Source organism: Oceanobacillus phoenicis, from assembly GCF_047238145.1.
Taxonomy (GTDB): Bacteria; Bacillota; Bacilli; order Bacillales; family Amphibacillaceae; genus Oceanobacillus.
In genome coordinates this window covers 2811519-2869189 of sequence record NZ_JBDFME010000001.1, presented here as the reverse complement: position 1 = coordinate 2869189, position 57671 = coordinate 2811519, and the positions used below count along the sequence as shown (strand labels likewise).

64 protein-coding genes, 1 pseudogene and 1 riboswitch (1 of these 66 only partly in view) are annotated in these 57671 nt (G+C 34.4%); of the genes and pseudogenes, 52 read left to right on the top strand and 13 right to left on the bottom strand.

The genetic code is table 11. The features are described from left to right. Positions 1-389: 389 nt before the first annotated feature. The 5 genes from spoVK to glnA all read left to right on the top strand — a co-directional run bounded on the left by spoVK (position 390) and on the right by glnA (position 5730). Positions 390-1259 carry a stage V sporulation protein K gene (gene spoVK / locus ABC346_RS14385; RefSeq protein WP_413236563.1) on the top strand — a complete coding sequence of 290 codons (870 nt, stop codon included), beginning with the start codon at positions 390-392 and terminating at the stop codon, positions 1257-1259. Positions 1260-1304: 45 nt separating this feature from the next. Beyond that, the gene (gene hflX, locus ABC346_RS14380) at positions 1305-2546 is read left to right on the top strand and encodes a GTPase HflX (protein ID WP_413235496.1); all 1242 of its coding nucleotides are present in this window, start codon (positions 1305-1307) and stop codon (positions 2544-2546) included. 5 nt (positions 2547-2551) lie between these two features. Further along, positions 2552-3790 carry a methionine gamma-lyase family protein gene (locus tag ABC346_RS14375; RefSeq protein WP_413235495.1) on the top strand — a complete coding sequence of 413 codons (1239 nt, stop codon included), beginning with the start codon at positions 2552-2554 and terminating at the stop codon, positions 3788-3790. 138 nt (positions 3791-3928) lie between these two features. Then, positions 3929-4303: a MerR family transcriptional regulator gene (locus ABC346_RS14370; RefSeq protein WP_413236562.1), complete on the top strand. Its 375-nt coding sequence runs from the start codon at positions 3929-3931 to the stop codon at positions 4301-4303. A gap of 89 nt (positions 4304-4392) precedes the next feature. Continuing rightward, positions 4393-5730: a type I glutamate--ammonia ligase gene (gene glnA / locus ABC346_RS14365; protein WP_413235494.1), complete on the top strand. Its 1338-nt coding sequence runs from the start codon at positions 4393-4395 to the stop codon at positions 5728-5730. A 117-nt stretch (positions 5731-5847) separates the two neighbouring features. Here glnA and ABC346_RS14360 read toward each other — a convergent pair whose 3' ends face one another. Further along, positions 5848-6732: a tyrosine-type recombinase/integrase gene (locus ABC346_RS14360; RefSeq protein ID WP_413236561.1), complete on the bottom strand. Its 885-nt coding sequence runs from the start codon at positions 6730-6732 to the stop codon at positions 5848-5850. Between ABC346_RS14360 and ABC346_RS14355 the strand changes: the two genes are divergently transcribed. The 7 genes and pseudogenes from ABC346_RS14355 to ABC346_RS14325 all read left to right on the top strand — a co-directional run bounded on the left by ABC346_RS14355 (position 6712) and on the right by ABC346_RS14325 (position 10426). Then, positions 6712-7626, top strand: a complete 915-nt coding sequence (locus tag ABC346_RS14355; RefSeq protein WP_413236560.1) for a Gp37-like protein — start codon at positions 6712-6714, stop codon at positions 7624-7626. The genes ABC346_RS14360 and ABC346_RS14355 overlap by 21 nt on opposite strands. 10 nt (positions 7627-7636) lie before the next feature. Next, positions 7637-7807, top strand: a complete 171-nt coding sequence (locus ABC346_RS14350) for a hypothetical protein (protein WP_413235493.1) — start codon at positions 7637-7639, stop codon at positions 7805-7807. Between the two features lie 53 nt (positions 7808-7860). Further along, positions 7861-8070, top strand: coding sequence for a hypothetical protein (locus tag ABC346_RS14345; RefSeq protein ID WP_413235492.1), 210 nt, complete (start codon positions 7861-7863; stop codon positions 8068-8070). Positions 8071-8121: 51 nt separating this feature from the next. Continuing rightward, positions 8122-8493: a hypothetical protein gene (locus tag ABC346_RS14340; RefSeq protein WP_413235491.1), complete on the top strand. Its 372-nt coding sequence runs from the start codon at positions 8122-8124 to the stop codon at positions 8491-8493. Positions 8494-8578: 85 nt separating this feature from the next. Further along, positions 8579-9018: pseudogene (locus ABC346_RS14335) on the top strand (phage holin family protein). After that, positions 9008-9253: a phage holin gene (locus tag ABC346_RS14330; RefSeq protein WP_413235490.1), complete on the top strand. Its 246-nt coding sequence runs from the start codon at positions 9008-9010 to the stop codon at positions 9251-9253. The pseudogene ABC346_RS14335 and the gene ABC346_RS14330 overlap by 11 nt, the downstream one beginning before the upstream one ends. Positions 9254-9304: 51 nt before the next feature. Further along, positions 9305-10426, top strand: coding sequence for an N-acetylmuramoyl-L-alanine amidase (locus ABC346_RS14325; protein WP_413235489.1), 1122 nt, complete (start codon positions 9305-9307; stop codon positions 10424-10426). Between the two features lie 29 nt (positions 10427-10455). Here the strand turns inward: ABC346_RS14325 and ABC346_RS14320 are convergent, their stop codons facing one another. Both ABC346_RS14320 and ABC346_RS14315 read right to left on the bottom strand, forming a co-directional pair. Next, positions 10456-10692 (bottom strand): hypothetical protein, encoded by a 237-nt coding sequence (locus ABC346_RS14320; RefSeq protein WP_413235488.1) that lies wholly within the window; start codon positions 10690-10692, stop codon positions 10456-10458. A 134-nt stretch (positions 10693-10826) separates the two neighbouring features. Continuing rightward, complete coding sequence (locus tag ABC346_RS14315; protein ID WP_413235487.1) at positions 10827-10982, bottom strand: hypothetical protein; 156 nt, start codon at positions 10980-10982, stop codon at positions 10827-10829. 269 nt (positions 10983-11251) lie between these two features. Between ABC346_RS14315 and ABC346_RS14310 the strand changes: the two genes are divergently transcribed. Further along, on the top strand, positions 11252-11851 hold the full coding sequence (locus ABC346_RS14310; protein WP_413235486.1) for a Cap15 family cyclic dinucleotide receptor domain-containing protein: 600 nt from the start codon (positions 11252-11254) through the stop codon (positions 11849-11851). A gap of 6 nt (positions 11852-11857) precedes the next feature. Here ABC346_RS14310 and ABC346_RS14305 read toward each other — a convergent pair whose 3' ends face one another. After that, on the bottom strand, positions 11858-12751 hold the full coding sequence (locus ABC346_RS14305) for a nucleotidyltransferase domain-containing protein (RefSeq protein WP_413235485.1): 894 nt from the start codon (positions 12749-12751) through the stop codon (positions 11858-11860). Between the two features lie 667 nt (positions 12752-13418). Here ABC346_RS14305 and ABC346_RS14300 point away from each other — a divergent pair. From ABC346_RS14300 to ABC346_RS14260, 9 genes are all read left to right on the top strand, one after another. Further along, positions 13419-14231, top strand: a complete 813-nt coding sequence (locus ABC346_RS14300) for a hypothetical protein (protein ID WP_413235484.1) — start codon at positions 13419-13421, stop codon at positions 14229-14231. Between the two features lie 79 nt (positions 14232-14310). Further along, positions 14311-14736, top strand: coding sequence for a hypothetical protein (locus ABC346_RS14295; protein WP_413235483.1), 426 nt, complete (start codon positions 14311-14313; stop codon positions 14734-14736). A gap of 227 nt (positions 14737-14963) precedes the next feature. After that, positions 14964-15836 carry an SAV1803-related protein gene (locus ABC346_RS14290; RefSeq protein ID WP_413235482.1) on the top strand — a complete coding sequence of 291 codons (873 nt, stop codon included), beginning with the start codon at positions 14964-14966 and terminating at the stop codon, positions 15834-15836. Between the two features lie 205 nt (positions 15837-16041). Then, positions 16042-16392, top strand: coding sequence for a hypothetical protein (locus ABC346_RS14285; protein ID WP_413235481.1), 351 nt, complete (start codon positions 16042-16044; stop codon positions 16390-16392). Positions 16393-16408: 16 nt separating this feature from the next. Further along, positions 16409-17077, top strand: a complete 669-nt coding sequence (locus ABC346_RS14280; RefSeq protein ID WP_413235480.1) for a peptide arginase family protein — start codon at positions 16409-16411, stop codon at positions 17075-17077. 28 nt (positions 17078-17105) lie between these two features. Further along, the gene (locus ABC346_RS14275; RefSeq protein WP_413235479.1) at positions 17106-17969 is read left to right on the top strand and encodes a hypothetical protein; all 864 of its coding nucleotides are present in this window, start codon (positions 17106-17108) and stop codon (positions 17967-17969) included. A 44-nt stretch (positions 17970-18013) separates the two neighbouring features. Further along, positions 18014-18610, top strand: coding sequence for an HIRAN domain-containing protein (locus ABC346_RS14270; RefSeq protein WP_413235478.1), 597 nt, complete (start codon positions 18014-18016; stop codon positions 18608-18610). A gap of 557 nt (positions 18611-19167) precedes the next feature. Then, a complete protein-coding gene (locus ABC346_RS14265; RefSeq protein WP_413235477.1) occupies positions 19168-19389 on the top strand; it encodes a hypothetical protein in 222 nt (73 codons plus the stop codon). Positions 19390-19568: 179 nt separating this feature from the next. Further along, positions 19569-19763 (top strand): hypothetical protein, encoded by a 195-nt coding sequence (locus ABC346_RS14260; RefSeq protein WP_413235476.1) that lies wholly within the window; start codon positions 19569-19571, stop codon positions 19761-19763. A 325-nt stretch (positions 19764-20088) separates the two neighbouring features. Here ABC346_RS14260 and ABC346_RS14255 read toward each other — a convergent pair whose 3' ends face one another. Together ABC346_RS14255 and ABC346_RS14250 are read right to left on the bottom strand one after the other, a co-directional pair. After that, a complete protein-coding gene (locus tag ABC346_RS14255; protein WP_413235475.1) occupies positions 20089-20217 on the bottom strand; it encodes a hypothetical protein in 129 nt (42 codons plus the stop codon). Positions 20218-20674: 457 nt separating this feature from the next. Next, positions 20675-20851 (bottom strand): hypothetical protein, encoded by a 177-nt coding sequence (locus tag ABC346_RS14250; protein WP_413235474.1) that lies wholly within the window; start codon positions 20849-20851, stop codon positions 20675-20677. A gap of 868 nt (positions 20852-21719) precedes the next feature. On the opposite strand from ABC346_RS14250, the gene ABC346_RS14245 reads away from it, so the two are divergent. From ABC346_RS14245 to ABC346_RS14225, 5 genes are all read left to right on the top strand, one after another. After that, positions 21720-22592, top strand: a complete 873-nt coding sequence (locus tag ABC346_RS14245; RefSeq protein ID WP_413235473.1) for a TraB/GumN family protein — start codon at positions 21720-21722, stop codon at positions 22590-22592. Between the two features lie 148 nt (positions 22593-22740). Continuing rightward, positions 22741-23349 carry a hypothetical protein gene (locus tag ABC346_RS14240; protein ID WP_413235472.1) on the top strand — a complete coding sequence of 203 codons (609 nt, stop codon included), beginning with the start codon at positions 22741-22743 and terminating at the stop codon, positions 23347-23349. 587 nt (positions 23350-23936) lie between these two features. Beyond that, positions 23937-24096, top strand: a riboswitch (cyclic di-AMP (ydaO/yuaA leader). Positions 24097-24155: 59 nt separating this feature from the next. After that, positions 24156-24833, top strand: a complete 678-nt coding sequence (locus ABC346_RS14235) for a potassium channel family protein (RefSeq protein WP_413235471.1) — start codon at positions 24156-24158, stop codon at positions 24831-24833. Then, on the top strand, positions 24834-26168 hold the full coding sequence (locus tag ABC346_RS14230) for a TrkH family potassium uptake protein (protein WP_413235470.1): 1335 nt from the start codon (positions 24834-24836) through the stop codon (positions 26166-26168). A gap of 98 nt (positions 26169-26266) precedes the next feature. Further along, a complete protein-coding gene (locus ABC346_RS14225; RefSeq protein ID WP_413235469.1) occupies positions 26267-27106 on the top strand; it encodes a peptidoglycan DD-metalloendopeptidase family protein in 840 nt (279 codons plus the stop codon). A gap of 156 nt (positions 27107-27262) precedes the next feature. Here the strand turns inward: ABC346_RS14225 and ABC346_RS14220 are convergent, their stop codons facing one another. Both ABC346_RS14220 and lexA read right to left on the bottom strand, forming a co-directional pair. Further along, positions 27263-27523, bottom strand: a complete 261-nt coding sequence (locus ABC346_RS14220; RefSeq protein WP_413235468.1) for a hypothetical protein — start codon at positions 27521-27523, stop codon at positions 27263-27265. 121 nt (positions 27524-27644) lie between these two features. Then, the gene (gene lexA / locus ABC346_RS14215) at positions 27645-28268 is read right to left on the bottom strand and encodes a transcriptional repressor LexA (RefSeq protein WP_413235467.1); all 624 of its coding nucleotides are present in this window, start codon (positions 28266-28268) and stop codon (positions 27645-27647) included. Positions 28269-28553: 285 nt separating this feature from the next. On the opposite strand from lexA, the gene ABC346_RS14210 reads away from it, so the two are divergent. From ABC346_RS14210 to ABC346_RS14170, 9 genes are all read left to right on the top strand, one after another. Then, positions 28554-29192: a YneB family resolvase-like protein gene (locus ABC346_RS14210; protein ID WP_413235466.1), complete on the top strand. Its 639-nt coding sequence runs from the start codon at positions 28554-28556 to the stop codon at positions 29190-29192. Between the two features lie 85 nt (positions 29193-29277). After that, a complete protein-coding gene (locus tag ABC346_RS14205) occupies positions 29278-29511 on the top strand; it encodes a DUF896 domain-containing protein (protein ID WP_413235465.1) in 234 nt (77 codons plus the stop codon). An 84-nt stretch (positions 29512-29595) separates the two neighbouring features. Beyond that, entirely contained in the window at positions 29596-31596 is a 2001-nt protein-coding gene (gene tkt / locus ABC346_RS14200; RefSeq protein WP_413235464.1) for a transketolase, read from the top strand. Between the two features lie 156 nt (positions 31597-31752). Then, a complete protein-coding gene (sirA, locus tag ABC346_RS14195; protein ID WP_413235463.1) occupies positions 31753-32211 on the top strand; it encodes a sporulation inhibitor of replication protein SirA in 459 nt (152 codons plus the stop codon). Between the two features lie 158 nt (positions 32212-32369). After that, a complete protein-coding gene (locus tag ABC346_RS14190; protein WP_413235462.1) occupies positions 32370-32828 on the top strand; it encodes a DinB family protein in 459 nt (152 codons plus the stop codon). A gap of 134 nt (positions 32829-32962) precedes the next feature. Then, entirely contained in the window at positions 32963-34660 is a 1698-nt protein-coding gene (locus ABC346_RS14185; RefSeq protein WP_413235461.1) for a methyl-accepting chemotaxis protein, read from the top strand. A gap of 160 nt (positions 34661-34820) precedes the next feature. Further along, positions 34821-35045: a YneF family protein gene (locus ABC346_RS14180; protein WP_011066077.1), complete on the top strand. Its 225-nt coding sequence runs from the start codon at positions 34821-34823 to the stop codon at positions 35043-35045. A gap of 303 nt (positions 35046-35348) precedes the next feature. After that, positions 35349-36053, top strand: coding sequence for a cytochrome c biogenesis CcdA family protein (locus tag ABC346_RS14175; RefSeq protein WP_413235460.1), 705 nt, complete (start codon positions 35349-35351; stop codon positions 36051-36053). Between the two features lie 79 nt (positions 36054-36132). Beyond that, a complete protein-coding gene (locus tag ABC346_RS14170) occupies positions 36133-36600 on the top strand; it encodes a CcdC family protein (RefSeq protein ID WP_413235459.1) in 468 nt (155 codons plus the stop codon). Between the two features lie 26 nt (positions 36601-36626). Here ABC346_RS14170 and ABC346_RS14165 read toward each other — a convergent pair whose 3' ends face one another. Next, positions 36627-37088 (bottom strand): DUF2621 family protein, encoded by a 462-nt coding sequence (locus ABC346_RS14165; protein ID WP_413236559.1) that lies wholly within the window; start codon positions 37086-37088, stop codon positions 36627-36629. A gap of 226 nt (positions 37089-37314) precedes the next feature. Here ABC346_RS14165 and ABC346_RS14160 point away from each other — a divergent pair, with 226 nt between their 5' ends. The 6 genes from ABC346_RS14160 (at position 37315) to ABC346_RS14135 (ending at position 43543) form a co-directional block, all read left to right on the top strand. After that, the gene (locus ABC346_RS14160; protein WP_413235458.1) at positions 37315-38409 is read left to right on the top strand and encodes an ATP-binding protein; all 1095 of its coding nucleotides are present in this window, start codon (positions 37315-37317) and stop codon (positions 38407-38409) included. Positions 38410-38629: 220 nt separating this feature from the next. Continuing rightward, the gene (acnA, locus tag ABC346_RS14155) at positions 38630-41341 is read left to right on the top strand and encodes an aconitate hydratase AcnA (protein WP_413235457.1); all 2712 of its coding nucleotides are present in this window, start codon (positions 38630-38632) and stop codon (positions 41339-41341) included. A 393-nt stretch (positions 41342-41734) separates the two neighbouring features. After that, complete coding sequence (locus ABC346_RS14150; RefSeq protein WP_413235456.1) at positions 41735-42328, top strand: TlpA family protein disulfide reductase; 594 nt, start codon at positions 41735-41737, stop codon at positions 42326-42328. 58 nt (positions 42329-42386) lie between these two features. Then, on the top strand, positions 42387-42533 hold the full coding sequence (locus ABC346_RS14145) for an FbpB family small basic protein (protein ID WP_011066084.1): 147 nt from the start codon (positions 42387-42389) through the stop codon (positions 42531-42533). Between the two features lie 281 nt (positions 42534-42814). Next, complete coding sequence (locus ABC346_RS14140; RefSeq protein WP_413235455.1) at positions 42815-43237, top strand: acyl-CoA thioesterase; 423 nt, start codon at positions 42815-42817, stop codon at positions 43235-43237. 3 nt (positions 43238-43240) lie between these two features. Then, a complete protein-coding gene (locus ABC346_RS14135; RefSeq protein WP_413235454.1) occupies positions 43241-43543 on the top strand; it encodes a hypothetical protein in 303 nt (100 codons plus the stop codon). Between the two features lie 213 nt (positions 43544-43756). Here ABC346_RS14135 and ABC346_RS14130 read toward each other — a convergent pair whose 3' ends face one another. From ABC346_RS14130 to plsY, 4 genes are all read right to left on the bottom strand, one after another. Further along, positions 43757-44050 carry a HesB/YadR/YfhF family protein gene (locus tag ABC346_RS14130; protein ID WP_413235453.1) on the bottom strand — a complete coding sequence of 98 codons (294 nt, stop codon included), beginning with the start codon at positions 44048-44050 and terminating at the stop codon, positions 43757-43759. Next, positions 44040-44312 carry a membrane protein insertion efficiency factor YidD gene (yidD, locus tag ABC346_RS14125; protein ID WP_413235452.1) on the bottom strand — a complete coding sequence of 91 codons (273 nt, stop codon included), beginning with the start codon at positions 44310-44312 and terminating at the stop codon, positions 44040-44042. Before yidD ends, ABC346_RS14130 begins: the two co-directional genes overlap by 11 nt. Positions 44313-44325: 13 nt before the next feature. Further along, complete coding sequence (gene folE2 / locus ABC346_RS14120) at positions 44326-45252, bottom strand: GTP cyclohydrolase FolE2 (protein WP_413235451.1); 927 nt, start codon at positions 45250-45252, stop codon at positions 44326-44328. 121 nt (positions 45253-45373) lie between these two features. Further along, a complete protein-coding gene (gene plsY / locus ABC346_RS14115) occupies positions 45374-45955 on the bottom strand; it encodes a glycerol-3-phosphate 1-O-acyltransferase PlsY (RefSeq protein ID WP_413235450.1) in 582 nt (193 codons plus the stop codon). Positions 45956-46115: 160 nt separating this feature from the next. Between plsY and ABC346_RS14110 the strand changes: the two genes are divergently transcribed. The 10 genes from ABC346_RS14110 to ABC346_RS14065 form a co-directional block, all read left to right on the top strand. Then, on the top strand, positions 46116-47183 hold the full coding sequence (locus tag ABC346_RS14110) for an ABC transporter ATP-binding protein (protein WP_413235449.1): 1068 nt from the start codon (positions 46116-46118) through the stop codon (positions 47181-47183). Next, the gene (locus ABC346_RS14105; protein ID WP_413235448.1) at positions 47180-48706 is read left to right on the top strand and encodes an ABC transporter permease/substrate-binding protein; all 1527 of its coding nucleotides are present in this window, start codon (positions 47180-47182) and stop codon (positions 48704-48706) included. Before ABC346_RS14110 ends, ABC346_RS14105 begins: the two co-directional genes overlap by 4 nt. Before the next feature lie 14 nt (positions 48707-48720). Next, positions 48721-49137: a CoA-binding protein gene (locus ABC346_RS14100; protein WP_413235447.1), complete on the top strand. Its 417-nt coding sequence runs from the start codon at positions 48721-48723 to the stop codon at positions 49135-49137. Between the two features lie 269 nt (positions 49138-49406). Next, entirely contained in the window at positions 49407-51362 is a 1956-nt protein-coding gene (parE, locus tag ABC346_RS14095; protein WP_413235446.1) for a DNA topoisomerase IV subunit B, read from the top strand. Positions 51363-51427: 65 nt separating this feature from the next. Continuing rightward, positions 51428-53878 carry a DNA topoisomerase IV subunit A gene (gene parC, locus ABC346_RS14090; RefSeq protein WP_413235445.1) on the top strand — a complete coding sequence of 817 codons (2451 nt, stop codon included), beginning with the start codon at positions 51428-51430 and terminating at the stop codon, positions 53876-53878. A 160-nt stretch (positions 53879-54038) separates the two neighbouring features. Continuing rightward, a complete protein-coding gene (locus ABC346_RS14085; protein ID WP_413235444.1) occupies positions 54039-55181 on the top strand; it encodes an acyl-CoA dehydrogenase family protein in 1143 nt (380 codons plus the stop codon). Positions 55182-55196: 15 nt separating this feature from the next. After that, complete coding sequence (locus ABC346_RS14080; protein ID WP_413235443.1) at positions 55197-56537, top strand: acetyl-CoA carboxylase biotin carboxylase subunit; 1341 nt, start codon at positions 55197-55199, stop codon at positions 56535-56537. Positions 56538-56550: 13 nt separating this feature from the next. Further along, complete coding sequence (locus ABC346_RS14075; RefSeq protein ID WP_413235442.1) at positions 56551-56760, top strand: acetyl-CoA carboxylase biotin carboxyl carrier protein subunit; 210 nt, start codon at positions 56551-56553, stop codon at positions 56758-56760. A gap of 19 nt (positions 56761-56779) precedes the next feature. After that, positions 56780-57559 (top strand): enoyl-CoA hydratase, encoded by a 780-nt coding sequence (locus tag ABC346_RS14070; RefSeq protein ID WP_413235441.1) that lies wholly within the window; start codon positions 56780-56782, stop codon positions 57557-57559. Positions 57560-57581: 22 nt separating this feature from the next. Continuing rightward, positions 57582-57671: the beginning of an acyl-CoA carboxylase subunit beta gene (locus tag ABC346_RS14065; RefSeq protein ID WP_413235440.1), read on the top strand. 1440 nt of this gene lie beyond the right edge of the window; the window shows 90 of its 1530 coding nt (coding positions 1-90); it begins with the start codon at positions 57582-57584; the stop codon falls past the right edge of the window.

The following is a 57671-nucleotide window of genomic DNA, read 5'->3' as shown; positions in this document are numbered from 1 at the left end:
GGAGTTTAAATGAAGATAAATATTCAAAAAACCAAAACAAATTTTAACTAACAATGTATCTAATTTAGAGGCGGAAGTGAAATGGTTAAAACTGATGCTAAAATTTTGTTCAATATAGATATCTTCACTCAACAATAATTCCAGAAGTTTCTTCCTAGGTAAATAGGGCTTGATTACAATTTACAATAAATTTCTAAGAGAAAAATATGGTATGCTAATACAAATAGATTCATCTTTTCGATAAGTAAAATTACATAAGAATTACTAGGCATTTGTCACCCCTTTTGGGCGTTTGCGTATACTGTTATGGAGTAAGGGGTGATGGTTGGTTGGCACAAGTTCAAGGATACAAAAACGGAAGAATAAATATCATCTTACAAGATCAAAAGATGATGGAGCAGCCGAAAGCAGAATCACGTACTACATCAGCAAAACGATCGAATAGTCCTTTACAGTTAGTTGACAGAGAATTTTCCTCATTTGTTGGTTTAAAGGACTTAAAAACATCGATTAAAGAAATTTATGCGAGTATACTCATTAATGAAAAACGAAAAGAATCAGGATTAAAGGATTCAAAACAAGTGCTTCATATGTTGTTTAAAGGAAATCCCGGTACGGGAAAGACAACGGTAGCTCGTAAACTTGCAAAGATATATCATGAAATGAATATTCTATCCAAAGGTCATTTTATTGAAGCAGAGCGTGCAGACCTAGTAGGAGAATATATTGGTCAGACAGCACAGAAAACCCGATCGATTATTCAACGTGCAATGGGTGGTGTATTATTTATTGATGAAGCGTATTCGCTTTCTCGTGGTGGAGAGAAGGATTTTGGTAAAGAAGCAATTGATACACTAGTTAAACATATGGAGGATCAGCATCAAGATTTAGTGCTTATTTTAGCTGGATACCCATATGAGATGGAGCGTTTTCTAACGTTTAATCCTGGATTGGAATCACGATTTCCATTTATATTAGAGTTTGATGATTATGATGTCGAAGAACTAATGGAAATAGCCAAACGCATGGTCGATGAGCGAGAATATAAGTTTTCGAGGGAAGCAGAATGGAAGCTCAAAAATCATCTGGCGAGAAAAGTTCGTTCCTGTAGTGCAAACTTTTCAAATGCTAGGTATGTTCGAAATGTCATTGAACGTGCAATTCGCCTTCAGGCAGTACGGTTGTTATCGGAGAATAATTATAATGCTAAAGACTTAATTTTACTGACCGGAGAAGATATGTTGTTAGATGCAGAATAAGGGTATGCTAGAAGTAATGGATATTAAAAAGAAAGAGGTTCATACATGACGCAAGAGAAAGTATTAGTAATTGCCGTAAATCAAACAAAACAAGATGATCATCGTTTTCAATCTTCATTACATGAACTTGTATCATTATGTCATACAGCTGGTGGTTCGGTTGAGCAAGTAATTACTCAAAAACGAGACCGTATCCACTCTGCAACGTATATGGGTGAAGGGAAATTACATGAAGTTCGTGAAATCGTCGAGAATGAAGCGATTGATATCGTTGTTGCAAATAATGAATTATCTGCGGGACAAATGCGTAATTTATCGGATGAGTTTGGTGTCCGTGTGATTGACCGTAGTCAATTAATTCTTGATATTTTTGCTATGCGAGCACAAACCAAGGAAGGAAAGCTCCAAGTGGAATTAGCACAGTTGGAGTATTTGCTTCCTCGCTTGCATGGACAAGGAACCGAATTATCTCGTCTTGGTGGAGGTATCGGTACAAGAGGACCTGGTGAAACCAAATTAGAGACAGATCGTCGTCATATCGAACGAAGAATTTATGATATAAAACGTCGCCTTCAGTTAGTAGTGAAACAGCGTAGTCAATATAGGCAACGAAGGAAGGCAAATGATGTATTTCAAATCGCGATTGTTGGTTATACCAATGCTGGAAAATCAACGCTTTTTAACCGATTAACTAAAAGCAGTTCATTAGAAGAGGATCAATTATTTGCCACACTTGATCCGTTAACAAGAAGAGTAAAATTACCATCAGATTTGATTTGTTTAATGACAGATACCGTTGGATTTATTCAAGATTTACCTACAGCATTAATTGCTGCCTTTAAATCTACATTAGAGGAAGTTGCAGAAGCCGACTTCTTATTACATGTGGTTGATGCTTCAGATCCTGACTTGAGTCAGCAGCAAAAAACTGTTCAAAATTTACTGGAAGAACTAAATGCAAACCGTATTCCAATGCTTACAGTCTATAATAAAAAAGATTTACTGGAAGGCGAAAATTTTATCGCTAATCAATTTCCAAACATATTGATTAGTGCATATGATGAAGAGGATCTTCATCATATGCTGTTACAAGTGGAATCGATTCTAAAAGAAGAATGGGATTTTTACACTACGCATGTACACCCCGGAAACGGAGATTTACTGTATCGACTAAAAACAGAAACATTGATAACAAACAGAGAATTTAATGAGGAAAAGGAACAGTATGTTGTACAAGGCTATGTCCGACAGAATCATCCTTTGAATCGTTTGGTAGAGGAGAAGTAGTCATCATGATGGAAACACTAATAGAACAAGCAGAACAAGACTGTACATTACAGCATAAAGGTATACAAAAAAATGTAGAAATCAACCAAAAGCGTGTGCTTGATGCATTTCGTCATCATCGTATTAGTGATAGTCACCTCCAAGGAACGACAGGTTATGGATACGATGATATAGGTAGAGATTCCTTAGAGGCGGTGTATGCAGAAGTTTTTGGTGGTGAAGACGCGCTGGTTCGGCCTCAACTGGTATCTGGAACACATGCTATTACCACAGCTTTATTTGGAGTTCTTCGACCGGGGGATGAGCTGGTTTATATTACTGGGAAGCCATATGACACAATGGAAGAAGTAATAGGAAATCCCGAAAAACAAGAAGGGTCTTTACATGACTTTAATATTGGGTATCGTGAAATTCCTTTACTTCCCGATGGCTCTGTGAATTATAAGCAAGTGGAAGAAAGTTGGACAAGCAATACAAAAGTAATTGCCATTCAACGATCGAAAGGATATGATCAACGTCCGTCTTATACGGTGGAGCAGATTGGTGAAATGATTCAATTTGTGAAGGGGATTGACCCGTCTGTAGTTGTATTTGTAGATAATTGCTATGGCGAATTCACCGAAACGAACGAACCGCTTCATGTTGGAGCAGATTTAATGGCTGGATCACTCATTAAGAATCCAGGCGGAGGCTTGGTTCGTGCTGGTGGATATATTGCTGGGAATAAAGATTTAATTCACTTATGTGCGAATCGTTTAACAGCCCCAGGACTTGGTAAAGAAACTGGAGCATCATTAGGGATGCTACAAGAGATGTATCAGGGATTTTTCCTGGCTCCTCATACAGTTGGAGAAGCATTGAAAGGAGCAACTTTAACTGCTAGATTTTTAGAATTAGCAGGATTTCAAACATCTCCGTCGTATTTAGATACGAGGACCGATTTAATTCAAACAGTTACATTTGATGAAGCAGATCAAATGATTGCTTTCTGTCAATCCATTCAAGAAAATTCTCCAATTAATTCCTATGTAAAGCCATATCCAAGTGATATGCCAGGTTATGAGGATCCAATTATTATGGCCGCTGGAACGTTTATTCAAGGTTCAAGTATAGAGCTTTCTGCTGATGGACCGATTCGGGAACCTTATACCGCTTATGTACAAGGTGGTTTAACCTATACTCATGTTAAAATTGCACTATCAGAAGCAATAAAAACGTTAAAGGATAAGGGTTTAGTTTCGTGAAATTAGGGTAAATTTAAATGGACAAACAATTTCATGTTAGAAATACTAACATTTGTTTGACATATAAGCTGACGTTGAATATAATAGCATTATAAATGAAAAGGGGGTCATCTTTTGAATGATAAAGATAGGCGTTCCATGCCCTTATTCTCGATTGGTATTGTTATCAAACTTACAGAATTAACAGCCAGACAAATACGATACTATGAAGAAAATGAATTGATAGCACCAGAACGTACCAAAGGAAATCAACGTTTGTTTTCATTCAATGATGTTGACCGTTTACTAGAAATCAAGGATTTACTTGATAAAGGCTTAAATATGGCTGGAATAAAGCTATTATTGGCTGAAGGACAAAAAACGGAAGATACATCTAAAAAAAATGACTCCGACATATCTGACAGGGAACTTCGAACTATTCTAAGGAATGAGTTGAATGAAGCTGGAAGAATGGGGAAAACAAGTATTCGGCAAGGGGAACTTGCTCGTTTCTTTACGAGCCAATATCAGTAGTAAGTTAGAAAAAAGATTACTACATAACAAAGAGCGTAGTGGGATTTTTTCTGATCATAAAATTAAATTAAATTATAGGAGGAGAACGAATGGGTAAGTCATTTACGAAAGATGAAATTATTAAGCAAATTAAAGAGGAAAACGTTAAGTTTATCCGTTTACAATTTACGGATATGCTAGGAACAATTAAAAACGTGGAAATTCCGTATAGCCAATTAGATAAGGCATTAGATAATAAAATGACGTTTGATGGTTCTAGTATTGAAGGTTTTGTACGTATAGAAGAATCTGATATGTTACTATATCCAGATTTAGATACTTTTGTAGTATTTCCATGGACTTCTGAAAAAGGTAAAGTAGCACGTTTCATCTGTGATATATATAATCCAGACGGTACTCCATTTGAAGGTTGCCCACGCTATAACTTGAAGCGTAACCTTAAGAAAATGGAAGAACTAGGATTTGATGCATTTAACATTGGTACGGAACCAGAGTTCTTCTTATTTAAATTAGATGAAAAAGGTGAACCAACTCTAGAATTAAATGACCATGGTGGTTATTTCGATCTTGCACCAACAGATTTAGGTGAAAACTGCCGTCGTGATATCGTATTAGAATTAGAAGAAATGGGCTTTGAAATCGAAGCTTCTCACCATGAAGTTGCCCCAGGACAGCATGAAATTGACTTTAAATACTCGGATGCAGTAAAACATGCGGATGATATTCAAACTTTTAAACTAGTAGTTAAAACAATTGCTAGAAAGCATAATTTACACGCAACATTCATGCCGAAACCATTATTCGGTGTAAATGGCTCTGGGATGCATGTTAATATGTCTTTATTTAATGGAAAAGAAAATGCATTCTACGACACTAGCGGTGAGCTAGAATTAAGTAAGACTGCATATCAATTTATTGCTGGTATTATTAAACATGCGACTAACTTTACAGCAGTAACTAACCCAACTGTAAACTCTTATAAGCGTCTGGTACCTGGATATGAAGCACCTTGTTATGTTGCTTGGTCTGGTTCTAACCGTAGTCCTTTAATACGTATTCCGAGTTCTCGCGGTTTAAGTACACGTATTGAAGTGCGTAGTGTAGATCCATCTGCTAACCCGTACATGGCTCTATCTGTACTACTTGCTTCAGGATTAGATGGTATTGAACAAGGTTTAGAAGCACCAGAATCTGTAGACCGTAACATCTATGTTATGGATAAAGCTGAACGCGAAGCTAATGGTGTTCAAGATCTTCCAGCAACATTGAAAGATGCAATGGATAACTTGAAAAAAGATGAAGTATTAGTAGCTTCTCTTGGTGAACACTTATTCGAACACTTTATTGAAGCAAAAGAAATTGAATGGGATATGTTCCGTACAACTGTACACCCTTGGGAACGCGAACAATATTTATCAAACTATTAATTAGAAAAACCTTGATTTATAAAGGGTTATGAGTGGAATTGTCAGTGGTCAGTTTTTAAATATTATCAGTAAATAGCTGATTGACCACTTTTTGACCACTGACTTTTCCAAAAAAAATTAATTCTTATCAGTTTTTGTTGTCATTTTCTCCATATAGTTAGTAAAGTTGTCCATTGCTTCGTTTTCTAACTTATCAGAGATATGAGAATAAGTGTCACTGGTGACGGCCATTGTTTTATGACCTAATCTTTTTTGAATGAATTTCATACTAGCTCCTGATTCTAATAACAAGACAGCATGAGTATGCCTTGTTGAGTGAATCGGGAGTTTTTCTATCTCTGCATTCTTTAATATTCTATTGAAAGCATTAAATAGGGTAGATTTGGGTAATGGACTTCCGTCCTGTCTGCAAAAAACTAAATTCAAATCTTTTAAATACCCATCTTCAAATATTGCTCTATTTTGGTTAATATATTGCTTGTGCGTTTTTAATTCTTCAATTAACTCGTCCGATATTTTAATGTTTCTTTCGCTTTCATATGTTTTGGTATCTCCAAATAAATCGGCTTCTTCCAGAGGTTGAAAATCTAAGGATTTATTAATACTAATTGTTTTTTTGTCAAAATCTACATCTTTCCATTTTAATGCAGCTGCCTCACCTTTCCTCATACCAGTAAATATTAAAGTTTTAAAGAATATCCAATGATTGTAATTATCCTGTCTAGCCACTTTCAGGAAAGTTGCGATTTGATCCGATTCTATATATTTTAATTCTCCTTTTTTCTTCCTTGATTGTCTTTTAGGTATTACCGCACCAACACAAGGATTTTTTGAAATTTTTCCAAGTGGATTTTCCGCAAACCTCATTGCGCTTGATAGGGTTCTATGAACTAGTTCTATTGTCCTACTGATATAACCTTGCTCACTCAAATGGTTAATAAATTTTTGATGGCGGTTATGCGTCAAATCTTTTAACTTTAAATTCTTAAAATATGGAACAATGAAGGCGAAGGGGTAGAAAGAACGATTGTAAAAGTTGGTGATTCAAAAGGGTTTGAACTTCATGAGACTTTTATTGATGCTAGGGATATTGGTGAGGATAGTGGAGAAGATGAAGAAGAATTAACGGAAGAAGAAATTGAACAACTTCTCATAGATCGTGGACAACAAAAGATGCGAGAATTTGAAACAACATTTTATCTTGAAGCGCAGATATTAACGCCTACCATCAATGATAATAGTGGTCGTTTTACCATGCGTACACCATTTGAGTATGAAACTGATTTTCGTCTTGGCAATAAGGTAGAGGTATTTAATAAGCGTTGGAATATCACCATGGATGCACCAATAACCGAATTTAAAGAGATTCATGAAGCGAACGGTTTTGTTTTGGAAGCCGTCTTTGGTGAAGCACAACCAACATTAATTAAAAAGATTAATGACAAGTTCAATGAACTGTTAGGTGTAGATAAACAAGAACTTCCTGCCAAAATATCAGTGGAGAAAATGAAAGAAGCCATCGACTTTGCAGATGAGCGAATATCTGAAGAAGAACGTAAGCGTATTGAACAGGCTCTTGAAAACTTGCAAGAATCCAAACAATGGGCAGACGAAAAATCTTACCAGGCAGAGCAAGAAGCGAAACGTCATAAAGATGATCAAGATACCTTCTATGATGAAATAGCCAAAGAGGATGCAAAGAACAAGGCTGATGAAGCAGAAGATAATTCCAAACACTATGCAGATGAGAAGGACAAAATAGTTGAAGATAATGCAAAACAAGATGCTTCTGATCAATCGAAAGAGGCAGAGGACAACGCGAAAGATTATACCGATAATACTGCAGTAAATAAAGAAGTATATGAACAGAAGGTAACAGAGATTACCCAGTGGTGAAGTTTCTGGTGTGCAAGTTGTATATTCTGCCCGTAATGAAGATAGAAGTGTTACTATGAACGGGAATTTTGATTTAACTTCAGAAGAATATAGTGGAAATGAATCCATTGATAGATTAAAAGAAATGGCTCATTTAGTTGCTGAAGCACAGAAACCAGAGGAAGAAGAAGCAACTGAATAAGCAATAAAGAATCTCTTCTTATATTCCGATATATGATTACAGGAGGGATTTAATTGTTTGAAGTTGATAATAATCCATTAAATGGGATGGCATTACAGTTAGTTTATCTTGGTATAATCATAGCTGTCTTTATGGTGATGATAGGAATAGTTATGAAATTACTAAGTAAGGTAATTCCGATAAACGAGAGTATAAAAGGAACTCTACTAACAATTGCTGGACTAGTCGGTGCCTATGTCTGGCTACGCATAACGTTTTTGTGATGTTAATAATCCTCTTCCATATTCCGATATAGGAAGTAGGGGTGTAAGGTAATGAATGAAAATATTCAAAGATTGTTTAGTGGATTAAAAATGATGGCTTATATAGTATTGTTTTTTATGCTGTATTCAAATCTAATTGGACCAGAGGGAGTAGCACAATTACTAAAAGTCGAAGAACCTAGCGAGGAAGGGTTAAAACAAGTAGGATTATTGATTCCAGAATATGTTTTATATTGGACCTTAGGAACAGTTGCATTAGAAGTGATAGCTAACGCAGGTTCGTTTTTAAAATTACCAAATCATAATAAGTCTTTAAAGGAAAAAGAATTTAGTGATGCAATGTATAAAAGAGATTTAGAGAAATCAAAAATAACGTTGAGAGTTGCAAAAATCGAAGGATTGTTAAAGGACAATGAAGATTAGAATTAAAGAGTGTCATTTTATAGACGCTCTTTTTTAATGCCAAGATACAGGGGGGAAATAAATTAATGAAGGAGATGAAAATGAAATGGGGGGTGTTAATTTGGAACACTTAGAAGCAGCTCGAATGTACCTATTTGGTGATGTGAAGTTTTTACACCTATTGTTGCTTCTAATGGCATCAGACATTTTAACAGGTGTGTTTAGGCAGCTAAGAACCGTAATTTGTGGAGCAGGAAATCACTATTCGGGTACGCTAGGAAAATATTAATATTAGTGGTCATCATATTAGCAAATGTGGTAGATCAGATACTTGGATTGAACGGAGCAGTAACATATGCAACCGTTCTTTTTTATTTGGCAAATGAAGGATTGTCAATTTTAGAGAATTTAGCAGCAGTAGGAGTTACTGTTCCAGGAGGACTTGAAAAAAGGTTAAAAACTATTCAAGAGCAAGATAAAACTGAAATAACTAGCGAGATTAAAGAAGAATTTACAACTAAAAGGAGTGGGCAAAATGAAAATTAACTGGAAAGTACGATTCCAAAAGAAAAGTTTCTGGGTGGCTATATTTGCCCTTATTGGATTAGTGGTAACTGACGTTGGTTGGTTGGAAATGGGTACGTATGAGAAATATGTCGATGCAATTCTGTATGTTCTTATTACAGGTGGGGTTATTACTGACCTTACCACAAAAGGGTTAGGAGACAGTAAACGAGCATTAAATTATTCAAACCCAAGAGACGATAACAAGTATCTATAAGCACCCATAGGGTGTTTTTTTAATGCCTAAAAATATTAAAGAGTGGTTTAAATGCCAACAGTAGCAATTGATATAGGACATGGAAGCAATACCTTTCCACCAAGTAAAGGGGTGTATGTTGACGGCAAAGGCTATCAAGAGCACGACTTTAACTCGAAAGTAGCAATAGAATTGGATAAGCTTCTAAAAGCAAAGGGCGTTGATACAGTTATGTATCAGAAACCTTTTTCTCCAGAGATTGGTTTAACTCAACGTACCAATTACTACAATGCCAAGAAAGTGGATCTGGTATTTAGTATTCATGCTAATGCCAACAATGATGAAGAGGCAGACGGAAGGTGTGTTTTTTATTGGCACACTTCTGAAGAAGGTAAGAGAATGGCAGAACTGTATGTTGAAGAAGTCAAAAAGGCTGGTTATTCCACCCACGGAAACGGTCTGCATGCAAGTCAAAGAGGTAGTTGGACAAATCTTCACATCTGTAGGGAAACCAATATGCCTGCAGTATTAACAGAAAATGGCTTTATGACTAATGATGAACCAGGAAAAAATGATGATTTTGAACTGATTTTTGGAAGTAAGCAAGATGAATATGTAAAAGAAATCGCCAAAGTTCAGGCGAATGCTATTGTTCGATACTTTGGTCAGAAAGCTACAGAAAAGCCAAAAAAGGTTGCTGCACCAAAACAAAAAGTTAAGTCTAGTACATCAAAGAGTAAATCTATATCTCAAATGGCTGATGAAGTAATCGCAGGAAAACATGTACAAGGACATGATAAACGAAGAAGTTCACTAGGTATTAGCAAATCCGAATACGAAAAAGTTCGTGCCGAGGTAAATCGTAGAGCGGGTGTAAAAACATCTACACCTAAAAAATCCAGTAAATCTATATCACAGATGGCTCAAGAGGTAGTCGATGACAAGCATGGTAACGGACATGATAATAGACGTAAGTCATTGGGCATCAGTCAATCAGATTATAATAATGTACGTGCTGAGGTTAATAAGCGTGCATCTGGTGGTACTAAATCAAGCGGTAAGTCTATAAGTCAAATGGCAACCGAAGTTATTCAAGGTAAACATGGTTCCGGTCATGCTAACCGTAGGGAATCGTTAGGGATTAGCCAGTCCCAATATGAAAAAGTTAGAGCAGAAGTAAACAGACGATTTTAAAACAAAAAGCCCTCCTAGTGGGGGCTTTACTAAAAAAGATCATCCAATTGATCGTGCGAAGTAGTTCGGCCGTATTTTATATCTGAAATCAACTTTTCAAAATCCTCACGTAACTTAACAACGTTAGTTGCAAGACTACCATCATACCCTGCATGAGTTATTTCAGAAATCCTTCCGTTCTCCATTTGCGTCAACCTATTCCTAATATCAGCTAATTCAAACGAGTATAAGCTTTCAACATCTAATACAACTTTATTATTACTCAAATATATTCCTCCTTAATAAGTGTAATAATATTCTAACATTTTATTGACTTAATTAATAGATAATAGTACAATATACCCAAGTATTGAAAAAGTACTTCAGGAATAGAGCCCTGCCTATGGTGGGGTTTATTTTTTTATCTATTATCCTCACCATCCACATCTGGTGGATGGTAAGTGGTATCACTCCACGGATATTCTTCATTTTCTAGTTTAACCATATTCTCGCCGTACATATAAGACTGAATAACTCGTTTTGTTCCTTCTCTTAATTCTTCAGAAGTAAACTCCATAAATTCACCATCAACCACATACTTACCTGTGGATCGTTTTCTAATGATTAAATGATGCTTTAACTCATAAAAATCTTTTTCAGCCTTATTGTAGAGGAGTATTGGCAGATAAGGGACTAAAACAGAGAGAAATAATTAATCAACATAGTTAAATGAACAATTTCTATTATAAAGTAACCATAATTCTGCCGGTAAGTTATAATAGTAACCAAAGAATGGAAGAGAACTGTATCTTTTTTTATAAAACAGCATGGAAAGGAGATCTATTTATGTATAATGAAAAGCTATACTATCGTTACTTAATAATACTGGGTATACTCATATTCTTAATTATTTTTTATATACAAGGTGGAGAACTAGAGATTTCATTATTTGCTAATGTATTTTCTGCAGCAGGTATAACATTAATTATTGATATGTTCTTACTCAAATTTGTATTTTGGAAATGGTGTCCACATCTGTTTTATAAAGCCAAAATTACAAATATTCCTTTCTTAGGAGGAGATTGGGAAGGGGTTTTAAAATCTGATTTTATTTATCCTGATACAGGAGAGAAAGTGCCACCAATACATGCTAAAATGAAAATCGAACATAATTTTGATAGTATCAATGTTAATTTAGAAACTAACCAATCATATAGTAACAGTTATGTAGCAGGCATTGATGTAAAAGGTAGTCAAAAATTCCTCTGCTATTTATATGGAAATGAAGTGGATCAAAATAGAGAAATGAACCCCAAACATGATGGAGCAACTCGATTAAGAATAAAACATGACGGAGAGTTAATACTAGAAGGCCATTATTGGACAGGGAGGAACACTTCTGGCTATGTGGAATTTAAAAGGAAGACTAAAAACTCCCTTAAATAAGGGAGTTTAACTAAACATATAATTTTTAGCATCTATTAAGAATTTTCTCGTTTCATATACTGTGTACTTTCGTCCTGAATGGAATAAATACAACAAGTCAGATACTTCGCCCCAATCTTTACATTGTTCATGTTTAGCGGTATTGTCAATTAAATAGTTAAAACAAGCTAAAACATCATCTGCAAGCAGATTATGGCCAAAGTAATTATTAGGCACATTCCAAATTAAACATTCTATTAAAAAAGAAGAAATATTGGTATGCTCATCCTTCACTTGAGCCATGCTATATCGAATTCTTTTTATTATTCTAACTACCTTTTTATATCTTTTTGAAGTAGCTACATTTTTGTTTTTTCCATTTTCGTAGTGTTGAACAGGATAGTTTTCTACAATGTTAGAATTGTCTTTAGGGATAAATGCAGTACCTGTAATAAAATTACCATTTGAATCATACCGTCTATGTTCCAAGCAAGGTACAGCATCAGCATCTACACGATGTGAATTGGAACGAATTTTTATAGATTTATTTCCAAGTTCTACATTTTCATAACCAAATTTTGCGGATAATGCTTGATAAACATCTTCACGATACGTACAGAATTTATAATCTGATTCAACATGTCCAAACTCATCTTTACCTTTACCTGATGGGTAATCAGCAAAGAAAGGATTTCTAAGTACAACCGCAACGTCCACATCGCTATTCAATCTGACATTAGTGTTGTTGTGATATGACCCTTTAGGAATGAAATCTATTTCGAATGAATCTAAACTATTTGACATCCTCAAGGCATCTTTTATCATTCTAACTGCATTATCACATTTAACTTCTTCTGTTTCACTTGCAGGTTTTGACCAACTCTGACATGTTGCTTCTATGGTTGAATTGACTTCGAACAAAAAAATCCCCCCCTCCATTACATTCTATTAATATACTAAATTATAACACAATTCATAAATATTATGGTAGAGAATACCTAAACAAACTCTTGGGAGGTATAAAAATCCCGGTTGGCATTATTCAACACATTTTATCTTCTCAGACTAAGCTTTTACTGAACTAGATGATATAAATTCTATATAATCCGATAAGAAAAATTTAGGCTCCGTAAAGCCTTTTTTAATCAGATAAAATTGCTCTTTTATTCAATATTACTCCACACTATTTTATTTTTCTGATAAAATAGTCCCTAATGGGTTGATAATTGCTACAATAATTGCATTAATTTGGTGTGTGATATTTATCCTTTGGGTATTTGTAGTAGGATAAGGCTAGTATCTTACAGTGAAAGTAGTCAGTGAAATAGCTTTTAGATAACGGAGACATTTATTCAGATGTCTCTTTTTTGTTGTTTGAAGTCAAACGAAGCCTAAAAAGAGGTTAAAAATCAGTAATAAAAACTTTAAAATGAAATCATAAGTTATAAAAAAAGGGTTATTTTTCATTATTTTTGTATAATTCCAATCGTTTTTGTCCCTTTTTCTGAACTTAATGATATAATTGTCCTTGTTGTTATAAGGAGGGTAGTGATGTAGACCCAATAAAATTATAAAGGTGGGAAACATATTGAAAGTAATAAGATTAATTATTTTCACTTTAGCTGTACTTATATTATCTACTGACACTGTACTCGCAGACGAATTAACGCCAGTCGAAAACGCAAAGAAATCATTAACAAATGCTTTTGATGATTTGATTAATGGCAATACTCTAGGTTACTATAATCAGATTATAGATGAAAGATATAATGAACAAGAAGCACTAGAGTTGTACAATCTTGAAGTTGCTAATAATCCAATAGTTGACTATCGTATTACAAAATCAGAAAAGATTGATGATAAAACGTATTCGTTTGATGTTCTACACATATATAAATCAGAAGAACAAGTCATATATCCTATTACTGTAAAAGAGAAAGACGACAACTGGAAAATCTTAATTTCCGATACACCCCTAGAAATGGATGAATATAATGTTGTCAAAGAGACGAATGATGACTATTACAAAAATCAAGAATCAACAGGGCTGTACAATGAGAGTGGTCAAGGAGATGGAGATGGAATAGCTCCAATGTCTACCACATGGAGAACCTTTACGTATAATATGAAGTCGAGCGTTAGGTCAAGTGAGTTTGAAAGAAAACCACCAACTACAGGTCTTAGACTTAATATTAGAGAACAACATATGTTTGATGGCGGTGGTGTAAGGTATAAAGTATTTGGTCGTACTTCGACGGGTAACACAACCATAGGGAATAAGTTGATAAATGGTAATAAGAAAAATTATTCAGTCTCTTATTCATTAAGTACAAGGAGCCCTTCTTCATATACTCTTGAATTCATAGGCTTCGCACAGGGCAGTGGAGGGTATAATTATTAATTAAAATAACGGTCATTAATTTGACCGTTATTTTAATGTAGCATGCTATAATAAAGATAAAAAGGCAGGGATGAAGGAATTGAAAAAGAAAATAATTGCCATGATGTGTGGTGTTTTAGTTGTGGGTTTATTTGTTTTTATAATGAACAATGATAAAAACCATAGTCCTGACGAAGTATTAGATGATGCTCTTACTAAATTGAGTAAGCAAGATGCATATGGATTTTCTCGAAGTGTAATTGATGAGCGCTTTAAAGATTCTAATGAAGCTGTGTTATTTTATAAACAGGATATGGAAGAAAATCCTGTAGCTAATTATATGATAATAAAATCAGAAATGATTGATAAAGATCATTATGCCTTTACTACCATTAAAAACTTTGAGTCAGAATATACTGTTAAGGAGCCTATGGATGTAAAAATGATTGAAGGTGAATGGAAGGTTTATATAAGCAAAAAGCCTCTTAATGAGCATGAGTATGAAGTAGTGCAGCATGGAAAGTAGTGGTTTTCTACACAATCTGTAGAAATAACGTAATGCAAACTATATAATTTGAAGGGTTGCATTAATGATCATTTTCCAATTGTTTTTAATTGCAACTGGCATAGTTTTATTATGGCCATTATTTGCTGATAAAAAAATAACAGAATATATACTTAATTGTTGGCTTAAGCCTTAGGTTCTTTGATAATTGGGAGAGTAAGGGAAGCTAAGGATAAGAGGGATTATTATTGAGTAACTATAAAGAGTACTTGGAATTATTAACTAAAACTTATGATGAAGTAGTTAGCTTTTTACTTAATAAATACGGTGCTGCAAAAGATGATTATTTTAGGGAATCTTCATACCAACGATTTATGAATGGAGAAATAAAAAACATTACAAAAGGTAAAACAACAAGAACAAACGAAGGCTTACACTGTCATCATATAGATGAAATCAAATGGTTAAAAATATCTGATCAGAGTTTTGTGAAGAGGTATAATATTCCCTTTGAAACCCAAAGAAGTGACAGGCTGGTTTATTGTGATTTAATGGAACATACTATCTTGCATACATTAATTGCAAAAGAAACTTCTTCTAAATTTGGATTCCTTGGATATGAGGCGTATTTAAAAACAGATATTGAATTATGGTATCTTGATGAAATAATGCCTAGTCTAGAGTGGAAGAAAAGATGTTTCCATAAATCATTTTTAGAACCTCAAAATGCGTTTGATTTAATAAAAGAAATGCAAGAAAAACTAGGACAGAGTTATTATAATAACTTAGAAGATTATTACGAAACAAAAAAGAATATTGAAGAAGAAAAAAGAAAAAGACTACAACGACAAAAGCAAGAAGAAATAGACTTGAGAAATCGTCGTATAGCAAGTGCAAAGCAATTGCACCATAATAGTACAAGAGCTGACATAGTTACTTATAGCTATTTAATTCGTATAGGAGAAAGAGATATAATGGATTTTTCTAATAATCATATGACTCTTAAAGAATACGATAGCAAAATGAAAAAATATAGGAAAGATGAAATATTAGATGAACTTATTACATTTATAGAAAATGAACCTGAGCTTACCGAAGATGAAAGCATTGAGAAAATATAGGAAAGATATTAAGAAACGTATAAAATATACGTTTCTTTTTTAATGGATAAAATTACATTAAAAAATGATGTTTACCAGTGTGTTATTTAGGTTGTAAAAACTGCTAATTATTGTTTCTTTGGTCTAACCACATGATGCCAATAACAGTTTTATAGGATTATAGAACTATGGTAAAATATAGAAAACCAGTTGAAGGAATGATTAGATGAAGCTAGTAGCAGGGGAATATAGGAAAGATAATAATGACTTAGAAATTACTATTAAATCTGAAGACGGTATTGGCGATAATAATCTAAAGTTAGCAACCATTAAGTCGTTAGTTATGAATTCAGATTTAAAAATAGATTTCAAAGAGGATTATAATGAATTCGAAAAATTTATAGAAGAAGTTATACTAACTGCAACAGATTTAGAAGGTTATGAGCACTTCTATAGCATTGGTACTACAGAATTTGAAAAGACTTATAATGATTATGATGAATTAATTATTTCTAATAAGGCCAGAGTTCAGTATTTAGAATTTATAGTTGATAGATTAAAGAGTAAATATTATTAGAGACGGGAGAGGCATAATGGATATTTTTGATAATAATTTTAAAATTTATTTCCCAGATAAGAATATTTTTGTATCTAGAGATCACCACTGGGCTTTCGCTGCATGGGAAATAGCGAGATTAAGAAATTTAATAAAATCTGAAGCTTCTTTACTTCATATTGATTCGCATTTAGATTTTGTTGACCCTAATTATGATATTTTGGATGTGGAAATCAAAGAAGAAAGTGAAGCGTTAAATGTCGCATCAAATCTAAAGATATTTGACTTTATAAAGGCTGCACGTTTTGTTGGATTAGTCGATAAATGTTACATGGTAAGTGACGACAATGTAGGGATTACAAGCGAAGAAGCTTTATATACAGAACGCGCTTATACTTGGAATCATTATATGAAGGAAAAGCGAATGTCTTGGTTTGCCGAAGATGATGAGAAGGACTTAATAGTTGATATTGATTTAGACTTTTTTAACTTAAATAATATAAAAGGTAATGAAGATCCAATATTATTGCATGATCAAAAGATAGAACTTCAGTTGAATGAAATGAAGAACATGCAAGATTGGAAATTAACCACTGTTTCTCTTTCACCTGAATACTGTGGTGGGAAAGAACCATGCGAACATCTCTTTAATCTCTTATTGAAAGAATACGACTTAAGCTTGGGAGATGCAAAAGAAATAAAATAATCTTTTTATTGAAGAAAGAGGTGTATGTATGGATAGAAATACTATCTTTCAGTTGATTGAATTAGTAAATACGACGCAAAAAAGCTTGGCTGAAACAGCTTCCACTATAATTCCCATGGTTCAGAAAACTAATGATATTTTTATTGATATTACTCAAACAATTTCAAAAATGAGTTTCCCAGAAATTGACTATAATCAATTGATAGATACTATAGAAAATCTAAAAAGGGGTCTAATCGAATCAGAAAAAGATTTGCAAGTATTTAAAGTGATTATATTAAACTTAGGATATCCTCCTCATATAGGAATGGATATAAGAGAAATTAGAAGAATAGTTGCAGAATATCAAAATGATGCTGAACTAACTGCTGAAAACATTGATCACTATATGCGCAGCTACTATGACAGTAAGGAAATTTTAAATATAGGTAGTTCATGGGAAAGGAACCCTATGCTTAAGAGTCGATTGTCAATATTAAGAAACGTGCTAATGGCACATAATTTAGGCATGTATGGAGTATCAGTTCCTACTATAGTATCTCAGTTTGAAGGAGTTTTAGTAGATTCATACGAAATAAAAGGAATTGTTAATGGTAAAGTTATAGAAATAATTTTGGAGAACTTATTAAGGTCTGATGAAAGTAATGAAGTCTGGAGTTTTGACGATGAAATATACCGTTACTATGATAAAAATCTTTTAGTTAAATTTAAACATGGACAGGAAATACAATCAGATTTAAGTAGACATGCAATTCTTCATGGTGCATCGACAAGTTACAACAAAGAAACTACCTCATTGAAGGCAATATTATTATTTGATCACATAACTGAAAAACTGCTAAGTGTTACTGATCAAGATAAACAATTAGTGCAAGCAAAGCTTGTTAATTGAACTCTAATAAAAGATTCCTTTTAAATAGATGGGAGAGATTTGAAATGTTAAAATTTTTAACCTCGATTTTCAAAAAAGTAGATGAAAGTGCAGAAACTTCGAAAGAAAGCCAAACCTATGAAGCAATTCCGGTAAGCATTGCTTCAAATCAAAGGAAGGACGAAGCTGTGGAACGTCTGAACTTTAGAGTTCGTGGAATTTCAGTAGACGACAGGCAAAAGAGATTAGTGAAATTATTCAATAAGTACAAAAAAGAAGTGGGATTTGATTTTGAGCCATACGATGGTTTGAAAGCTAAGGAAATAAAAGAAGACTATTATGGCGAGAAAGTATATCAACACAGTAATTCAGGATTTTTCACTTGTATATTTGAAGATGAGCCAGACAATGAGTTTGATATGAACGCAATAAAAGTTCTAGTTTTAGATGATGAGGATGAAAAACATTTTGTGGGCTATATTCCTAAGGAGCTTTGTTCGAAAATTAAGGAGCTACGAAGCCAGTATAAGATTAAAATTGCTACCGGAATTGTTGGAGGAAAATTTAAATTGGCCAAGGAGGATGAAGAAGGGGAAGTAAAAATATACAATGGTCAAGATACCTATGGGTTAGAATTGCATCTAAGCTTCTGGGAGAATTAAGACATATAAGAGATAATACTAGAACATGTATACTTGAATTAGCATTAGATAAAATGATGTTTTTATTTGATTGTATTGATCATGAAACTGTTCGTAATCAATGCTGGATAAATAAAATATACGTAAAGGTATTAAATTAACATTTGACCACCATAATGACCACTTTTTGACCACTGGAAGATGATTAATCTTGACTTATCATGACTTATTATAAATATCCTAGTATAAAAACTCTATTATTTCAACGTTTTGATGAATTATGACTAATAAAAATATGTTCCGTACAACTGTACACCCTTGGGAACGCGAACAATATCTATCGAACTATTAAGGTTGATAGAATAAGATTTTGAAGGATTGATTTGGTGGGTGTGCATTTAAAATTTATCTTCGCACCCACGAAACACCCAAGAAAATAATTATTTTAAAATACCTTCCATGTATTTTTCAAATTGGGAGGTATTTTTTGTTTCTAATTTATTTGAAATGTGGGAATACACATCAGAAGGATTGTAAATAAGTCTATTACAAAGAATTGGAAAGGTGAGATTATTGACATGAATCTCACTTTTGGAACTCCTGGACTTTCAAAAAGACATCAATCCAAACTCAATTTAGCAGCTGATAGCATCAGCAACCTCTTAGAAGGTAAGACTCAGTTGCCATTTAATGCATTAGACAACGCTGTAAAACAAGCAACGGGAGCACCGCATAGCGCACAAACAGAGCTAGTATTCAAAAATGATATTAACACTGTTGATCCGTCAAATCCCAAATGAAATAATTGAAATTTGTTCGCACAAATCAAGATAGCTAGTTATCATGGGGAGCCGATACTCCCCATGGACACCACAGCATAGGGTTGTGGTGTTTTTATATTTGAGGGCAATAAGCGTTATTATTATGGGTAAATAATCCCTTCTCATAATCCGATAAAAGAATGTAGAGGGAGGGAATTATGACAGAATTAGAGGAATTAGAAGATGAGATAAATAAAAAGTTGAGTTCAACACAGGAAGTAAAAAAATTTAATGTTTCAGGTGTCTCATTAATAAGCTTAGAAAAAATTAGAGTTGAAGTGGCTGCATTCTACGAAAGAGAAAAAGCTCTTCCAATCTCAATGTCCATATATATTGTGAAGTCATTTTTCTAAGTAAACCATATTTTAAAGTTTTTTAAAATATAATGCGAAACCGATACTTATGATAAAGTAATACACACCAAGAATCCCCAAATTGTCAATTAAAGTTGTTTGAAATGGATTCCCGCTTACAAAGGTTTTCCATATTATAGAGACCAAACTAAACATAATTGGAAAGACTAAAAAGAATCCAATAAAGTATATCTTGAAGTTAGAGTTCATAATTATTACCTATCTAATCGTATTTTTATTTATCTAAATACATTTAAAAGAATAATATGATATAGTTGCTGACAAACTTAAAACATTTCCTCGTAAACCAATTGCTAAAAGAATTTTAGCTGCTTGCTTCCAAGCTTTTTTTTCCGAGAGCTGCCCAAAGGCCTCCAGTTATTGCCGCTTCAACAATTGCAATTCCAAAATGATCTTTCAAAGCATCAACCATACAAGATTTCCAACAAGCCAAAAGAATAATTTCTCCATTATCTGAAGATAAATTCTCGCTATCTATTATTTCTTCTAATTGGCTAAAATCTTCACTATCCCCAAACCTTCCTTCTAGTTTGTCGAAATCAAAACCAATAGTTTCATCATTAGAATCATAAATAGTTGCTTCTTCGAAAACGAACTCTAAATCATTAGCTAGTTCTTCGACTTCTTTATCATCATTTTGATCTTGCCAATGTAGAAATTGGTAGAGAAGTCATCAATAAAGTCATAGACATAAAGACTAACAGACTTTAAAACCACTTACTTTCAAAATGTCTCTTTTCATAAAAAGTCTAAAATTCCGAAGCAAATTACACTCTAACATATTGCACAGAGTAGTAACACATAATTTTACAAAAAAGGAAATATATACCAATAAATTAAAACTTTTTAATATAAAATGTGTAGATTTAACTAGCATTTGATTGGAAATTTTATCTATTATCCTCACTATCTACACCTGGTGGTGTATACCTCGGTTCTAACGGTATTTCCTTATGTTCAATATCAATCATGTTTTCACCATTAACCACATATTTACCAGTTGATTGCTTTCTAATGTTTAATTGATGATCTTGTATAACCTCACGTTTTAATTCATAAAAATCCATCTCAATAGCTTTAATAAGTGATTCATGCAAATCTAAATAAGGTGGTACAATCTTGAATTTGTTTTAGTCGTATAATTTTTCATTATGTTTTAAAGTGTTAATTGCTAATGGCATGCATATGTATTTTAGTACAAGATCATTCATTTAATCACCATCGTCTTTTTTCTGTTTCTTAGAATCAAATAAACCCAGTGCTACTGCAACCGCAATTGCAATAACAATCCACGAACCTTCCATTACTATATACCCCCTCTATTTATTATCCTCATAAGTGTAAAGATTTAGTGTGATGTCCATTTGAATACCTCTAATTAATCATTAATCATATCATTGAATCATCTAGCCATTTAAGAAAAGTATCTGTTTTAACTTTTGGATGCCCTAACTCTCTTGTTAGGGGAAAACCCTCTCTGTTAAACAGTTCATTACATTTCGTGCCGCTAATTCCTGTGAATTCCATGAATTGCGTTCTTGTCATTAAAGATGGTAGCGTTTGTTCTTTTTTTAGTTACTTTTGTATTTTAGGTAATAACTGTTTGGATACTTCTTTAGCAATCATTGATATTTCCTCATCGGGTAAAATTTATTGTAGGCATTTTATTCAAACCTATCTATATTATAATTATAACTTATCAGATAAAACAATAAAGTCTTTGTGGAAGAAATGATACCTATATATAATTTTGGTGAGCCACTCGAATAAGGGTAACTCATTTTTTACGCAACTTTTTTGCAAAATCCTCTCCTAACAGAAGGTAACAAAATAATATGATATAAGAATATGCCTAGTTTTTACACGTCGATTTATTTGACTTTACTGATTAATTGCACTACGTTGATAATGAAGTTATTAAGGATATTATAAGGTTTGAAGATTACCAATGGGGATGGTGACAAAATGACGTATGATTATGATGGAAATGGTGGATTGCTATGGAAGATAGTGAACGGTGAGTCAACTCTGTATGTACAGGGGATTATTCATGTAGGACATGAAAATTTCTATCCACTTTCAAATGAAATTGAAGAGGCATACGATAGTGCAAATGTAATACTCCCTGAAATTAATGTAGTAGAACCTGAAGTCAATGCAGAAGAAATCAATAAATTGGCGTTATTTAATGAAGGTATGACTTTGGATAAAGTGTTGTCACCGAAGTCTTTAAAGAAACTTACAGATATTTTAGAAGCGCAGGAGATATCTCTAGAGAACTTTAATAAATACCAACCTTGGTATATAGAGAGTATACTAGGGGCATTTATCAGGGAGAAAAGCGATTTAAAGCCTGAGTATGGTGTTGATTTATATTTCCTTAAACGAGCCATAGAAGATGGTAAAGAAATTATTGAATTAGAAACAGTAGAAGATCAATATAGTGTTTTTAGTAGCTACAATTTAGATACGCAAGTCAAAATGTTAGAACATACGATACAGACATATAAACAACAAGCTGATTGGATTAATCAATTAGGGTATAGCTGGGTACACAGTAGTAATAGTAGCAGTAAGGAAGAGCTAATTAATATTGTAACGAATGATCTGAATCGTGCTGATGATGAATATCAAAAAGAAATGAATGAAACTCGTAATATTAATATGGTAAACAAACTAGATGAAATACTACAAAGTGATAGTGGAAAGACCTACTTTGTAGTAGTCGGTTCTGGACATACTGTAATTGACCCAAGTATTCCAAGTAAACTTAGAGAGAAAGGATATAATGTTAAAAGTATCTATTAAAAAGATGCAAAAGATGAGTATATGCTGAAGACATGATGCTTAAATATAATTTTGGTGAACCACTCAAATAAGAGTGGTTTTTTTGAGTAGTATATAAAACCAAAACGAGATATGATAAAATTTCCAATTAGGATATGGAGGTTTTATCATGAAAGTTGTACATATGTTTAGTTTTTTATCATTGCTGCTTGTTATGCTAACAGGATGTAGTAATAATGAAAGTGCTTCACTAATAAAAGATCATAAATTTGGTTTGCATGCTCAAGGTGAATTTTATAGATTCAACAAAGCAGAACAAATAGGTATATATTCTACTGGTCCAATTACAATAGAATTTGAAACGGCGGAAACAATAAAAGGTAGCATGGGTACTAAAGTATCTTATTATGATAAGGAAGAATATAAAGATATGGAACTTTTAGGTGTTCATTTAAAATTTGAAGTAAATGATGAAGAAGTTGACTTGGATAAACTAAATTTTAGTAATGATGAAAATATACATTTGATCACTGATACTGGTGAAGTAATAGATCGACCTGATCAATCATTGAGTAGTATAATAGACATAGCAATTTTAAAAAATGCACAGATACAGGTAGCTGATTTTGAGCCACAACTTCGTATGTTTATTTTCCAGTTAGAAAAATCAACTGCCGAAGAAATTGAAGAAGCAACATTAATAATTGATGCTCCAGTCGATAGTGAAGGTAATACTGTAGGAGAAGCTTTAGAAATAGAAATTGACTTTAAAGAATAAATCAAAAATATTTTTTGAGCTAGTCTTATAGGAATCGGCTCTTTTTTATTGTAACTAAGAATAGAGAAAGCCATCGAAAATTTAGATAGTGCTTTAGACGAAGAAAATATAAAATAAAGAGGGGGGAATCCCTCTCTATTTTATTTCACCCACCCATGCAACACCCACCTTTACTTTAAATCCTGTAAAAGAGTAAGAATATTTATGTTCATGAATTCCTTAAATAAGCGATATTTTGATACTCAATGACACTATATAATAGGGCGGTACAGAATCCATACAACTGTACACCCTTGGCAACGTGAACAATATCTATCGAACTATTAATCAAACAATAATATGAAGCAAAACCGTTCATAAACATTATGAACGGTCTTTTATGTCTGAACATGTAGTATTTGGTGAATAAAATTCCGCATGTAATCATTGCATCATTTTGTATTAATACTCTTGAGTCGTCTCAGTATTAAATTCTCATAATTTTAGTGTATGTGCGTTTAAAATTTTTCGAATTATCTGTTTATTTAAGAGTGTATTGACTTTATTTATATTCAGGCGTAAATTCATTGTTAAAACCAAATATGACGCCTTTTTAGTCGCTGAAACTGTTGCTTATATATTGCTCAGTGCGGGGGAACCATTTTTGACAAATGTAACACTTGTCTAGGGGTGAATCTAGATTATAGATGGGATACCTTTATGTCCCTAATCCGACAGCTAACCTCGTAAGCGTCATAAGGAGAAAAGGTCTTATTTATAGACCATTTCTTTGTAATGGTTTTTTTACTGTCAAAGGAGTGGTGAAAATGCCAAAAAGAATTAGTGGGAAGAAGAAACAATTTGTTGTAATTGGCTTAGGTAGCTTTGGAGGAAGTATCGCCAAAGAACTTTATCATTTAGGATGTGACGTGCTAGCTATTGATAAAGACATTGAAAAGGTTAAGAAGTACATTCCGTACACGATGCATTCCGTTCAAGTAGATAGTACGGATGAAGAAGCTCTAAATAGTCTTGGAGTCTCGAATTTTGATCATGTAGTTGTAGCTATTGGAGATAATATTCAATCAAGTGTATTAACAACTTTAATTCTTAAAGAATTGGGAATAGAAAAAGTATGGGTTAAAGCCGAGAATATACATCATCAAAAAGTGCTTTCAAAAATCGGAGCAGACTTAGTTATACATCCTGAATCAGATATGGGGTTAAGAGTAGCGCATAACATGGCTTCAGAGAAAATTGTTGAATATATAAATTTATCAAATGAATACAGTATTGTGGAATTAGTCGCCTCGAAGAAAATTCATAATAAAAGCCTATTAGAATTGGATTTAAGAGCAAAATTTGGCGTGACTATTCTAGCGATAAAAACAGAGGAGGGAATCAATGTCTCTCCGCTACCTGATGATATTATTCCAGAAGGGTCCATTCTAGTAACCATGGGTAGTAATCAATCTATACGAAAATTTGAGGAAAAGGGGATATAGATGATGACTCGATTTCCAATCTTTTGGAAGATTTCACTTACTCCTCCTCAAATTATAACTTTAGGATTTATAGTAGTAATCACTGTAGGTACATTTTTATTAACTTTGCCGATCGCAACATCAGAACCAATAAGTGTGATAGATGCTTTGTTTACAGCCACCTCAGCGACTACTGTGACAGGATTAGTGGTACTTGATACAGGTACGGAATTTACACTGTTTGGTCAAATTGTGATTATGGTACTTATACAACTAGGTGGCCTAGGATTAATGACTTTTGCGATATTGATAGTCTTGCTCTTAGGTAAGAAAATCGGATTGCGTGAGAGAATACTTGTGCAGGAAACATTTAATCAATCAACTCTTGGTGGATTAATAAGGCTCGTTAAATCACTTTTAATCTTTACATTTTCTATGGAATTAATGGCAACTATTTTGTTATCCATTCGATGGGTCCCGGTATATGGGCCAGGATTTGGTGTGTTTACTAGTTTGTTTCATGCAGTTTCTGCGTTTAATAATGCTGGATTCTCGCTATGGCCTGATAGTCTTATGGGATATGTAGGGGATCCAGTAGTTAATATTATCATTACTTTCCTTTTTATTGTTGGAGGAATCGGTTTTACGGTTATTTATGATCTGATCAAGACAAGAAAATTTCATCAATTATCATTGCATACAAAATTAATGATAATTAGTACATTATCAATTAATATTCTTGCTACTATTGTTATTTTTTTACTTGAATATACAAACTTTGATACATTGGCTAATTTAGCTTTGGATGAGAAATTATGGGCATCCTATTTTCAAGCGGTTACACCTAGAACTGCCGGCTTTAATAGTCTGGATATAGGAAGTATGAATCCCGGTACCTTAACTTTAACAATGTTTCTTATGTTTATTGGTGCAGGGAGTGCTTCTACCGGTAGCGGTATTAAATTAACTACGTTTATCGTTATTGTTTTAGCTGTACATGCTTACCTAAGAGGGAAAAAAGAGGCTGTAATATTCAAACGTTCGATACCAAATCATGTAGTTCATCGGGCTTTAGCTATTACAGTAATCAGTTTGTTAATGGTTACCATCGTGATATTTATATTATCAATAACGGAAAATGGTCCTTATCTTCAAATTATTTTTGAAGCGTTTTCTGCATTTGGTACAGTAGGATTATCTATGGGATTAACTAGTGAATTAAGCGAAAATGGAAAACTACTTCTATGTATATTGATGTTAGCAGGAAGAATTGGACCAGTTACCTTAGCTTTTGCTTTGGCGAGAACTGCTAAAGGTAATATACGATACCCAAATGGTGATGTATTCACTGGATAAATCATGATGTAATAGAAAAATAGACATATTATTTAGGTGGCTAGTCCGGTCGGGCAAGTCACTTTTTTCATTAAATAGTAGAAAAGGAGGAGAGTTATATGCCATTTAAAGATTACAGAATAACATCCCCATTTGGATATAGAAGAGATGTTTGGACAGGTGATGGATTTACGTTTCATACAGGGATTGACTTAGTTAAATACCATAAAGCAAGTATTCAAGCATTTACAGAAGGAAAAGTTATTTTTGCTGGTTTGGGTAGAACTGGTACTGGCTTGGGTGGTTTTGGAAATGTAGTACTTCTTCAAGATAAAAATAACCGGGGTCAATTATATGCTCATCTGGATAGTGTTTCGGTGCAGCGTGGTCAATTTGTGAAGAAAGGGCAAGTAATAGGAAAACAAGGGGATACAGGAAAGACGACTGGATCTCATTTGCATTATGAGGTACGTAAAAAAGCGGAGAGTCAACCTCCATATGGGTGGACCTCAGATAGGGCGAATAATTGTTTAGATCCTACGAAATATTTACAAAACTATAATGATAATAAGAGTATCATTCAGGATATTCAGTCTGGATTAAATCGTAAATATAAGACAGGTATAGCCATTGATGGTATAGCTGGCCCGTTAACAATCAAAGCAGCAATCAAAGGATATCAAATAGAATTAAATAAACAATTCAATGCAAAGTTAAACGTTGATGGTATGTGGGGGCAGAAAACAAAAGCTGCTACGGTAACGGTAGCAAGTGGCGCTAAAGGAAATATTACGTGGATACTTCAAGCGATGCTTTATATTAATGGAGAAGATCCAAAAGGATTAGATGGTATTTTTGGTACCAATACAAATAATGCAGTAAAATCTTTTCAACAAAAAGAAAGTATCGTCGTTGATGGAAAAGCGGGTAAAGCTACTTGGGAGAAAATATTTCAATAATAGAGTATTGTATAACGTCAAAACTAGATAAAAAATTCTAACTTTGACGTTTTTTTATCCCACATATAACGGGCGGTAATAACTTATTGAATGAAGAATTTCTTTATTTTAGAGTTAGATTTGGTTGATTCAATCTCCTAAATGCCTTTTGTAAAACTAAATAATGAAAACAGTTACTTGATACCATAAAGCTAATCCAACTAATAATCCCGCCGCCCCTATTTTTAATATATTTTCCTTTGACTTTATTTGTTTCGTCTCCATAACTTCTAATATCGTAACAATAATTAAAATGATACATAAGAAAGGTAATGTTAAGAAATCAACGTATCTCGTTAAATAGTATATTCCTAGAATGATTGCAATTATGGCTGCAGGAATATAAAAGCCTCTTCGTTTCAAAATGTTTTCAGACACCTATTATTCACTCCTTCCGCTAACTATTACTATGTTATTAGTATTGAAGTGAAAATATGTACAACTATTTATACTCAGTAAAAAAGAGTTTAGCTAAACTTCGATAGCTAAACTCTTTTATTTAATGAATATTTCGGTATAAACCAATAACTTTTCCAAGAATGGTTACATTTTCATAAAATAGAGGTTCCATTGTAGCATTTTCTGGTTGAAGTCGAATACGTTTATCTTCTTTAAAGAAGCGTTTAACTGTCGCTTCATTTTCTTCAGTCATTGCTACAACAATCTCTCCATTTAATGCTGTGTTTTGTTGTTTAACAATTACCATATCACCATCTAAAATGCCAGCCTCAATCATACTTTCACCATCAATTACAAGTACAAATACATTATCGTCTGGTCCTGCACTTGAACTTGGAATCGGAACAAATTCTTCGATATTTTCAACTGCTGTAATCGGTATTCCTGCAGTAACCTTACCAATTACTGGTGCATATCGCGCTTCGTCTTTGGGAAGCTGCTGTTCTATTTCTGGATCAATAATTTCAATTGCTCTTGGTTTAGTAGGGTCTCTTCGTATATATCCTTTATTTTCTAATCTTTCCAAATGTCCGTGAACAGTTGAGCTGGAAGCGAGTCCGACTGCAACGGCAATTTCTCGAACAGATGGTGGATATCCTTTTAACTTAACTTCGCTTTTAATAAAGTCAAAAATCATTTGTTGTCTTTTTGATAGTTTCGTCATCAAACGTTCACCTCTAGCATAGGTTTTTATTAATGATAGTTTATCATTTTACTATAAAATAAGCAAACACTCGTTCTAATTTTTTATTGACAAGATCATACGTTCGGTATATACTTTAACCAGATAAGAACAACTGTTCGACAAATGGATGAAAGGAGCTTTTAATCATGCTGAAGAAAATTACTAGAACCGATGCATTCTATGTGGTAGCATTTGCTTTAGCGCTCGCTTTTCTATATTTCTCTATGGTAACGAGCGGTTAATGGAAACAGGAGGAAGTTAGGATTGAAAGCAGTAGTATATTGTCGAGTCAGCACGGATAAACATACACAAGAGTCGTCATTGATACGTCAACGAGAGGAATTGCAAACATTAGCAAATAAGCTAAACTTTACGATTGTTGATTGTATTGAAGAACAAGCAAGTGGTTACGACATCGAGCGAGAAGGACTTTTTCAACTTCTCGAATATTTTTCCAGTAAAGAAGCAGATTGTTTATGTATTCAAGATGAAACTCGATTAGGCAGAGGGAATACAAAAATAGCGCTATTTCATCAATTAGCTAAGCTAGATATCCCAATATATACGGTAGCTCACGAAGGTGAGTTAGTATTGAATGAAGCGGATTCAATGGTATTACAAATAGTGGGAATAGTAGAAGAATATCAAAGAAAAATACAAAACATGAAGATAAGAAGAGGTATGCGTAGAGCAGTACGCGAGGGATATCGTCCGGAAAAAAATCTAAAACAAATCGATCAGTCCCCAGGTAGAGATCGATCGGAAGTTCCTATTGAAGAAATTGTTCGATTAAGGCAGAATGGGTTAACATTTAATGAAATTACAAAGGTGCTCAATGGTTTAGGTTATGCCGTTTCAAAAGCTACTGTGCACCGTAGATACCAAGAATATCAAAATACTTGAATCTAGGTTCGAGGTAGAGTACGATAAGAGGCAGGATGTGAAATCCTGTCTTTTTTCATTTTTAATAGGTGGGGAGGTTGACACCATGTTATCTAAGGATAAATTAGAGAGAATAAATGTTTTGTCTAAAAAGTCCAAAGCAGAAGGATTAACAACAGAAGAAAAAGCAGAGCAGAAGAAGCTTCGTGAAGAATATTTAAAGAATGTACGTAGCTCTTTCAATAACCAGTTAAAAACAATGACAGTTATTGATCCAAAAGGTAATGACGTTACTCCCCAAAAGCTTCGTGATTATCAAGATAGAAACAAAAAACATTAAATTCTATTTGTCATGCTTGTTGTAATGATAATTTCAATATAGAATGTAGAAGTAAAGGCTTTATTTTTGAAAGGGGTAGACAAAATGTCAGGCAAGGTAGAACAATTATCAATAAATACGATTCGTACTTTATCTATTGATGCAATTGAAAATGCAAACTCAGGACACCCTGGATTACCAATGGGTGCAGCGCCAATGGCGTACACATTATGGACAGACTTTATGAATCATCATCCAAAAAATTCAAAATGGTTTAACCGTGATCGCTTTGTATTATCTGCGGGACACGGATCAATGCTTTTATACAGCTTATTGCATCTTTCTGGATATGATGTATCTATTAAAGATTTGAAAGAATTCCGTCAGTGGGATTCAAAAACTCCTGGACATCCAGAAGTACATCATACTGATGGTGTAGAAGCAACTACAGGACCTTTAGGACAAGGTATTGCAATGTCAGTAGGAATGGCAATGGCAGAGGCACATTTAGGTGCAACATTTAATAAAAATAATTATGGTGTAGTAGATCATTACACATATGCCTTGGTTAGTGATGGCGATTTAATGGAAGGGATTTCTCATGAAGCAGCTTCCTTAGCAGGCCATTTAGGATTAGGTAAATTAATCGCACTTTATGATTCTAATGATATTTCTCTAGATGGAGATTTAAATCGCTCCTTCTCTGAAGAAACTGAAAAACGTTTTGAAGCTTATGGTTGGCAAGTACTTCGAGTAGAAGATGGAAATGATGTTAACGCTATTCGTGAAGCAATTAAAGAAGCTCAAAGCAATACAGATCAACCAACACTTATTGAAGTGAAGACTGTTATTGGATATGGTTCTCCAAATAAATCAGCTTCTGCTGCTTCACACGGTGCTCCACTTGGAGAAGATGAAATAATATTAACAAAAGAATTTTATGAGTGGGAACATGAATCATTCCATGTTCCAGATGAAGTTTATGCTGATTTCCAAGAAAAAATCGTTAACGATGGAGAGAAGAAAGAAGCTGCATGGAACAAGTTAGTTGAAGAATATAAAGAAGCTTATCCTGAGTTAGGAAAACAATTTGACTTAGCGATGAACGGCCAACTTCCAGAAGGATGGGAAAAGGAACTTCCGGTATATGAGCCTGGAAGCAGTATTGCAACTCGTGCATCTTCAGGTGAAGTACTAAATGCAGTAGCTAAAGCAGTTCCTAACTTCTTTGGAGGAAGTGCAGATTTAGCTGGATCAAACAAAACAACAATAAATGAAGAAGGCGACTTCACAAAAGAAGATTATTCTGGTCGTAATGTTTGGTTTGGTGTACGTGAACATGCTATGGGAGCGGCATTAAACGGAATGGCCTTACATGGAGGATTACAAGTATTTGCAGGAACATTCTTCGTATTTAGTGATTACCTTCGTCCAGCTGTTCGTCTAGCAGCTATTATGAATATGCCTGTGAACTTTGTGTTTACTCATGATTCAATTGCAGTTGGTGAAGATGGGCCGACTCATGAACCAATTGAACAATTAGCATCATTAAGAGCAGTGCCGAACTTATCACTTATTCGTCCTGCAGATGCTAATGAAGTACAAGCTGCATGGAGATTAGCTCTTGAATCTGAACATCAGCCAACAGCGCTTGTTCTAACTCGTCAAAACCTTCCTACACTAGAAGGTACGAAGGAAAATGCGTACGAAGGTGTGAAGAGAGGTGCTTACGTAATTAGTAAATCGGAAAAAGAAACTCCAGATGCACTATTACTAGCAACTGGTTCGGAAGTTCAATTGGCAGTACGTGCGCAAGAAACATTAAGAGAAAAAGGTATCGATGTTCAAGTCGTTAGTATGCCTTCATGGGATCGTTTTGAAGCTCAAGAAGAAGCATACAAGAATGAAGTACTACCAAAAGAAGTAAAAGCTAGAGTAGGAATTGAAATGGCAGCTTCATTTGGATGGGAACGTTATGTAGGACTTGAAGGAAAAGTAATCGGTATTAATCGTTTTGGTGCTTCTGCAAAAGGCGAAAAAGTTATTGAAGAGTATGGATTTACAGTAGAAAATGTTGTGAAACATGTGGAAGACTTATTAAAATAATACTTCCATTTAGAAGAAAGACGATTCCGTTAAGGTTTCGTCTTTCTTTTTATGATTTTATTTGGATTCGACAAAAGAAGAAGTTATTTGCGAACTAATTTGACAACATTTGAATGTCTACCTTTCTATAATAGTTAATAGAAGGGGGAATACGGTATGAATGCATACTCTATTTATTGGATTAAAGAACCAGTGGCAAAAAGCTATTTTCATAAGAGTGATTTATTGCATCGATTTTTTAATGAATATGAGAACGACCCCGAAAGAAATTACTTGAGTAAACAATTTTCATTTATAACACAGAAATTTCATTTGTATAAATTTGCTATGCATCTAAAACAGTTCTCATCACCAAACATATACGTAAAACGAATAGGAAACCGAATTCAAATAAAACGAGATCAAGAAGTGTTATTTCTTTATGTAGAAAATGGAGGATTATCGTTACGTTGTTCCAATCTCGAAGCTGCTGTATCGATTTTATTTCCTGTATTAGAAGACATTCATCCTTTCTTTTTTGTACAGGGACAAGATAACAAGCATTTTGGATGGATTTCTCCAATGACCTATGATAATAAAAATGAGTTACAACAAGTATTATACTCTTATTTATAGCTGATTTAGCAGAAATGGGATATTGTAAATAATAAGAACGGAATTATAATCTAAGTAAATTTAGGTTATAATTCCGTTTTTTTTGTACGGGTAAAGAAGGAATGCACAAAATTATGTAGAATAATATCTATTATTAATAGAGAATGGAGGTTAATCTTATGAGAAATGAGCATCAAGTATTGTTTAATCAAGTAAGAACGTATCGTGATGACATTCTATCAGCGGTTGAGGATGTATCGGAGCATCAATCTGAAATCATACCAGAACATTTTAATAACAATATTCGTTGGAATTTAGGACATATCTATTTAGATCAATTTTTGTGGATTGAGACATTAACAAAAGAATATTCAAGTACTACAGAAGCGTTTAATAAGTGGTTTGGATTTGGGACGGCACCAAGTAATTTTACAGCGGAGACACCAAATTTTGAAGAATTAAAAGAATTATTAAAACAACAACCTACAGAAATTGAAAACTGTTATGGAGATGTGCTTACAAAAGAATTTCCACCGATTGAAATGGGAATGTATACAATTGAACAAGTGTTAATTCGAACGATTTTTCACGAAGGAATGCACTTACAAGCAATTTGGGATATTAAGAAACATCTGTAACGAGTAACTCAATATGCTTATCATCTTTACTTCATATAGTTTTATAAACCAAATATTAACATTAAATTAATAATATATTGGTACAATACGTAAGTATCAGGACTATAGAACTATTCGAAGGAGAGATGAGCTGCATGTTTTCATATTTAAAAAGAATATTAGAAAAGACATCCTTTAGGTTACGGTTACTTCTATTATTTATTACTTTAACTGTGCTTTCCATATCCGTGGTAGGAATTACTTCTTATTATCAAGCAAAAAATATTACCTTAAAAACTATAGAAGAACGACTGGTAAGTGAAACAGAACTTATGGGTTATATAGCTGAAAATTTACATTTTACATACATAAGTGATCCTGATTACTTTATGCAACAACTGAATTCAAATATACGAATGCAGAAAGAAAGGCTAGAATCAGATGAGATTGATTCAGAATATATGTATATACGTAATGGAGATGTTACTGCTTTTCCAGTTAGTGAAGGTGAGATACCTTCCATGCCTATTTCACTTGTATCTGAAATAGAAGAGATCGGAAATGGACAATTTACTAGAAATATTGATGGAGAAGCGTTTACGATTTCTTTTCAAAAAATGGAGGAAGTAAGTGGAAGTTATGTTGTATTGGTCCGTAACGCTTCTTTTATGGCTCCAATAACAAATATGGGTAACATATTAGTACTTATAATTCTTGCTAGTGTTCTTATCTCTGTGATTTTTTTGATTAAGTTTATCAGGTCATTAACAACTCCATTAACTGATTTACAAGAAACGATGAAGGAAGTAAAAAAGGGGAATTTCATAATTTCTTCACCTAAGACAACGATTCCTGAAATTAAGTCCTTACATTACAGTTATGATATTATGATGAATTATATTCAGCATATGCTTCAAGAATTGAAAAGAAGTACGGTCTCATTACAAGCAACTGGAAACCAGTTGAAAAGTTCATCTACACTTACATTACAATCGAGTAAAGAACTAACAAATTCCATTTCAATTGTAAATAAGGGATCAAAACAAACAGCAAGTAGTTCGAAAATCAACTTGAAAACTACGGTAGAAATGAAAGATAAGATAGAAGAGTTGTTTAATAATATGAACAATATACTTCACATTTCTAAAAAAATGAATGGTACTGCAAACAGAGGAGAAAAAAGTATTAAAAAATTAATATCTACTTTTGAAGACTATGAAAAAGATGTAGATGAATTAACAAAAACGGTAGATGGGGTATTTCATCAATCATTGTATATTTCTGAGCTAGTACAGTTAATACAAAAAGTTGCAGAACAAACAAAATTATTATCATTAAATGCTTCTATTGAAGCTGCACGTGCAGGGGATAGAGGTAAAGGATTTGCTGTAGTAGCCAATGAAATAGGGAAATTAGCTGAACAATCTTCTGAAGCGGCTAGTAAGATCACTAACTCAATAGCTTATATGGAAGAGTTAACAACGAATGCATCTAATGAATGTAAGGAAATGCTAGTGAATTCAAAAAAAAATTTAGATATTGCTACTGGATCAAAAAGTGAATTGAATTACTTAATGTCGGACATTACTGATACGATAACTACTATTGAAGATATTCAGCGTGAACTTCATTCTTTAGAATCTTACTTACCTGTACAAAAAGAATCTTCAGAACAGCTTGCGGCTTTATCTCAGCAAACTTTGGCAAGTACGGAAGAAATGCTTAAAAATAATAAATTACAAAATGAACAAACAAGTAGTACACTTAATATAGGAATGGATCTCATACAATTGTCTATTTCGTTAACTAAAATAATAAATCAATTTAAATTTGAAAGTGACAATATAAAGTGATAGTAAATTTAGATGTGATTAATAGGAATGATGAAATAGCCTAGCTAGAGTATAATAGGAAATAGTATTTTTTAAGAGCATTCTTTTCGAAACCGTTGTATTCTTAACTGTAATCTAATATACTGTATTAGAGACAACACGAAGGAGGAAATTCAGTAACATGAGTACTATATGGGTAGTATTAATTGCAATCGCAGCATTGGTTGCAGGTGTTGCTCTAGGATTTTTTATTGCTAGAAAATATATGATGAGCTATCTTAAAAAGAATCCACCAATTAATGAGCAAATGCTTCGTACTTTAATGATGCAAATGGGTCAAAAGCCATCACAAAAGAAAATCAATCAAATGATGCGTGCCATGAATAACCAATCTGGTAAAGAATAAGTTCACTTACCATGTAAGTGAATGATTACATAGAGTTCATTTGGTATTATGTGATCAAGACTCATAGGAAGCCACTTTTAATAAGTGGTTTTTTATTTTTCATAAGATATTATAAAATTTACTGAAACAGCCAACAAGTGCTTACGGGCACTTGAGCTCTTGTTCTTTATTTTAGAAAAATGAAAGAAATCGCATGTCTTACTAAAAAATGAATAAAATGTATAGATATTGTCATAATATCTTCTTTTATTTGATAGTACATCTGTTAAAATAGAAATTGACTTGTTAGGGGGCAGTTAGCTTATGTCAGAAATTAATATTTTTCTTGCTTTTAGTGCAGGATTTCTATCGTTTATTTCTCCTTGTGTGTTACCGCTTTATCCAGTGTTTCTTTCATATATTACTGGAATGAGTATGAATGAAATTACAGATGACAATAAACGAATGGATAAAAAAGCAATATTACATACACTTTGTTTTCTAATCGGATTTTCTAGTATTTTTATCATGATTGGTTTTACAACCACTTTTATTTCTGAATTTTTAATGACCTATCAGTCAACAATTAGACAAGTCGGAGCAATACTTATTATTTTCTTTGGACTTGTCATTGTTGGTATATTGAATTTTGAGTTCTTAATGAAGGATCGAAAAATTCATTTTAAAAATCGTCCTGCCGGATATATCGGATCTGTATTAATAGGGATGGCTTTTTCATTGGGATGGACTCCATGTACAGGACCAATATTAGCAATTGTTCTATCGTTAGCTGCCACTCAACCTGATATTGGTATGATTATGATGATCAGTTATATATTAGGTTTTTCTATTCCTTTCTTTGTGCTTGCTTTTTTCATCGGAAAAATAACCTGGTTTAAAAAACATAGTCAGCTGTTAGTAAAAATAGGTGGCTGGATAATGATTTTTATGGGTATAGCATTATTCTTTGATTGGATGACGAAGTTAACTTCTTATTTAGCATCCTTATTTGGATTTTCGGGTTTCTAAACATACCATATCATGTATAATAGATTGTAGAAAAATTTATAGTAATCATTTTAGTTCAGCTTAGGGGAAGAGTGATACCATGTATTGGGCAATAGCAAGTACCATCGTATTTGCTTTTATGGCAATTACGATGGTTTTCGTAAGAATGCGTGCTTCAAAAAAACCTACTAACGCAAGGAAGATTATTTTACCTCCAATTTTTATGAGCACTGGAGCGTTAATGTTTGTACTTCCGATATTTCATATTTCATGGATACAGGTACTAGAAGCGCTTGTTGTAGGAATGATATTTTCTATATTTTTAATTAAAACCTCCCGTCTTGAAATAATTGGTGATGATATTTATGTGAAGCCATCTAAAGTTTTTCCTATTATTTTAATCGGATTATTAGTGGTTCGAATAACTATTAAGATTATTATTGGAAGTACGATCTCTGTAGGAGAAACAACAGGAATGTTCTTCTTATTAGCTTTGGGAATGATAGGAACATGGAGACTTGCCATGCTTTATCAATTTTTGCAGCTTACCAAAAAACAATGTGCTTAAGATATACCTAGTAAGCACATTGTTTTTTATTTTTGATATTTTTGTTTCCAATCGAAATCATAATTATCTTTGGACTGTTGAAATAGAGGTTCATATGGAGTTGTATCAATATTCTTCTGTTTTAATTTTTTTCTTAGAAATTTATGATCCCGCTTTGGTGTAGCAATAATATAGCCTTCGATTACGGTTGAACGTTGAATGATATTTTCTTGTTTATTGATCGAGAGCTCACCGATTTTACTTGCAATTCTTTGTCTTGCCACATCTCGAAAAAGCTCAGGTACAGGTGAGACAAGTTCTTCCAAAAATTCTTTTTCTTCATCTTTCCATTTATGTCTCGTTTTTTCTAAATAGTGCTCTTCCCAATCCATAATAGACCTTCCATCTTCTTTAGGAAGACGTTTCAAAAACTTACGAAACATAAAATAACCGCCAATAGCCATAAGGCTAATAAGCAAAAAACCCCATAAAACTAATATAATAGACATCATAATAACGCACCCTGTTCTAAAATTAAAAAAACTTATGAATATTGTTTAATATTATAATAATTAATTTATTTTTTAATGTTTTTGTAGTAACATAAACATAATCATTGGATAAAATTGTCTACGATTTCATTATAATGTCAATTAATCTTAATAACAAGTGTCATATATCAATCGCCATAATCATACATATTACGTAAAAGGTAATTCTGGAAGGAGCACAGTTATGAAAAATAAAAAAGATAACTATGTAACAGAACGGAACTCGAAAACTCCTGAAAGTCTTAAAAATATACAGCATGCGACAGACTTGCCTGACGAAATTATAAATTGGATAGATAAGAAGAGTGATGGAATCTTTGTTTTATTAGATTTAGTAGGGAGAATATTATATATTACAGAATCTATCGAACGAATTTTAGGTTTTTCTCCATCAAAATTAGTTGGATTACACTGGGATGAAATGGTTTCTGGAAAAGATGTAGAGTTTGCTAAAAGAAAAGCTGAGCTATCAGAGAAAACATTGAGAGATTTCAATCTGAATGTTCTTAATAACGATGGAAATTATGTTCCGCTCACTTGTGAATTAGAATATTATCGAAATGCTGATAACCAAACCTATGTATTAGTTTATTTGAAAGACCTTACAGTAAAAAAAGAATTAGAAGATATGATGGTTCGTTCAGAAAAAATGAATGTAGCAGGTCAGTTAGCTGCTGGCATTGCACATGAAATTAGAAATCCACTCACATCATTGAAAGGGTTCTTACAATTACTTCAAGCTGGAGTCAACCATAAAGAAGAATACTTTAATATTATGATTGAAGAGATAGAAAAAATAGAATCGATAACTTCTGAGTTATTATTTATTTCAAAACCACTAACAGATAATAGATCGGAAGAAATTATAAGTGATATGATCAATGACGTTATTATGTTATTAAGTCCACAGGCAAAACAAAAAAATATAAGTATTATTAAGTTAGGTTCCTGTAATCAAACCATCGAATGTGATCGGTCGCAAATCAAACAAGTACTGATTAATTTAGTGAAAAATGCTATTGAAGCGATGGATAATGGTGGAGAGATAACATTAACCAGTGAGGTTGTAGATGATAATGTTATCGTATCGGTTATTGATGAAGGTATTGGTATTAAAGAGGAGATATTGCATAAGCTAGGAGAACCTTTTTTCACTACAAAACAAACAGGTACAGGTTTAGGATTATTAATTACGAAGCAGATCTTAGAAGCACATAACGCAAATTTCGAGGTGTCCAATAATCAAGAAAAAGGAAGTACGTTTAAACTTGTATTCTGAAAAAATATAACTTTTCTTATTCTACTAATATAAGCTTATGTTATAGGATTACATAACTAATTCGAATATAGTTCTCAAGGATTTTTAATTGTTTTATTGTTTAGATTCCTATATTATAAGTATGTAAGGTCGACTAAATTAAAACATGAGTTTGATTAAAAAAAGTAATACCTCATTAGTTTATTTTAATGAGGCTGTGCAAATGAAAGGGGTAACATATATGACTGACAAAAATGCGTTTAACGCAAAGAAGCAGTTCGAATTAAACGGTAAAAAGTATAACTACTATCGTTTAAGAAACTTAGAAGAAGCGGGTTTTGGTAAATTAGATCGCTTGCCATTTTCTGTCCGTGTTCTTTTAGAATCATTACTTCGTCAACATGATGGGCATCAAATTAAGGACGAACACGTGGAGTCCTTAGCGAACTGGGGAACAAAAAAGGCAAACGGGGCAGATGTTCCTTTTAAACCTTCACGTGTAATATTGCAAGATTTCACAGGTGTTCCAGCAGTGGTAGACCTTGCTTCCTTACGTAAAGCAATGGTAGATCTTGGTGGAGAGCCAAACAAAATTAATCCTGAAGTTCCAGTAGATTTAGTTATTGATCACTCTGTACAAGTAGACCAGTACGGAACGCAAAATGCATTAAAAGCAAATATGGATCTGGAATTTGAGCGAAATGCAGAGCGTTATGAATTCCTTAATTGGGCACAGAAAGCATTTAATAACTACCGTGCAGTTCCACCTGCAACTGGTATTGTCCACCAAGTTAACCTGGAGTACATCGCTAATGTTGTTCATGCATTAGAAACAGAAGATGGCACGTATGATGCATTTCCAGATACTTTAGTTGGTACTGATTCACATACGACGATGATCAATGGACTTGGTATTCTTGGATGGGGTGTAGGTGGTATTGAAGCTGAAGCAGGTATGCTTGGTCAACCTTCTTACTTCCCGGCACCAGAAGTTATTGGTGTTAAATTTATAGGGACTTTCCCTAACGGAACAACAGCTACAGACCTTGCTTTAAAAGTAACTCAAGTATTACGTGAGCAAAATGTAGTTGGTAAATTTGTGGAATACTTTGGACCAGGACTAAAGGATATGCCACTTGCAGATCGTGCAACCATTTCTAACATGGCTCCAGAATATGGTGCAACTTGTGGTTTCTTCCCAATTGATCAGGAGTCATTAGATTATTTGAAGCTTACTGGTCGTGACGATGAGCTAATCGCACTTGTTGAAAAGTATTGTAAAGAAAATGACCTTTGGTATGATGCAGATCAAAAAGATCCAGATTATACTAAAGTCATTGAAATTGACCTTTCTGATCTTGAGCCAAATCTATCTGGACCAAAACGTCCTCAAGATTTGATTGCATTATCTGATATGAAAAAAGAGTTTAATAAAGCAATAACTGCTCCAGAGGGTAATCAAGGTTTTGGTATGGAAAAATCTGAATTTGACAAAGAAGTTACTGTAAATCATCCAAATGGTAAAGAATCCGTGATGAAAACAGGTGCACTTGCTATTGCTGCGATTACTTCTTGTACAAATACTTCCAACCCTTATGTAATGTTAGGTGCGGGCTTAGTGGCGAAAAAAGCTGTAGAAAAAGGACTTCAAGTACCGGATTATGTAAAAACTTCGTTAGCACCTGGATCAAAGGTTGTTACGCGTTATCTTGAAGATGCTGGATTACAAGGTTACCTAGACAAATTAGGATTTAACTTAGTAGGTTACGGCTGTACAACTTGTATCGGTAACTCTGGTCCATTACGTGAAGAAATCGAGCAAGCTATTATGGATAGTGATTTAATTGCTTCTTCTGTACTTTCTGGTAACCGTAACTTTGAAGGTCGTATCCATCCACTTGTAAAAGCAAACTATTTAGCATCTCCACCATTAGTGGTTGCTTATGCTCTAGCGGGTACAGTGGATATCGATTTATCGAAAGAACCTCTTGCAAAAGACAAAGATGGCAACAATGTTTATATGAATGATATCTGGCCAACGTTAACTGAAATTAAAGAAGAAGTTGAAAGAGTTGTTACGCCGGAAATCTTCCGTAAAGAATATGAAGATGTATTCACTTCTAATGATAAGTGGAATGAAATTGATACGACTGATGAACCATTATTCAAATGGGATGATGAATCTACGTATATTCAAAACCCACCTTTCTTTGAAGGTTTAACTGCAGAAGCAGGTAAAGTGGAAGCTTTAAACAATTTACGTGCGGTAGGATTATTTGGGGATTCTGTAACAACAGACCACATTTCTCCTGCTGGTGCGATTGCAAAAGATATGCCTGCAGGTAAGTTTTTACAAGATAAAGGTGTATCTCCAAGAAACTTTAACTCTTATGGTTCTCGTCGTGGTAACCATGAGATTATGATGAGAGGTACATTTGCAAATATCCGTATCCGTAACCTTTTAGCTCCTGGTACAGAAGGTGGTTATACTACTTACTGGCCAACTGGAGAGATTATGCCAATTTATGATGCTGCAATGAAGTATCAAGCTGATGGTACAGGACTAGTAGTTATTGGTGGTAAAGACTACGGTATGGGATCATCTCGTGACTGGGCAGCAAAAGGTACGAATCTATTAGGAATTAAAACAGTAATTGCTGAAAGCTTCGAGCGTATCCACCGTTCAAATCTAGTAATGATGGGTGTACTACCATTACAATTTGAAAAAGGTGATAGTGCAAAGAAATTAGGTCTGACTGGAAAAGAATCGTTTGATGTACAAATCGATGAGTCTGTAAAACCAGGAGATCTTGTAGAAGTAACTGCTACAGATGAAGATGGAAAAGTGACGAAATTTAATGCAGTTGCTCGTTTTGATAGTGATGTAGAAATCGATTACTACCGTCACGGTGGTATCCTAAGAATGGTGCTTCGTGATAAAGTTCAAGTATAAGTGAATGAATAGCTAAAAAGAGTCCCTGCATATAATTGCGGGACTCTTTTTTAAAAGATAAGAAAGTATATAATTAGACTGCCGAATGTATTTTATGAGGCTTAGTCACACTTATACCCTTGTGGTAAAAGTCATCATCGTTTCGTCACCTCACCGTGATTCTTATATTTCAAGGAAAAAAGAAGTTGACCACTGTCGAACCACCCCTTAAAATCAGGGGCGCACTCGCTACGTTTCTAAACGGGTGCCTGCGCTTTTATGCTGATAAAATTTACTTTCACCGTATTGTTAATAAAATTTGTCTATTTTTCAAATGGTTATATATTTACTTTACAAAGCATAATCTCCGACTTACGATAGAGTTAGAAGGAAACTAAGGTGGAGGCGACAAATTTGTTTAAGAAGATTTTTGGATTCATGCTTCTATTAGTATTAATAGGCATATTAGTTGGTAATATTATTCAAAGTAATTATGAGGATAATCAGTCAGAGCAAAATTATCATGTGACTGGTGATGAAAATATGCAGGGGGGCTCGATTGCGCCTGTTGAAAGTGTTGGTCTTGAGCCAGGAGATAAAGCTCCTGACTTTGAGTTAGAAACATTGGGAGGAGAATCATTTCGATTGTCGGATTATCAGGGTGAAAAAATAATCCTTAATTTTTGGTATACATGGTGCCCACCGTGCAAAGAAGAAATGCCAGAGATGCAACAGTTTTATGATGATTATAAAGATGAAGTCGAAATAGTAACGATTAATATGACAGAATACGAAAAAAATCAACAAGACGTTCAAGATTTTATGGATGAGTATGATTTTAGTTTTACTGTCCCACTAGATAAGAATTCAGAAGTCGCTGATGCATATACGATATATGCTGCACCATCTACATATTTTATTGGGACAGATGGTACAGTTCAACAACCAAGGAAGATCGGACCAATGAATTATGAATTTATGCAAGAAATGGTTGAAGGTTTAAATTGATAACAGGATTATAATTGTTTAAATAATTGGTAATACTTCACAAAAAGGAGGTATTGCCATGTCTTTAAAAAAGAAACTGAATTTTGAAGAATTGGTAGCAGAAAATAGAAAACAAATATTAGCAGATCGTTTAATAATGGAGAAAATTGAACAATCCATGGATCAACGAATGGAGCAATCTATTAAGAAAGTCCAAGATCAATAAAGGGCTGGCTTCCGACATTATGTTGGAGCCTTTTTTATTTATAGATAATAAGGATAAACTAACCACAAATATCTGATTCTCTTAAAAGACACGTAGGTTATGCTCTTGTGGTACTAACATTTATTGGAGTAATAATGAAATGAAAATCAAAATAGCGAATATACGGATTTCACACAAAATATCTTATTAGAAATTGATTTAATAGAATGAATAAGTTTAATTATTTCATTCTCCAAACCCGTTGTGATAGGATAATATCAGAATGAATAGGGGGAAGAGCATTGTTAACAGTAAAAACACCAATAGAAGTACGTTATCAAGAAACAGACCAAATGGGAGTAGTATATCATGCAAATTATTTAGTTTGGTTTGAAATAGGAAGAACGAAATATATAGAAGCAATAGGCCTAAAATATAATGAAATGGAAAAACACGGGGTAGTATCGCCTGTCATCGATGCTAACATATCTTTTAAAAGACCTATACGTTATGCAGAAGAAACGCATGTTGAAACATGGTTAGAATCGTACGATGGAGTTCGTACTATTTATGGTTATAAAATCATTAATGAACAAGGAAAGATAGCCGTAGAAGGTACAACTACACATACAATCGTTAATAAAGAAACATTCCGTCCGTTATCCGTTCGCCGAACTTTTCCAGAATGGCATAAAGCATATCAAGAACAGTTAGAAGGAGAATAATTGATGGCTTTTGGCTTAAAGCGAGAAGAATTACAACGTTGGAAAGAAAATGTCCGGTCTGGAAAAATTGATTTTTTAACTCATTATTGGTTAGACGATCGTTTTCCTGGATGTAATACAGTTACAAAAGTCGGGTGTAGTGATTTAAATAAGTTAAAAACATGGGGAAGAAAGTATGGTTTGCAAGAGAACTGGATTGATATGAATGAAGAATTTCCTCATTATGACTTGTTTGGAGATTATCAAATTAAAATTCTGAGAGAAGAAAAACAATGGAATCAAATCCAGAGGTTTAAATTAGAATAAATGATTAACCAAATCGAAAAAGGGATAAAGTTTTGCTCAAAAGACGGAAGATAAAATAAGCGTAAGAAATATGTCCTAGGTTTAGGAAGGTGTGGGGTGAGCCTCCCGATGTATAAGCATCCGGAGGCTCATCAGCCGCTTCTAGATAAGCGGAGTATATTCTGAAGCGGGGGTTCTCAACACCTATTCATTTTCTTTTCATTAAACTTTTCATTAAGCCTCTGGGTACTCTATTTTTGGTTCACCGTTTTTGGTATCAAAGGAAACGGAAAGATTACTATCTTCAAAATACCATGCATCTGATTCTTCAACAAAGAATTGAATATCGTCTACTGTTGTAGATGCATGTGCATTTATGGGAGATTCTAGTTTAACACCTAATGAGAATCCAGCAATTCGACCACCGACTCCACCGTACCGTACAAAAAATCGCAAGGATGATTTGTCTGTTAAATTTAATTCTTCTTTGTACCAATTTGCTGCTTCTTCGGTTACATTAATCTTCATGTCGAATAACTCCTTTTTCTAGTCCATTTTCATTGTTGTTGTTTTCTTTTTTATCTGGAACAACATCTACGCCACCTGGGTGAAAAGGGTGGCATTTGCTAATCCGCTTTATAGTCAATATACCACCTTTGAATGCTCCAAAACGTTTAATTGCCTCTAATCCATACTCTGAACAAGTGGGGTAAAAACGACAACTAGAAGGAGTGAAGGGGCTAATAGCACTTCGATAAAATTTTATTAGACCGATAAAAATAAATTTCATAGAATAATCTCCTCTATTCGGAGCTTTTATCATACGTTATTGATGCAATAGCGTCATGCATATGAATTGATTCTTCATTGCGACATGAAACGTGAAATTTACTCACAAATGGCATTTCATATAAATCAGCAGCAATGAGTCGAACCATATCTTCTACAAACCGCGGATTTTCATATGCTTGTTCCGTTACCATTTTTTCATCCGTTCTCTTGAGTACCGGATGAAGTCTTGCGCTTGCATTACTTTCTGCTGCCTCTAGCAGTGCTAATTTCCAATCAATGTTAGTCTCGTCAAAGTCTTCTAATAAAGTGGCCTCAACCGTGACATTACCTCTTTGATTATGCGCACTATATTCACTAATTTCCTTTGAACATGGACATAATGTCGTAATCCAAGCTGATAATGACACGTTTATGGTGTATCCTGAATTACGATCGTAGGTCATGGATAATTTTGCATCCGCATGGTTCATACCCGTGGATTGGGATTCTGGACCTTTACGTTCAAAAAACCATGGGAAAGTAACTTCTATAGTTGAATCATTTTGTTCTAATTTTACAGAAAGCTCCTTTGTAAACCGTTTTAACTCGGAAATGGAAACATTCATGCCATTAGAATTGTATTCTTGAAGTAATTCCATGAAACGACTCATATTCGTTCCTTTGGACATGGTAGGAATGCTAGATGAAAATTGAAATGTTCCAATACTCGTTTGTTCTTTTGGTGCTAGATCACTGAATATAAGAACTGGGTATTTAACATTAGATATGCCAACTGCATCTAATTTAAATAAAAAGTCTTTTTGGGTATTTTGTAAATCGGCCATTTTATTTTTTTCGATTGGTTTTGTCTTTTCTTTTGGTGGTACAGAACCGAATAATTTATGACGCTCTTCCTTAGAAGGAAGTTGTTTTTTCGGTATTGATTTCATTTGTTGCATGGTGAAACACCCTTTCCTAGCAAAGAAGTGCTGTTTTTGTCGTATAGAGTCAAACATATTGACTAGGGTTTAGTATACTGAATACAAACCAATTATTCAATTTATCGGTCTTCTATTGCTTTTACATCCAGCTAATTTTAGGTTCTGTGCCGTTCTTTATTCGTTTAATATTTTCTCTGTGACGGTAACAGACAACACTTGATAATAATAATAAAACGATAGACAGTCCTAAATCTTGATAAAAGATTGTTACAAGCAAGGATACTAGTCCCGTAATGATAGAAGAAAGTGATACATATTTTGATATATATAAAGTGAGTAAAAATGTAGCGACCATAATTACAAATAATAGTGGATACATTCCGAGAATCATTCCACCAGAAGTTGCCACAGCTTTCCCACCTTTAAATTTTGCAAAGATAGGATACATATGACCTACTACCGCTAACAAACCAATTGCTAGTACATATACATTAGCGTCAAATAGTTGTGGTAACACAGTTGCAAGGGTTCCTTTTAGTATATCAGCTAATGTAACAATCGCTCCAGCTTTTGTCCCTAAAATTCGAAAGGTATTTGTAGCACCTAAATTACCACTTCCGTGTTCACGAACATCTATGTTATAGCCTACTTTTCCCACAATTAATGCAGATGGAATAGAGCCTAATAAATAAGCAATAAGTCCAAAAATTATATAATCCATTGCTTTTCCTTCTTTCCTCATTCAAAGTTAGCTTGCAAACGCTCTACCGCTATTTTAGCACGAACTCCTAAGATTAAGAACAAAAAAATCAAAATTAAATAGCTGGTTCCTTCGTTTATAATAATATTATTGGGGAATATTTAACCGAAGGAGGTAAGTGATGATTACATTTAAAGATATAACGAAAACATATCCAGATGGAACTACGGCTGTACGCAAGTTTAATTTACAGATTAAAGAAGGCGAACTTGTTACTTTAATAGGACCTAGTGGTTGTGGTAAGACAACTACTATGAAAATGATTAATCGACTGATCGACCCAACAGAAGGCTACATATACATTAATGACAAGCCCGTTTCGGATTATTCGATTCATGAACTCCGATGGAATATCGGATATGTATTACAACAAATTGCATTGTTCCCACATATGACGGTCCGAGAGAATGTAGCTATCGTTCCTGAATTAAGAAAGTGGAAAAAGAAAGAAATTGATAAGCGAATTGATGAATTATTAGATATGGTTGGGATGGATCCTGCTACATTCAGAGATAGGTATCCAAGCGAATTATCAGGTGGTCAACAACAACGTATCGGTGTAATAAGAGCACTTGCTGCTGATCCAGAAATTATCTTAATGGATGAGCCATTTAGTGCCTTAGATCCAATCAGTAGGGAACAGCTACAAGAAGATATATTAAAATTACAAAACGAGATTAAAAAGACGATTGTTTTCGTTACACATGATATGGATGAGGCTATAAAACTTGCAGATCGTATCTGTTTAATGAAGGATGGACAAGTTGTTCAAGTTGGCACTCCGGAACAATTAATGAAGTCTCAAGAAAATAGGTTTGTCCAAGAGTTTATGGGAGATTATCGCTCTCCATGGGTCACAAATGTAAAAGAACTTATATCGAAAGGTTCTAAATATACCATGATGACCGCTCCTACAAACGATTATTCTGAAGTGTTGGGTTTTAAAGTTCTAATAAATGAAGATTATATCTTTCAAGGTGTTATTCAGAATGGAAAGGTATTGGAAGAACCGATAAAAATACCAGAAAATGCAACTATAGAAGAAGCTTCTGCTTTAATGCAAGACCAAGATCAATCAAGATTCCCTGTACTTGATGAGAATGAAAAGTTGCTCGGTATAATTAGTTCTCAAGAAATTGTTCATTATTTACATGAGCGAGAAAAGGGTCGGGGAGGAATTCCATCATGAATGAATTTATTGAGGTATTTCAAAATCGACAAGATATGTTTTATCAAGCCATTTGGCAACATCTACAAATATCCTTATTATCTTTAGCAATTGCAATTATTATTGCTGTTCCGATTGGGATAATATTGACCAGATATAAACGTTTAGCAGAACCGATTATTGGTGTGTCTGCCGTTTTACAAACTATTCCAAGTCTTGCTGTTTTAGCGTTTTTAATTCCTTTTTATGGTATTGGAACTACCCCTGCTATTATAGCATTAGTACTTTACGGACTTTTACCGATACTAAGAAATACGTACACGGGGATTGTGGAAGTCGATCCTGCATTAAGCGAAGCTGCTAGAGGTATGGGAATGAATACGGTGAAGCGACTTTTTAAAGTGGAATTGCCAATTGCTATGCCTGTAATAATGGCAGGAATTCGTACGTCAATGGTATTAATTGTTGGTACGACGACAATTGCTGCATTAATTGGTGCTGGAGGACTTGGGGATATCATTTTATTAGGTCTTGATCGAGGTGGAGACATTCCATTAGTACTACTAGGAGCTATTCCTGCAGCGTTATTAGCAATTATTTTAGATGTTATTTTACGGTTGTTTGAAAAGCTATCGAAGAAATATGGAATACAGGCATTTTTAGTTATGCTCGCAGGAGTATTGATTATTTCAGTAGCTCCATTTATATTACAACAAGAAAGAGAACCAGATATAGTAATAGGCGGAAAGTTAGGCGCTGAGCCAGAAATCCTTATGAATATGTATAAGTTACTTATAGAAGAAGAAACAAATCTTCAAGTTGGTTTGGAGCCGAACTTAGGAAAGACCCCTATGGTGTTTAATGCATTACAACAAGGTAGTATTGACATATATCCTGAGTTTACAGGAACAGTAATTGTTTCTCTATTAGATGAACAGGCGGAATCTAATGATTCAAGAGCTGTTTATGAGCAAGCAAGAGATAGTATAAAAGAAGAAAATAACCTAGAATTACTAGAACCAATGGAGTTTAATAATACGTATGCAGTTGCTGTTTCGCAGGAATTAGCAGAACAGTATGATTTAGAAACAATTGCCGACTTAGAAGCATACCAAGGTAACTTGACAGCAGGCTTTACACTAGAGTTTAATGATCGATACGATGGGTATGTTGGTATGCAAGAAGTATATGATATTAACTTCTCTGATGTTAAAACAATGGATCCAGGCTTAAGACAAGGTGCAATTGAAAGTGGAGAGGTAGATGTAATCGATGCTTATGCTACCGATAGTTATATGGTAGAATTAGACTTAGTTACGCTAGAAGATCCTGAGAATTTATTTCCACCGTATCAGGGTGCCCCGCTCATGCGTGAAGAGACATTAGAGCAATATCCAGAATTAGAAGATATTCTAAATCAATTAAGCGGAAAAATCACTGATCAAGAGATGCGAGAAATGAATTATTTAGTTGATTACGAAGAAGCCCCAGCAGGAGACGTTGCGAGAGATTACCTAGTGCAAGAAGGTTTATTATCTGAATAGAAGGAGGAGAAAACATGGCTTGGCAAAATCCATCCAATGAAAAATTAAGCAGTATTTTACAAGCTGCCAAGACGATTGCAGTAGTAGGTTTGTCCAATAATCAAGATAAGACAGCGTATCAAATTTCACATCGGATGCAACAACTAGGATATAAGATTATCCCTATAAATCCAACTGTTGATGAAGTGTTAGGAGAAAAAGCTTATCCAACTTTAGCTGAAGTTCCGGAAAAAATAGATATTATTAATGTCTTTAGAAGACCCGAACATTTACCTGATGTAGCGAAGGATGCGGTAAATACGGACTGTCGAATGTTTTGGGCACAACAAGGAATTGTAAATGAAGATGCTTATCATTTTCTGAAAGATCAAGGGTTCGAAGTTGTGATGGATCTTTGTATAAAGGTTGTTCATTCTGTTTTGGTCAAGTAAAATACAATCGCTCAAAGACTGCTTTCCGTACTAGTTTAAAAATCTAGTAATGGTGAGCAGTTTTCTATTCAATGATAATTTTATTTATTATTTTAAAATGTTATGTGATATGGTTATTCATGCATGAATTTGCCAATTATAGTATACTAAGTAGCATCGTTTACGGTAATATTAATGTTAAAGTGAAATTACATCCAGAGATATTTACAAAAAAGAACAGTTGTTCTATGATGATTGTTAAGGTAAGTTGGGGAAGGAGAAGATGGCACGTGACAAGTGATTATCAATATTCAGACAGCTCCATACAAGTGTTAGAGGGGCTAGATGCTGTGCGTAAAAGGCCCGGTATGTATATTGGGAGTACGGATATACGAGGACTTCATCACTTAGTGTATGAGATAGTAGATAACGCAGTAGATGAAGCACTTGCTGGTTATGGTAAAGAAATTCAAGTAACAATACATAAAGATGAAAGTATATCAGTAAAAGATAGCGGGCGAGGAATGCCTACGGGAATGCACCAAACCGGAAAGCCGACTACGGAAGTAATCTTCACTGTACTTCATGCAGGTGGAAAGTTCGGACAAGGAAGTTATAAAACGAGTGGAGGACTTCATGGAGTAGGTGCTTCTGTAGTTAATGCCTTATCTGAATGGTTAGAAGTTACAACGTTTCGTGATGGTTTCCAATATCAACAACGATTTGAAAATGGTGGTAGACCAGTTACGACATTAGAGAAAAAAGGTCCTACTAGAAAAAAAGGGTCAGTTATTCGCTTTAAGCCTGATCCAACTATTTTCTCAACGATTGTTTATAATTATGAAACGATTTCCGAACGACTACGTGAATCAGCCTTTTTATTAAAAGGTCTCAAAATAGAATTAATTGATGAACGAAATGAAAAGCATGACGTATATGAATATCCAGAAGGGCTGAAGTCATTCGTAGATTATTTAAATGAAGAGAAGGATTCTCTACACCCAATTGTCTTTATCGAAGGTGAACAACAAGAAATTGAAGTAGAGTTTGCTTTTCAGTTTAATGATGGTTTTGCAGAAAATATGCTGTCATTTGTTAACCATGTGCGTACTCGAGATGGAGGAACACATGAATCGGGAGCGCGTTCGGCAATCACTCGAACGGTTAATGATTATGCGCGAAGACAAGGCTTATTAAAAGAAAAAGATAAGAATTTGGAAGGTACAGATATACGTGAAGGATTGACAGGGGTTGTTTCTGTTCGAGTTCCTGAAGATAAACTTCAATTTGAAGGGCAAACCAAAGGTAAGCTTGGTACAACAGAAGCACGTTCTGCTGTAGATTCTGTTATATCCGAACATCTAAATTACTTTTTAGAAGAGAATCCTGATATATCTGGAATGTTAATTAAAAAGTCAATTAAAGCAAAAGAGGCGCGAGAAGCAGCACGTAAAGCAAGAGAAGAAGCAAGAACAGGGAAAAAACGGAAACGTAAAGATGCTTTATTGAGCGGCAAACTTACACCAGCACAGTCTAGAAACCCAGAAAAAAATGAATTATATTTAGTAGAGGGTGATTCGGCTGGTGGATCCGCAAAACAAGGAAGAGATCGAAAATTCCAAGCTGTTTTACCACTAAGAGGTAAAGTAATTAATACGGAAAAGGCAAAATTACAAGATGTATTTAAGAACGAAGAAATCTCGACAATTATCCATACGATAGGCGCAGGCGTTGGTGGAGATTTTAATCTTGATGATGTTCAATATGACAAAATAATCATCATGACTGACGCTGATACAGATGGAGCGCATATTCAAGTATTATTACTTACCTTCTTTTATCGTTATATGCGTCCACTTGTAGAAGCAGGAAAAATCTTTATTGCATTACCTCCTTTATTTAAGGTATCAAAAGGAAAGGGAAAGCAAGAAAAGATTCGTTATGCATGGGATGAACAAGAATTAAAAGTAGCTATTCAAGAATTAAAACAAGGATACACTATTCAACGTTATAAAGGTCTTGGTGAGATGAATGCTGACCAATTATGGGAGACGACGATGAATCCAAGTTCTAGAACGCTTATTCGAGTGTCCATTGATGACATTGCACGTGCGGAACGTAGGGTAACTACTTTAATGGGTGATAAAGTTGAGCCCCGTAGAAAGTGGATAGAAGGACATGTTAAATTTGGACTTGAAGAAGATGCAACTATACTTGAAAACGAGAATATTCACACAGAAGAATAAAGTGACTTATAGATGATGTTCTTCTTTAGGTCCTTTTGAACACGCAATTATAGGGGGGATTCAATTTGTCACAAACAGAAAAATACCTCGATCTACCTCTAGAAGAAGTAATCGGAGATCGGTTTGGTAGATATAGTAAATATATTATTCAAGACCGTGCCCTTCCTGATGCGAGGGATGGCTTGAAACCAGTACAACGACGAATTTTATATGCTATGCACATGGAAAGAAATACACATGATAAACATTTTCGTAAAGCAGCTAAGACAGTAGGTACCGTAATTGGTAATTATCATCCACATGGTGATTCTTCTGTTTACGATGCCATGGTTCGATTAAGCCAGGACTGGAAAGTAAGAAATGGATTAATTGAGATGCATGGAAATAATGGAAGTATAGACGGCGATCCACCTGCAGCAATGCGTTACACAGAAGCACGTCTATCCAGTATTTCTGCAGAGCTTTTACGGGATATTGACAAAGAAACGGTGGATTATATCCCGAATTTCGATGAGACAACAGACGAGCCTGTTGTCCTTCCAGCGAAATTTCCGAATTTACTAGTGAATGGATCCACGGGTATTTCAGCAGGTTACGCTACGGATATACCACCTCATAATCTAGAGGAAGTCATGGATGCGGTAATGTTGAAAATTGATAAACCAGAAGCTTCTATTGATGATTTAATGAAGTTGATGAAAGGACCAGATTTTCCGACTGGTGGAATTATACAAGGGGTCGAAGGAATTCGTAAAGCGTATGAAACAGGACGAGGAAAAGTTATTGTTCGAGGAAAAGCTTTCGTTGAAACTATGAAAGGCGGACGCGAGCAAATTGTCGTCACTGAGGTACCTTATGAAGTAAATAAAGCAACCATGGTTAAGAAAATGGATGAATTACGTATTGATCGTAAAGTAGAAGGAATTGCTGAAGTCCGTGACGAGACCGATCGAACTGGGTTAAGAGTGGTAATTGAACTCAAAAAAGATGCCAATAGTGAAGGTGTACTCAACTATTTATATAAAAATACGGATTTACAAATTACGTATCACTTTAATATGGTAGCGATTCAAGATAAAACACCAAAACTGTTATCATTACCTTCGTTGCTTGACGCTTATATTGCACATCAAAAAGAAGTTGTAACAAGACAAACTACCTATGATCTAAAGAAAGCAAATGCACGCGCGCATATCGTAGAAGGATTAATTAAAGCCATCTCTATACTCGATGAATTAATTGCTACCATTCGTGCATCAAAAGATAAAGGTGATGCGAAAGCACAAATTAAAGCAAAATATGGCTTTACAGAAGAACAAGCAGAAGCAATCGTCATGCTCCAATTATATCGATTAACGAATACAGATATTGTTGAATTGGAAAGAGAAGCAGCCGAACTACAAGAGAAAATAAAAGAATACGAGTCAATCTTAGGTAGCGAGAAAAAACTGTTCCAAACAATCAAAAAAGAGTTACGACAAATTAAAAAGAAATTTGCAGAGCCTCGTAGAACAGTAATCGAAGAGAAGATAGAAGAACTAAAAATTAATATTGAAGTAACTGTCGCTAGTGAGGATGTACTTGTTTCGGTGACGCGAGACGGTTATCTAAAAAGAACCAGCTTACGTTCTTATGCTGCTTCAAATGAAGAAGAGTTACCAGTAAAAGACGATGATTATCCTATATCTTTACTAGAAGTAAATACAACGGACAACCTGTTACTATTTACAAATAAAGGTAAATACATTTTATGTCCTGTTCATGAATTACCAGATATTCGTTGGAAGGATATGGGACAGCATATTTCTAATATTGTTCCGCTAGATAAAGAAGAATACCTGATTCAGTGCATGCCGGTCCGTGATTTTAAATCAGCTCACGGATATCTCATTTTCTTTACGAAAAATGGTATGGTTAAGCGAAGTGAATTCCAATTATACGATGCCCAGCGGAGGTCGAAAGCATTAATTGCTCTAAACCTTAAAGGGGACGATGAAGTTGTTCATGTTAGCCATACGAATGGAAATATGGATGTATTTATCGCTACGTATAAAGGATATGGACTATGGTACCATGAGTCAGAAATCTCTATTGTTGGGCAACGAGCAGCTGGAGTTAAATCAATTTCTTTAAAAGACGATGATGAAGTTGTAAATGGACAAGCATTCGATGATTTATCAGAACCATCACTAGCATTAATTACACAACGCGGATCTTGCAAACGAATGAAGTTGAAAGACTTTGAAAAAACGACCCGTGCAAAACGGGGGGTAATGATGCTTCGCGAATTGAAAAACAAAGCACATCGTGTAAAAGGCTTTTTCGCTTTACAAGATCATGATGGGCAACCAATTTGTTTCCAAACAGCAAATGGAAGTACCCACGAAATTGTGCCACTTACATTGAAGGCTACAGATCGGTATAACAATGGCTCTTTTGTTATTGATACGGATCATGAAGGTGAAGTCATTCATGTATGGAAGCAAGCAAATTATGAAAAACCGTTCGATGAATAATTAAATAACTACAAATTTTAGGCAAATGTAGGAAATCTACATTTGCCTATTTCGTTCCTTTTGATAAAATAGAATGTAGAATCAAATGAATGATAATTCATAACCATTTGATTTTTATGACTGAGTAACTGTTTGTTGCTTGAAAAAAGGGAGGATGTACATGAATTTTGAGCTTACGAAAGAGCAGATTATGATTCGAAAGATGGTTCGTGATTTTGCAGAAACGGTTATCCAACCAAGGGCAATCGAAATTGATACGAAAGCTGAATTTCCAGAGGATATTTTTAAGCAAATGGGGGAGTTAGGTTTGCTTGGTATTCCTTTTCCTGAAGAATATGGTGGTTCAGGAGGAGATACGACCTCTTATGCCCTAGCTGTAGAAGAGATTGGTCGTATTTGTGGTAGTACAGGACTTAGTTATGTTGCTGCAGTATCATTAGGTGCAAGTCCTATTTATTATTTTGGAACAGAGGAACAAAAACAGGATTTTTTGAAACCGCTTGCATCAGGTGAGGGGCTTGGAGCGTTTGGATTAACTGAACCAAATGCCGGATCTGATTCTGGTGGTACGAAAACAACAGCTACAATTGATGGTGACGACTATATCATTAATGGTGAAAAATGTTTCATAACAAATGCCAGTTATGCGAAATTCATTACCGTTACTGCGGTAACAGAAATAAATGCGAATGGCCGTAATCGAATTTCAGCAATTTTGGTTCCAACAGATACACCTGGAGTAACTATTACAAGTAATTACGACAAAATGGGGGTAAGAGGATCGGACACTGCAGAAATTGTTCTAAATGACGTTCGTGTACCACGTAGTAATTTATTGGGTACAGAGCATAAAGGACATCCTCAATTTCTTCAAACACTAGATGGAGGGAGAATCTCCATAGCGGCATTGGGGGTTGGAATTGCTCAAGCTGCATTAGATAAAGCATTAGCTTATGCAAAGGAACGTAAACAATTTGGAAAATCTATATCTAACTTTCAAGCAATTCAATTTAAGTTAGCAGATATGGCAATGGAAGTAGAGCTGGCTCGTAATATGGTACTTAAGGCAGCTTGGCTGAAGGATGAAAGAAAGAATTTTTCAAAAGAAGCTGCGTATGCCAAACTTTTTGCTACAGAAACAGCTACACGTTCGGCTAATCAAGCAATCCAAATTCATGGTGGCTATGGGTATATGCGTGAATATGAAGTAGAGAGATACTTGCGTGATGCAAAATTATTAGAGATTGGCGAAGGAACATCAGAGATTCAAAGACTAGTAATTGCTAGACAGTTAGGATGTTAATGTGAGGAGGATTCTATGATTAAGAGATTGTTAATTGCCAATCGAGGTGAAATTGCCAGGAGAATCATTCGTACATGTAAGCAGTTAAATATTGAATCGATAGCCATTTATTCGGAAGCTGATAAAAACACTTTATTTGTAAAAGAAGCAGACGAATCTTATTTGGTCGGTGGGAATCGAGTGCAGGAAAGTTATTTGAATGTAGATAAAATCTTTGAAATAGCCAAAGAAGAAAACGTTGATGCTATTCACCCTGGCTATGGCTTCCTTAGTGAGAATGCTAGTTTTGCTAATCGTTGTTTGAAGGAGAATATTACCTTTATAGGGCCATCTCCTGAAATCATTGAGCTAATGGGAGATAAAATAGCAGCAAGAAAGACGATGAAACAAGCAGGTGTACCAATTGTACCTGGTACAGAAGAGGCAATTTCCTCTGTTGAAGAAGCTGTAAAGTATGCAACAGACATTGGATATCCAATTATGCTAAAAGCATCTGCTGGAGGCGGCGGAATTGGAATGCAAATTGTTCATAATGATGATGAATTAGTGAAAGCATTTGATAGCAATTCAAAAAGAGCTGCAAACTTTTTTGGTGACGGTTCCATGTTTTTAGAGAAAAAAATAGAAGAAACTAGGCATATCGAATTTCAAGTTTTAGCCGATCATCATGGAAATGTTATTCAATTATTTGAAAGAGAGTGCTCCATTCAACGGAGGAATCAAAAAGTCATCGAGGAAGCTCCATCTCCATTTGTATCCGATACTTTACGTAAAGAAATGGGAGAAGCATCCATTAGAGCAACAAAACAAATTAATTATACGAATGCAGGAACCATTGAATTTCTAGTTGATGGGGAAGGAAACTACTATTTCTTAGAAATGAATACTCGTGTGCAAGTGGAACATCCAATTACAGAAGAGACAACCGGTATCGATATTGTGGAACAACAAATTAAAATAGCTCAAGGTGAACCGCTGCAAATCTTACAAAATGACATATTGCAAACTGGTCATGCTATTGAAGCTAGAATTTATGCAGAAGATCCGATTACGTTTTTCCCTTCACCTGGTAATATTACTCACTTCTCTTTACCAAAAGGGGATTGTATTCGAAATGAATGTGCAGTAAAGGAAGGGGATCAAGTAACACCATTTTACGACCCGATGATATCTAAGCTCATTGTCACAGGCGTTACAAGGACAGAAGCTATTGCGAATTTAAAAGTTGCTATGAATCATTTTATAGTAGAAGGAATTAAAACAAATATCCCAATGATAAAAGAAATAATCGATTATCCTGCTTACATAGAGGGGAAAACGACTACAACCTTTATCCAAGATTACTATCAAAAATAAGGAGGAATTATCAATGGAAGTGAAAGCAAGTATGGCAGGAAATGTATGGAAGATTACGGTGGAGCAAGGAAATAAAGTGGAATCTGGACAGGATATCGTTATTTTAGAATCGATGAAAATGGAAATTCCAATTGCCGCTGAATCTGCTGGTACAGTGAAGGAATGGAAAGTAAACGAGGGTGATTTTGTAAACGAAGGTGACGTCCTAGCAATCGTAGAATAAACGTTTTTAGGAGGATTCGATGGACTATATAAATTATGAGATAGTGGAGAAGTATATTGGAATCATAACTTTACAGCGCCCCCAAGCAGCAAATGCGCTGTCTCAAAGTCTTTTGAATGAATTAAATCAGCTCTTTGATGATATTGAACAAAATGAAACGATCCGTTGTTTGATTGTGACAGGTGCTGGAACGAAAGCTTTTTGTGCTGGTGCTGACTTAAAAGAGCGAAAAGGTATGACTGATGATCAAGTAATTCAAGCCGTCAGAAAAATTGGAGAGACGATTAATCGAGTAGAAAAATTACAAGTACCTGTAATTGCTGCAATAAATGGTGTTGCTCTTGGCGGTGGATTAGAACTAGCGTTAGCATGTGACATCCGTATAGCCGTGGATAAGACGAAGTTAGGATTAACAGAAACATCTTTAGCGATTATCCCTGGAGCTGGCGGAACACAGCGATTGCCAAGGACCATTGGTGTCGGCCATGCTAAAAGACTTATCTATTCGGCTGTACCAATCACTACGGAAGAAGCTTTACGTCTTCATTTGATCGAGCGGTCAGTCAACGACGAGCAATTACTAGATGAAGCTATTCAATTAGCAAAAAGAATTGCATTTAATGGGCCACTTGCTGTGCAGTTAGCGAAGAATGCTATCAACAATGGTTTAGAAACAACATTAGAAAAAGGGTTAGAAATGGAACATCTATCTTATCAAAAAGTGATACCTACCAAAGATAGATTAGAAGGTCTCGAAGCTTTTGCAGAAAAGAGAAAACCGAATTATCAAGGTAGATGAAGTAAGGAAAGGAGCGAGGACGATGGATTATATTCAAGAATTACAACAAAGAATCGAAAAAATAGAACAAGGCGGAAAGCAAAAGTATCACGAAAGTAACGCTGATAAGGGT

What these genes read in the sequence shown, in the direction of transcription:
- ABC346_RS14265 (WP_413235477.1), top strand. Translation starts at nt 19,168, where the DNA reads ATGAATCTCACTTTTGGAACTCCTGGACTTTCAAAAAGACATCAATCC.
- ABC346_RS14370 (WP_413236562.1), top strand. Translation starts at nt 3,929, where the DNA reads ATGCCCTTATTCTCGATTGGTATTGTTATCAAACTTACAGAATTAACA.
- ABC346_RS14075 (WP_413235442.1), top strand. Translation starts at nt 56,551, where the DNA reads ATGGAAGTGAAAGCAAGTATGGCAGGAAATGTATGGAAGATTACGGTG.
- ABC346_RS14225 (WP_413235469.1), top strand. Translation starts at nt 26,267, where the DNA reads ATGCCATTTAAAGATTACAGAATAACATCCCCATTTGGATATAGAAGA.
- ABC346_RS14135 (WP_413235454.1), top strand. Translation starts at nt 43,241, where the DNA reads ATGGCTTTTGGCTTAAAGCGAGAAGAATTACAACGTTGGAAAGAAAAT.
- ABC346_RS14230 (WP_413235470.1), top strand. Translation starts at nt 24,834, where the DNA reads ATGATGACTCGATTTCCAATCTTTTGGAAGATTTCACTTACTCCTCCT.
- ABC346_RS14175 (WP_413235460.1), top strand. Translation starts at nt 35,349, where the DNA reads ATGTCAGAAATTAATATTTTTCTTGCTTTTAGTGCAGGATTTCTATCG.
- ABC346_RS14165 (WP_413236559.1), bottom strand. Translation starts at nt 37,088, where the DNA reads ATGTCTATTATATTAGTTTTATGGGGTTTTTTGCTTATTAGCCTTATG.
- ABC346_RS14080 (WP_413235443.1), top strand. Translation starts at nt 55,197, where the DNA reads ATGATTAAGAGATTGTTAATTGCCAATCGAGGTGAAATTGCCAGGAGA.
- ABC346_RS14340 (WP_413235491.1), top strand. Translation starts at nt 8,122, where the DNA reads ATGAATGAAAATATTCAAAGATTGTTTAGTGGATTAAAAATGATGGCT.
- hflX (WP_413235496.1), top strand. Translation starts at nt 1,305, where the DNA reads ATGACGCAAGAGAAAGTATTAGTAATTGCCGTAAATCAAACAAAACAA.
- ABC346_RS14170 (WP_413235459.1), top strand. Translation starts at nt 36,133, where the DNA reads ATGTATTGGGCAATAGCAAGTACCATCGTATTTGCTTTTATGGCAATT.
- ABC346_RS14105 (WP_413235448.1), top strand. Translation starts at nt 47,180, where the DNA reads ATGAATGAATTTATTGAGGTATTTCAAAATCGACAAGATATGTTTTAT.
- ABC346_RS14205 (WP_413235465.1), top strand. Translation starts at nt 29,278, where the DNA reads ATGTTATCTAAGGATAAATTAGAGAGAATAAATGTTTTGTCTAAAAAG.
- ABC346_RS14285 (WP_413235481.1), top strand. Translation starts at nt 16,042, where the DNA reads ATGAAGCTAGTAGCAGGGGAATATAGGAAAGATAATAATGACTTAGAA.
- ABC346_RS14375 (WP_413235495.1), top strand. Translation starts at nt 2,552, where the DNA reads ATGATGGAAACACTAATAGAACAAGCAGAACAAGACTGTACATTACAG.
- plsY (WP_413235450.1), bottom strand. Translation starts at nt 45,955, where the DNA reads ATGGATTATATAATTTTTGGACTTATTGCTTATTTATTAGGCTCTATT.
- ABC346_RS14240 (WP_413235472.1), top strand. Translation starts at nt 22,741, where the DNA reads ATGAAAGTTGTACATATGTTTAGTTTTTTATCATTGCTGCTTGTTATG.
- ABC346_RS14070 (WP_413235441.1), top strand. Translation starts at nt 56,780, where the DNA reads ATGGACTATATAAATTATGAGATAGTGGAGAAGTATATTGGAATCATA.
- folE2 (WP_413235451.1), bottom strand. Translation starts at nt 45,252, where the DNA reads ATGCAACAAATGAAATCAATACCGAAAAAACAACTTCCTTCTAAGGAA.
- ABC346_RS14190 (WP_413235462.1), top strand. Translation starts at nt 32,370, where the DNA reads ATGAGAAATGAGCATCAAGTATTGTTTAATCAAGTAAGAACGTATCGT.
- ABC346_RS14310 (WP_413235486.1), top strand. Translation starts at nt 11,252, where the DNA reads ATGTATAATGAAAAGCTATACTATCGTTACTTAATAATACTGGGTATA.
- ABC346_RS14160 (WP_413235458.1), top strand. Translation starts at nt 37,315, where the DNA reads ATGAAAAATAAAAAAGATAACTATGTAACAGAACGGAACTCGAAAACT.
- ABC346_RS14270 (WP_413235478.1), top strand. Translation starts at nt 18,014, where the DNA reads ATGTTAAAATTTTTAACCTCGATTTTCAAAAAAGTAGATGAAAGTGCA.
- ABC346_RS14145 (WP_011066084.1), top strand. Translation starts at nt 42,387, where the DNA reads ATGTCTTTAAAAAAGAAACTGAATTTTGAAGAATTGGTAGCAGAAAAT.
- ABC346_RS14250 (WP_413235474.1), bottom strand. Translation starts at nt 20,851, where the DNA reads ATGGATTTTTATGAATTAAAACGTGAGGTTATACAAGATCATCAATTA.
- ABC346_RS14085 (WP_413235444.1), top strand. Translation starts at nt 54,039, where the DNA reads ATGAATTTTGAGCTTACGAAAGAGCAGATTATGATTCGAAAGATGGTT.
- ABC346_RS14280 (WP_413235480.1), top strand. Translation starts at nt 16,409, where the DNA reads ATGGATATTTTTGATAATAATTTTAAAATTTATTTCCCAGATAAGAAT.
- ABC346_RS14325 (WP_413235489.1), top strand. Translation starts at nt 9,305, where the DNA reads ATGCCAACAGTAGCAATTGATATAGGACATGGAAGCAATACCTTTCCA.
- ABC346_RS14100 (WP_413235447.1), top strand. Translation starts at nt 48,721, where the DNA reads ATGGCTTGGCAAAATCCATCCAATGAAAAATTAAGCAGTATTTTACAA.
- spoVK (WP_413236563.1), top strand. Translation starts at nt 390, where the DNA reads ATGATGGAGCAGCCGAAAGCAGAATCACGTACTACATCAGCAAAACGA.
- yidD (WP_413235452.1), bottom strand. Translation starts at nt 44,312, where the DNA reads ATGAAATTTATTTTTATCGGTCTAATAAAATTTTATCGAAGTGCTATT.
- ABC346_RS14330 (WP_413235490.1), top strand. Translation starts at nt 9,008, where the DNA reads ATGAAAATTAACTGGAAAGTACGATTCCAAAAGAAAAGTTTCTGGGTG.
- ABC346_RS14185 (WP_413235461.1), top strand. Translation starts at nt 32,963, where the DNA reads ATGTTTTCATATTTAAAAAGAATATTAGAAAAGACATCCTTTAGGTTA.
- acnA (WP_413235457.1), top strand. Translation starts at nt 38,630, where the DNA reads ATGACTGACAAAAATGCGTTTAACGCAAAGAAGCAGTTCGAATTAAAC.
- tkt (WP_413235464.1), top strand. Translation starts at nt 29,596, where the DNA reads ATGTCAGGCAAGGTAGAACAATTATCAATAAATACGATTCGTACTTTA.
- ABC346_RS14275 (WP_413235479.1), top strand. Translation starts at nt 17,106, where the DNA reads ATGGATAGAAATACTATCTTTCAGTTGATTGAATTAGTAAATACGACG.
- ABC346_RS14110 (WP_413235449.1), top strand. Translation starts at nt 46,116, where the DNA reads ATGATTACATTTAAAGATATAACGAAAACATATCCAGATGGAACTACG.
- sirA (WP_413235463.1), top strand. Translation starts at nt 31,753, where the DNA reads ATGAATGCATACTCTATTTATTGGATTAAAGAACCAGTGGCAAAAAGC.
- ABC346_RS14130 (WP_413235453.1), bottom strand. Translation starts at nt 44,050, where the DNA reads ATGAAGATTAATGTAACCGAAGAAGCAGCAAATTGGTACAAAGAAGAA.
- ABC346_RS14260 (WP_413235476.1), top strand. Translation starts at nt 19,569, where the DNA reads ATGACAGAATTAGAGGAATTAGAAGATGAGATAAATAAAAAGTTGAGT.
- ABC346_RS14235 (WP_413235471.1), top strand. Translation starts at nt 24,156, where the DNA reads ATGCCAAAAAGAATTAGTGGGAAGAAGAAACAATTTGTTGTAATTGGC.
- glnA (WP_413235494.1), top strand. Translation starts at nt 4,393, where the DNA reads ATGGGTAAGTCATTTACGAAAGATGAAATTATTAAGCAAATTAAAGAG.
- ABC346_RS14315 (WP_413235487.1), bottom strand. Translation starts at nt 10,982, where the DNA reads ATGGAGTTTACTTCTGAAGAATTAAGAGAAGGAACAAAACGAGTTATT.
- lexA (WP_413235467.1), bottom strand. Translation starts at nt 28,268, where the DNA reads ATGACGAAACTATCAAAAAGACAACAAATGATTTTTGACTTTATTAAA.
- ABC346_RS14180 (WP_011066077.1), top strand. Translation starts at nt 34,821, where the DNA reads ATGAGTACTATATGGGTAGTATTAATTGCAATCGCAGCATTGGTTGCA.